Genomic DNA, 56,169 nt, shown 5'->3' on the forward strand with positions numbered 1-56,169 from the left:
GGCCGGGAAGCTTCCGCCTACTCTGCGCCACTGAGACGCCTGCGCGAGCAGGTTGATCTCCCGCGCGACACCGGCCATCCAGATCGCAAGGCTAACCCCGCCCGTCATGGTCGTCGCCAGCCGCAGTTCTTGCGTTCGCTCCGTCACCGGTGACGGGCCGCCCAAGGCCATCGCGCCCCCTCGATGTTACGAGGTCCACTAGCCGCGACATTGGCCTGACCGCCGCGACCTAGCAACGAGTCTGCTTCCCGTACACGGCCCACATTGGCCCGTGTGCTCATGATCGCCTCGAATCCGATCCCGGTCAACGGTTAAAACTGTCAGCTCCCGGTGGAGTAGACCGGTCATCGTGCGACACGCCCCGCACGACCACCACCCAGCTCGTGTCCGATCGCTTCGCCACCTACCACCCCGGGCGCCGGCACATCGGCTTCGGCCGGTTGACCCCCGTCGAATTCGAAGTAATCATGACCAAACCGGCTCACCCGGCCGGGAAACCGAAACTGTCACCCGATCGTGCGGCAGACCGGTCGACCAAACAGGGTCGCGCCCAGTGTTGTGCAGGCGTTGTTGAAGACGTGTTGTTGGGTGGAAGGGGTTTTGTGTCGTGTCTTTTGTGTCTGTCGTTCCCGATGAGTTGCTGATGGCCGCCGGTGAATTGGCGGGTATAGGTTCAGCCGTTAGCGCAGCCAACGCGGCTGCAGCCGCAGCCACCACTGCGATAGCTCCCGCCGCGGCCGATGAGGTATCGGCGGCGATGGCAGAGGTGTTGAATGCTCACGCTGAGGGTTATCAGGAGCTCAGTGCCCAAGCGGCCGCTGTTCATCAGCGGTTCGTGTCCAACCTGCACACCAATGCGCGGGGCTTTCAGGCGGCCGAGGCGCAAAACGCGTTGCAACAAGTGCTAAACGACTCGCTCAATACGGTCAATGCGCCGTTCCTCGCGCTGTTCGGTCGTCCGCTGATCGGCAACGGCGCTAACGCGCCTGCCGGTAGCGGGGCCAACGGTGGGGCCGGCGGCATCCTGTTCGGCAACGGGGGGGCCGGTGGGTCCGGGGCAGCGGGAGTCAACGGTGGCGTCGGCGGGGCCGCTGGCCTGTTCGGCACCGGAGGCGCCGGCGGGGCCGGCGGCCTCGGCGCTAACGGGGGAGCCGGCGGTACCGGCGGCCTACTTTTCGGAGACGGCGGCAAGGGCGGGGCCGGCGGGGCTGCTGGACTGTTGGGCACTGGCGGTGTCGGCGGCGCCGGCGGGGGCGCTAGCTGGCTATTCGGGGCCGGTGGCTTCGGTGGGGCTGGTGGGCCTGGCATAGCCGGCGGGGATGGCGGGGACGGCGGCCGCAGCGGGCTCTTCGGCTTCGCCGGTTCCGGTGGCGCTGGCGGTGCCGGCGGTGTGGGTGGCAGCGGCGGCGTGGGCGGCACCGGGGGTGTGGGCGGCGCCGCCGGTCTGTTCAACAACGGCGGTACTGGGGGTGCTGGCGGTTCGGGGTTCGCCGACGCTGCCGGCGGTGATGGTGGAACCGGAGGCTTGGGCGGGCCCGTCGGGGCCGGCGGCTTGGGCGGGGCCGGGGGTGCCGGCGGGTTGGGTGCAGACGGCGGGGCCGGCGGGGCCGGCGGAGCGGGCGGCGGCAGCGCGGGTGGGGCTGGCGGGGCCGGCGGGGCCGGCGGGTTGGGCTTCAATGGCGGGGCTGGGGGTGCCGGGGGCGCTGGTGGGGCCGGCGGGGCCGGCGGTGTGGGCGGCGGGGGCGGCAACGGTGGGGCTGGCGGGGCTGGTGGCGCGGCCGTGGACGGCGGCACCGGTGGGAGTGGCGGCACCGGCGGGACCGGCGGCACAGGCGGGATCCTCTCCGGCGACGCCGGCAATGGCGGCTCTGGCGGTGCCGGCGGCGACGGTGCCGGCAACGGAGGTGCAGGCGGGGACGGCGGGAACGGTGGGGCCGGCAAGGTGTTCGGGGCCGGCGGGGCCGGCGGCGCCGGCGGGAACGGTGGGTCGGGCCTCAATGGCGGGGATGCCGGGGGTGGTGGCGATGGCGGGGCTGGCGGGGCTGGCGGTTTGGCCGGCGGCGGCGGGGCTGGCGGCGACGGCGGGATCAGCGTTGGCTCCGGATCAGTCGGCGGGGCCGGCGGCAATGGCGGCACCGGCGGCGCGGTCGCAGGCTCGGGCGGTCCTGGCGGTAACGGCGGTGCCGGCGGGACCGCCAGCGGGGCTGGCGGTAACGGCGGCAATGCCGCGCTCATCGGAGATGGCGGCAGTGGCGGTACCGGCGGCACTGGCTTCGATGTCAATCCCGCCGGTAACGGCGGTAGCGGCGGAAGCGGTGGACTGTTGTTCGGTAACGGCGGTAGCGGCGGGGACGGCGGCAGCGCCACGCTGGTCGGCGATGGCGGTGATGGCGGCGACGGCGGCAGCGCCAGGTTGGTCGGGAACGGCGGGAACGGCGGTAACGGCGGGATTGGCGTAGTGGTGGGATCTGGTGGCACCGGCGGCGCTGGCGGGCGTGTGCTTGGTGTGAATGGGTCGAACGGATCGCCGTAACCCACTGAAGCCTATTTTGGTGGCGAGCGCCGCAACCCAGGTTCACGTAGCGGTTGCACTATGGACTATTCCGCGCGCCGGAGCCAGAATTGAAAAGGCTGGAAGCGCACCGAGAGGATTCCCTAGATGAATAGGGAAAACGGCTCACAAATTATCGGTCCCGACAAATTCGCAGGGACATCGTACCCGGCAATTCAATCGCGGTTTTTAACCAATGTCGACTGAACGGTGCATAACTGATGGGGTTCAAGATGGGATCAAGCGGCCCCGAGGTTGGCCGCTGGCAAGAGTTCATGCGTCGCAAGTTCGCCTCGTATTCCGAAGAGTTGCCCGTTGATGAGCACTATGGCTACTTTGACGGCGTTGTTGTCAACGAGGCCAAGCGTCGGCTCGGGTTGCCGCAAGACGGTGTGGCCGATGACGATTTCCTGATCCGGATCGGGTTCAGTGCCGGCCAGGCGCGGCCCCTGTCGACGACGTGGGTCTACAGCGCCGCTGGCACGCGGGCCCCGTGGTCGATCGGGCCGCCGTTCGAGATCGGCGAGCACGCGAAACGTCGTGGGCTGAGACATCAACCGGTTGACTATCCAGCCGGCGGCTTCTTCGGTCCACCCGACCCGACAATGTCCTTCAACGAGTCCATCAAAGTTCTGCGTAACGAGTGGGCACGGCTGCTAAGGCTCAACACCGCCGGAGACATCGTCACGATCTCCTACTCACAGGGCGCCGACGGGATGCAGCGTGCCACCGCGGAATTGTTCGGTGACGGCGGCGAGTTCGCGTCCCAGCGGCATCGATTGCGGCGCGCCATTATGGTGGGCAACCCCACTCGCCCGTCGGGTCCAACCAAGATCGGCAACGACCCGCGTGGTGCGGGCATCGCGCGCTGGCATCCACCAGACTGGCTGCAGGCCATCACTTTCGACATTGTGACGCACTATGACATGTACGCGTGTGCCGAGGACACAACCCTGGTGCCGCTGTTCTATCCCTGGTTCACCCGAGCCGAGACCGAGTTGTCGTTCGTGGCCTATTCAGCCCAGGTAATCGTGCCGACCGTCGCGAGCTTCTACAACATCTTCATCCCCCCGATACTTGGGGGGCTATTCGGTCCCTTGGGTGTTCAGGCCCTAGCTTTGGTAACCCGCATCCCGGTCGACACGCTCAACGAGCTATTCAAAGGGATATCAGGTGAAGACCCGGACCCAGAGCTGGTGGAGGCGTTGTCCGCGAAGGGGTTGCTCAGCGACATCCCGGGCTTGATCAAGAGTCTGGTGGCGTTGGGTGGGATTCGAACCCACAACGAGTACCACTTGCCCCGGCCCGAGTTCGGCAATCGCACCGGCATTGACGTGGGTATCGGGCTGATCGACGAGATCCTTTAGCCAATGCGACCGGTAGAAGGGGCTCGCCTACCTGATCATGATTCCGGATACCTGAGGAGTTGTCATGACGAACAGATTCTGGCCCGTGGCGCGGGGCCACCGGATCACCTCGCCGTTCGGACCCCGGTGGGGCACTCATCATGCTGGCGTCGACTTCGGCTGGGACGGCGGCTCGGCCAATCGGCCCGTCTACGCGTGCGCGGGCGGACGGGTGACTCGCTCCGGGGCGGCCGCCGGCTACGGGGGTCCCGATCCCGCGGGATGGCTAGTCATCGACCACCCGACCGAGGACGGCGGCGGCACCACCGAATACGGCCACATTGTGGGCGAGGTTGTCGACGGCACGCGAGTGGAAGCAGGGCAGCGCATCGGTCACATCAATCCCGACCAAGCCAGCAACGGTGGCGTGGCACCCCATCTGCACCTGTCCGTCATGCCTCTTGGCTACGACCCGAGCCGGAAGATCGACCCGATGCCCTGGCTGAAGGACGCCGCCTATCCTGGTGAACACGTGTCGCCGGAACGGCCCAGCGAGGCGACGACCGACGATCTGGTCGGCAAGGAAATGGTCGACTATTCCGCCGGGATTCCCGGTGCGCGGGCGATCAAGGACGCCGGGTTCGTCGGGGCGGTTCGCTATGTCTCGGAACGGCGCGCCAACTGGATGCAGGGCAAGCCGCTGACCCGCGCCGAAGCCGATGACTTCAAACACCATGGCCTACAACTTGTTTCCAACTACCAGTTCGCCAAGGGCGGCTTCGCCACCTCCGACTACAACCGGGGCTTCCCGGGCGGCGCTCAGGACGCACGCAAGGCCCAGGACATCCACGAGGCTGCCGGTGGACATCCCCGGGGCGTCATCTACGTGTCCATCGACGCGGCACCCAGCCAGGCAGAGTGGGATGGCAAGGTCAGGCCGTATCTTGAGGCGTGGCAGGAGTTTCTGGGCAACGAGCGGCTGGGCGTCTACTGCAACCCATGGGTGATCGACAGGTGTCTGGAAGCCGGAATCGGCACTTTCTTCTGGGAACACGGGTGGGGCGGAGACATCGACGCTGCAGCGCACCCCGCTGCACACATCAAGCAGTTCGAGATCGATCGGCGCAGGGTCAACGGAATCGGCGTGGACCGCAACCGCATCCTGAAGCCGTTGTTCGGTCAGTGGGGCACTGAGGGCGAAGCAGTACCCGTGACACCGCGCGAACAACCGGAACAGGCAGTGCCACAGCTGAAACCACTCACCAAGGTGTGGCGCGGCGATCCGGTCTGGCTCCCGAAGGTGATGCGGCTATGGGGGCTCGCCCTCACCGACGTGGGAAACCCGATGAACTGCGGGCACGGTGATTTCCGTGAGGTGCGGGGAGTCATCGGCCACCACACCGCCGGGGGAACCACAAACGACTGGAAGGTGGTCAAGAACGGCCGTGCCGGCTTGGCGGGGCCGCTAGCGCAACTGGTGCTGGAGAAAGACGGCACGTTCAAGTTCATCGCCGTCGGTATTTGCAACCACGCCGGGCCCGGGCGCGGCTCGGCGTGGGCGCCCAAGTTCACCACCGATGCCAACTGGTACACGATCGGCATCGAAGCGGTAAGTCGTGGGATCCCGCCGTGGGATTGGACACCCGAACAGCTGCGCAGTTACAAGATCTGCACGGCCGCCATCCTGTGGTATCTCGGCAAGGATTCATCATGGTTCTGCGGTCACCGGGAATACAACCTGGTCCACGGCAAGATTGATCCGGCAGGCATCGACCTCGACCAGTTCCGTCGAGAAGTACAGGAATTGATCGATCGCGGTCCCGATGTGTACCGCAACGCTGGTCCGCAGCCTGGCGTGAAGACCCGTATCGAGCAGGTGCGCGATACCAACGACTGGTTGGGCCACACGACGATCGTCGAGCGCGAACGGCCCAGCCCGGACGGAGTGGGACGATACGCGCACTATGAGCACGGCTCCATCTACTTCCATCCCGAAATCGGCACCTTTGCCGTCCCGAAGCCAGGCATCTACGATTTCTGGGCGTCGGTCGGCTGGGAGACATCGTTTCTGGGCTATCCCACCGACGACGCGGTGCAGGTTGATCAGGGGACGTGGCAGAACTTCCAGCACGGCACCATCTACCATCGAACCGGCGACGACCACGCCTGGCCAGTGCACGGCGGCATCGCCGAAACCTGGCGGAGCGCCGGTGGGGTAACGGGAAAGTTCGGCTGGCCGCAATCCCGCGAAATCGAACACTGTTCGGACACGGTATACCAAGAGTTCGAAAACGGGCGGATCTACTGGCGTTTCACCGGCGGTCCCGTAGCCGTGCCCGACGTCGCTGGTGGAGTACCTCCCACCGAGGCGCCGCCGGTGGTCGGCGAACCGGAGACCGACGCGCGCGACCAGGTGGGCGATACGGTTCACGGCGCCGAGGACGTCAGCCCAGTCACGAGGCCAGCAGCAAACGCGACGTGGGATGGAATCTGGCGCGTTGGCGTCGAGCCGCTATCCGGTGATCAAGTCCGATTGATCCAGCGACGCGCTCTGCGCGCCTTCGGCAGTTACTCGCGGCCTCTGGGCGTTCAAATAAACGGGGTCTACGACGGACCGACCGGAAAGTTCGTGAAGGAATTTCAATCACGGAAGAACAGCACCGGATTCCAGCCACGACTGCCGGCGAACCCCAACGCGCAGCCGGGCGATTGCGACTACGAGACGAAGAAAGCGCTGGGCGTTCTGTAGGCAACGACGCCCACCTCCGGCGTCCCGACCGTCCCGACTTGGGTCGGCTACGCGATCCCCGGCACGTGACTATTGACCCTGGGTCGGTGGCACCACGATGATGGTCGCCCCGGGGATCGCGGCCAACGTCGCCGCCAGGTTGGCCACCACCCCCGGCGGCAATCCGGGCGGCAGGCCGGGAATCGCAGCGTCGGCAGCCGCGGCGGGAATCGCGGGTGTGTTGGCCGCGGGCTTCGCGGCGGCCGCGCCGGCGCCGCCGCCCGCGGCCGAAGCGGCTGCCGGGGGCGTTGGCGAGGAGGGGGCACCACCCCTGGCCGCAAGACCCGCCAGACCGGTCGCGGCCATACCTGCGCCCATGATGCCCATGTAGCTGCCGTCGGAATCGCTGGCCACGAACATCGGCGTCGAGCTGGGAAACATCGCCGCGACCTGGCGCACGGCCGGGGGAAGTGCCCAGCTCTGCGGCACCGACAGGCCGCCGACGGTGGCAGCACGGCCGCCGCTCGCAGTGACCGCAGCGCTAAGTCCTGGCTTCGACGCGATCTCGGGCGCAGCCACACCCGGCTGTGCGTCCTTCGCCAATTCACGATCGGCGAGTTGTCGTTGGATTGATTCATCGATTTCGTCGTCGCGAACGTCCTCGGCGAACTGTGCCAATGATGTCGCGAGGCTGGCACCGGCAACGAGCAATCCGGTGGCTACCAGAATGTCGAGATCTTGGAGGGGGTTTGGTAGGGCGTCAAAGGGCGGGGGGAGGAACGATTGAAGGGTGGGCAGGACGTCCGTTCCGATTGCCGCAGCGGGTGCGGCCGCAGCTAGCTCCGTCGCGGCCGTGTCACTCAACAGTTCGGCAACCCCATGGGTGGTCGGCGGTGGCGTGGTGAACGGTGCCAACTCCGATGCGGCCGCCGAGGTACCGGCATAGCCCTCCATCGCGACAATGTCCTGTGCCCACATCTCGCCGTAATCCGCTTCGCTGGCCGCGATCGCTGGAGTGTTCTGGCCGAACACATTGGATCGGACCAGCGACACCGTGATGCTGCGGTTGGCCGCGATCACCGCCGGGGGCACCGTCATCGCATACGCCGATTCATATGCGCTGGCCGCCGCGACCGCTTGCGCGGCAGCCTGCTCGGCCTGCGCGGCGGTGCCCCTCATCCAGGCCACGTAGGGTGCCGCCGCGGCCGCCATCGACAGCGCCGACGCGCCTCGCCACCCATCACCGGTGAGCCCAGAAATTACCGAGGTGTAGGAATCAGCTGTCGCGTTCAGTTCGCCAGCCAGCCGCTCCCAGGCCGCGGCTGCGCGCATGAGCGGAGCGGAGCCGGGACCCGAGTAGATTCTGGCCGAATTGATCTCTGGCGGGAGGGCGCCGAAGTCCATGCCTAGGCACCTCCCCGGGGGGCGGTGGCCGCGGACCGGGCGCCAACCACCTGGTACGTCGCGACGCAACTGGCGACCGGCGCAGCTGCCACCGCAGACACCGGACGTGCGGCGCGGAGCGCCCCACGTTGTGTCGTCACGAAAGACATGGACTTCTCCTTGACGAGACGGTCCGGTCGGCGAATGGCGTTCTATGGGGTCTTGAATACGGTGTCGGTGTCCCGATCAAGACCTATACCCGATCATCGGCTACGGGCTGTTCGGGTCATGACATATCACTCACTTGCCCCCACCTCCTGTGACCAAGATATACAGGGCACTATCAGCAGAGTTACACAAAAATTAAAAAAATGAGCGACGAAGCGCCTTTCTCTCATAGTGGCCTTCCCGAGAGGCCTCGAAACGATCGTCTCGGTCGCGTCCGCCTTGCGCACGGCCGCTACCTACGCTCTTATCCTTGAGCGGCATGCACGATCGTGTCCCGCTGTTCGACGACTACCGAGCGAGAGGGTGAGCTGGTGACCGAAGGCTTGACCGAAGGACAGCGCGAGCCCACCGGCAGGCATGGGCGCCCGCAGGCCGCGGCGGATGCCGAGACGACGTCTCTTTTTGTGCCGCCGGCGGTGCAGCCACGTCACGAGCCTGCCGATTCCGACCGCGACGACCGATCTGCCGCCCGCCCGCGCGTCCTGCTGTTGGGTTCTGATGAGCGCGGCCGGGAGCTGGTGATCGCGTTACAGCGGCTCGGTGCTGAGGTGATCGCTATCGACGACTACCCGGAAGCGCCGGCGCACCGGGTCGCCGATCAGTCGTTGGTGGTCAAGATGACCGACGCTGACGAACTCGCGGTGGTGGTCGAGCGGCTGCACCCGGATTATCTGACCACGCTCACCGATGCGGTCGCGGTAGATATTCTCGATGCTCTCGAAACCCGGGAAAGTGGGCCGCCCGAAAATGGGTTTCCCCAGCTGGTGCCCGGCGCCCGCAGCATCCGGTTGACGGCCGACCGGGAAGGACTTCGCCGGCTGGCCGCCGACGAGCTCGGCCTGCCGACCGCGCCGTTCTGGTTCGTTGGTTCGCTGGGCGAACTCGAGGCGGTGGCCGCCCACGCCGGGTTTCCGCTGCTGGTGAAGCCGGTGGCCGGAGCCGTAGGCAGGGGACGGTCGGTGGTCACCGGACCCGACGAGGTCGCGCCCGCCTGGCAGCGCGCGGTAGGGCAAGAGACAGCGCCCGAGTCCGGGCCAGCCAGTGGTCGGGTGTGGGCGGAGACACCGGTCGACATCGAGTATCTGGTCACCATGATTGTGGTGTCCAGCGATGGCGCCGAGGGTCCCGAGATCAGGTTCTGCGGGCCCATCGGTCACCGCGGCGCCGAGGACGGTGAGCGGGAATCCTGGCAACCCCACCAGATGAGTGCGGCGGCGCTGGACGCGGCCAAGTCGATCGCTGCCCGCATCGTCAAGGCGCTCGGCGGGCGGGGGGTATTCGGGGTCGAGCTGATGGTCAACGGCGATGAGGTCTATTTCGCGGATGTCGCTGCGTTCCCAGGAGAGAGTGCCTGGGTTACCGTGCGCAGCCAGCGGCTTTCTGCGTTCGAGTTGCAGGCCCGGGTGATTCTGGGTCTGGCGGTGGACACCATGTTGATCTCGCCGGCCGCCGCGCGGGTGCTGAGCTCGGCCGGGAAGGCCCCAAGTGCCGAGGCGCTGATCGATGCGCTGCGCGTGCCCGAAAGTGACGTCCGAATCTTCCAGGCCGCCGGGCGTTGGAATCGTGGCGGCGCGCTGCCCGCACATGGCGTGGCGCTGGCCACCGCACCCGATTTGGCGGCTGCAACCGACCGCGCCCGCGAAATCGCGAGCACGCTGAATATGCGAGACTCACGCGGGTGAAATACGCAGGCGATATCACACCACAGCAGGCCTGGCAGATGCTCAGTGATAACCCGCACGCGGTACTGGTAGACGTGCGAACCGATGCGGAGTGGTGCTTCGTCGGTGTGCCCGACCTGTCGGGACTGGGCCGACAGGTGGTCTACATCGAGTGGAACCGGTCCGACGGTGCTCCCAACACGAACTTCGTGGCCGAACTGACGGACCGGATTGCGCCGGTTGCCGCCGACCAGGCCGAACGGCCGGTGGTGTTCATCTGTCGCTCCGGGCAACGTTCCATCGGTGCCGCCGAGGTCGCAACGGAAGCGGGAATTGGTCCGGCCTACAACGTGCTGGATGGCTTCGAAGGACATCTCGATGCTCAGGGCCACCGCGGCGCGACCGGTTGGCGGGCGGTTGGACTTCCCTGGAAGCAGGGATGACACCGATGGGGCAGCGAGGGGCCGCGGCCATGCGCCGCACGGCTGGCACCCGAGACCGGTTGCGCGGGGCGTGGCGCGCGTGACCGACGACCGATCGGTCCGTAACCCGAAGCCGCTGCCGGATGGCGTCAGCCCGGCCACCATCGGCGTTCGCGGCGGTATGTTGCGGTCGGGATTCGACGAGACGGCCGAGGCGATGTACTTGACGTCCGGGTATGTCTACGGGTCGGCCGCGACTGCCGAGGAGTCGTTCGCCGGTGATCTGGATCGCTTTGTGTACTCCCGGTACGGCAACCCGACGGTGGCCATGTTCGAGGAACGGCTGCGATTGATGGAGGGAGCCCCGGCGGCGTTCGCGACGGCCAGCGGCATGGCCGCGGTGTTCACCTCGTTGGGTGCGCTGCTGGCGGCCGGTGACCGGTTGGTCGCAGCGCGCAGCCTGTTCGGGTCATGTTTCGTGGTGTGCAGCGAGATCTTGCCCCGATGGGGTGTCCAGACCGTCTTCGTCGACGGCGATGACCTGGCGCAATGGGAGCAGGCACTGTCGGTGCCCACGCAGGCGGTGTTCTTCGAGACGCCGTCGAATCCCATGCAGTCGCTGGTGGATATAGCTGCGGTGACCGAGCTGGCGCACGCGGCGGGCGCAAAGGTTGTGCTGGACAACGTATTTGCGACCCCGCTGCTGCAGCAAGGCTTTCCGCTTGGGGTCGACGTGGTGGTGTATTCGGGCACCAAGCACATCGACGGTCAGGGCCGAGTGCTCGGCGGCGCCATCCTGGGAGACGCGGAGTACATCGACGGTCCGGTGCAGAAGCTGATGCGCCACACCGGCCCGGCCATGAGTGCCTTCAACGCCTGGGTGCTGTTGAAGGGCCTCGAAACGCTGGCGATACGCGTCAACCAGAGCAATTCCGCGGCGCAGCGCATTGCGGAATTCCTCGAGGAACATCCAGCGGTCAGCTGGGTTCGCTATCCGTATCTGGTGTCACACCCGCAGCACGACCTGGCCAAGCGTCAGATGTCAGGTGGCGGAACCGTGGTCACTTTCGCGCTCGATGCCCCGGAGAACACCGCCAAGCAACGCGCCTTCGCCGTGCTGGACAAACTGCGGCTGATCGATATCTCCAACAACCTGGGCGATGCCAAATCCCTCATCACCCATCCGGCGACCACGACGCACCGAGCGATGGGTCCAGAGGGGCGCGCCGCGATCGGTCTCGGCGACAGCGTGGTCCGCATCTCCGTCGGACTGGAAGGCACCGACGACCTGATTGCCGATATCGACCAGGCTCTCAGTTAGTGCGTCAGCGGCTATTCGACCCGCTGTTTCTCCCGGGCAGCGGCCTGGGCCTCGTCTGCCTTCGACGCCTCCTGCTCGGCGTGTTCGGCCGCCGTGAAGGCGTCCTCGGTTTGTGATTTGAGCCAATTCATCGCCAGTCTGGCGTAGATCATCTGGCTGGTGATGGTCATCTGACTGCGACCGCGACCGATGAAGGTGACCGCCCAGTGAAGCACCGTGGTGAACTGGTTCTTGAAGCCGACCAGGTAGAGCACATGCAGCACTAGCCAGGCCAACCAGGCTAGGAAGCCGCCGAACTCCAGCTTTCCGATCCGGGCCACGGCGGTGAACCGGGACACAGTCGCCATGCTGCCCTTGTCCTTGTAGCTGAACGGTGCGCGATTGGCCGGGTCGTCGCGGCCCTTGAGCGACTGTTTGATCACCTTGGTGGCGTAGGACGCGCCCTGGATCGCGCCTTGTGCCTGCCCTGGCACGCCGGGTACGGACATCAGGTCTCCGATGACGAAGACGTTCGGGTGGCCCGCGACGGTGAGGTCGGGCTGCACGATCACCCGGCCGGCGCGGTCGATTTCGGTGCCGTCGGACTGTTCAGCAAGCATCTTGCCGAGGGGACTGGCTTGGACGCCGGCCGCCCACATCTTGCATGAGGATTCGATGCGGCGTTCGACGCCGTCTTTGTCCTTGACGGTGATGCCGTTGTAGTCGACGGCGGTCACCATGGCGTTGAGCTGAACTTCGACCCCCATCTTCTCCAGCCGGCGTTGCGCCTTCAGGCCCAGCTTCTCGCCCATTGGCGGCAGCACCGCGGGCGCGGCATCGAGCAGGATCACCCGGCACTCGCTGGGCTTGATGGTGGTAAATGCCCCAGCCAGGGTGCGTGCGGCGAGTTCGGCGATCTCCCCGGCCAGCTCTACGCCCGTCGGGCCGGCACCGACGACGACGAAGGTCAGGCGGCGTTCGTGTTCGTCGTGGTCGGTGGTGACTTCGGCTGCCTCGAACGCGCCCAGAATCCGGCCGCGCAATTCTAGGGCGTCGTCGATGGTTTTCATTCCGGGTGCAAAAGTGGCGAAATGGTCGTTGCCGAAGTAGGACTGCTGTGCCCCGGCGGCGACGATGAGGCTGTCGTATGGCGTGACCGTATGCATGTCCATCAGCCTCGACGTCACCGTCTTCGCAGTGAGATCGATGGCGCTGACCTCGCCCAGCAACACCCGGACGTTCTTCTGTCTTTTCAGGATCAGCCGGGTGGTGGGCGCTATCTCGCCTTCCGACAAGATTCCAGTGGCCACTTGATAGAGCAACGGCTGGAATAGGTGGGTCGTCGTCTTCGAAATGAGGGTCACGTCGACATCGGCCCGCTTGAGCGCCTTGGCCGCATTCAGACCACCGAATCCGCTTCCAATGATGACGACGCGATGGCGGCTGGCGAGAGCCGAGGGATTGCTGGATGGGCTGGTCATGCTCCTCCTTCAGTCGCAACAGTCTGTGCGGCGCATCTACACCGTACGACTCGACCGACGAGAACGGAGCGCGAGTCTTGGGCTAGCCGTCCCGCAGTGCTGGCGCGTACGCGCGGCGAGCCAGGTTTACAGCATACGGGTATGGGGTATAACGTGAGGAAGTGATGTCCGGCATGTCGGCGCTGTCGCGGCGCGGGTGTGCGGAGCGGTGCAGATCGCCCCGGCCTCGATCGATGGTTGCCGCTGCGCTTGCTATCTGGCTCCTGGTGGGAGTCGCTGGCGGGCACTGCGGCATCTCGCGGGCGCAATCTCTCGAGGCCAATCCTCAGCAGCTGTCGACGGCGTCGGGCTTGAGACTGGCCACCATCGTCGGGCATGTGCATGTCGCCGACGGCTCCACATCGCAGTGCTCGGCCAAAGTTGCGATTGCCGTGTTGCCACGCTCGACCGGGCCACTGCTTGCACTTGGCATGGCGGCGATAGTCGTCGCCACCGTCTTGTCCGCGCACCGAGCCGTGCCGGACGGGCGCAGTCCGCCTTCCGGGCCGGTTCCTGTCATTGCCGGTCGGACTCTCTTGACCCGGTACTGCCTGGCTCGTCGCTGATCTTCGATCAGTAGCCGCGACGCGTTTGCGGCTCCCCGCCAGAGAGACGAGCGAACGTTTCTCGCCTATGGGCGGCATTGATTCTCGCCTAACCCGTCGGCATCAACGCCCGCACGGCGCGAGATAGACACCAAACCCCGACGTCGGGTCGCCAGGCCGCGACCGTCCGTTCGATGTCGGTGGACGCGAAATCAGTTGGAGGTATAGGAAAATGGATTTCGGAGCGCGACCCCCAGAGGTCAACTCCGCCGAGATGTACGCGGGTCCCGGCTCTGGCTCGATGTTGATCGCCGCCGCGGCCTGGGAGGTAACGGCCGAAGAGCTGTATTCCGCGGCCAGTGCCAGTCACGCGATCATCTCCACGCTGACCGATCACGCCTGGCTGAGCCAGGCCGCGGTGGCGATGGCGGCCGCGAGCGCGCCCTACGTGGCGTGGATTGGCGCCACAGCGGTACGCGCGGAGCTGACGGCCTCGCAAATGAGAGCAGCCGCTGGCGCGTATGACACGGCCTTCGCGGCCACGGTGCCGCCGCCGGTGGTTGCGGCCAACCGTACGTGGTTGATGTTTCTCACCGCGACCAACGTCTTGGGCGTGAATGCCGCCGCGATCGCAGCCGCGGAGGCCCACTACCTGGAAATGTGGGCTCAGGATGCCGCGGCCATGTACGGGTACGCCGCCGCATCAGCGACGGCGTCGACCTTGACATCGTTCACTGGGCCCGACCAGGTGGTCGATGTGACCGGTGTGGCCGAGCAGTCCGTCGCCGTCGCCCAGGCTGGCGCCGTGTCGGGGGCTACGCGGGCCTCCGCGACGCTGCCTGATGTCGCGTCGGCAGTGCCGCAGGCGTTGCAACAACTCGCCCAACCGCTGCAGCTCGGGACCTCGTCGATCGCGTCGTCCGGGACCAACGGCTGGAGTCTGCAGGATGCCCTGGAACAGCTGACGATGGTGGCGGCGCCGACCAGCTCGGGTGCGTCGACGATGAGTTCATCGATGTCGGCGATGTCATCGATGAGTTCGGTGGTCAAGACCCTTGGCGCGTCCGGCGCCATCGCCGCGCCCCTCGAGGGGGACGCTGCCACGGCGTTGGGCTCAGCCCTGAGCGGCGAACTGGCCCGGGTGGGTGGCTGGTCGGCGGAGCAATTGCCGGGATTGAGCGCACCCGAATCGGCGGTGTCGGCTGAGGTGGGCAAGGCCGTCTCCCTCGGTCCGCTATCTGTGCCGCAGAGTTGGGCTTCGGCCGCTGGGGCGTCTGGGCCCCTCGTCGGGCAGGTGTCGAGTGCGGGCATCGGTGCCGGTTCCCCGGGCGAGATAGGCGGGCCGGGAAACATGTTCGGCGGTCTGCCCTTTGCCGGAATGGCCCCCCGCGGCGAAGGCGGCTTGAGCGTGGCCACGATGCGGCCCGGCGGGGTACGTCACGCCGTGATGCCGCGCCCCGAGTTCGTCGGATAGGCCGCCCGGTCGTTGCGGGCGGCCGCACCACAAACATCTGGGGCGAGTGGGTGTTCGCAGTTTTCTCGCACCCTCGGCATCGGGCGGTGGCGAATGGCCATGTCGCTGCACGCTGTCCAGTAGGGTGCTTCCATGGCTGGTTCCTACCGCAGGCTGTCGCCGGAGGACCGTCGGGCCGAGTTGCTCGAGTTGGGCTCCGAAGTGTTCGGTGCCCGCCCTTATGACGAGGTGCGCCTCGACGAAATCGCCCAGCAGGCGGGCATATCGCGAGCCCTGATGTATCACTACTTTCGCGACAAGAGGGAGTTTTTCGCGGCGGTGGTGTTCGCCGAAGGCCAGCGGATGTACGACCGGGTCAGCGCCATGGGCGAGGACGTTCGCAGTTTCACTGACGACGGGGGTCAGTCGCTGTTTGACTGGGTACGGGACGGGGTGTTGGTCTACCTGCGCCACGACGAGACGCACCCCTACAGCACGCGGACGATCTACCTCGAGATGGGTCGTGGGGAATCGTTCTTGAGGGCCATCGAGGACATCGACTATCACCGGGTGGTGGACCTGATCATGACCGTTCTCGATCGGGCAATGGGGGCGGCCTTCGACACTCAGGTGCGGGGAGCGGTCCAGGCGACGGTGTTCAGTTGGGTGGGATTCGCAGGCGAGTTCTGCAGCCAGCGGGTCGTCGATCCCTCGCTCGACGCTGACCAGCTGGCCGGCACGTGCGCGCATATGCTGCTCGATGCGCTGGGTCGGTTGCCTGGCTTTCCAGCCGACCTGATCACCGCAGATGCGCGGCGTTCCGCATCGGGCGCTTGATCCGGACCGCGCGATGACGCGCGATGACACGCGATGACAATAGACGTCTGATCAGCTTGGCTGCTGCGGAACTCGTAGTGTTCATGCGACAGCAACTGCTATACGTCAGCGTCGCGCGATAAAAGACTTATACAGCAGCGCATCTCGGCAAGAGACGGTTATGCGAGCGGTTCTAACGTGGCCAGGAACGTGCTGTGGTCCGGTAGTTGGCATTGGGCACGCTGCAGAAGTCCGAGGCGGTCCCGGCCAGCAAGACGAAGTAGCTTTCCTCGCCCCGGCGCGTAAATGGCGGATAGGTCCAGCCGTTGTTACACATCGAATTCGGTCCGCCCGCAGTCGCTCTGCGCCAACCGGACTTGGCGCATGCGGTGAGGGCATCGACGTCGTCGACCGTGCTCTTGGCGATGACCAGCATCGCGCCGCCCCATTGCCCGTCCGTCCGCCGGTAGGCGCGCGCTCCGAATCCAGCACCATCCTGTTGGCATCCGAGCGCCCGCTCCAGCAGGCGGAAGACGGAGGCGATGTCGCGGTCGGCGACATCAGCTGCCGCCGCGATGAACTGGGCAGCATCCGAGCCGTCGACTTCTTGCACATCGGGATCGTCGAAGCTGACCAGCTGCTCCGAGATCCGTTGCCCTACTGCGCCGTTACTGCCGCCAATGATCGGCCCGGCGTCGGTAGGTGTCATCGGGGGCAGGGTGTCGGTGGGGTCGGCATGTGCCGTCTGCGTCCCAATCAACGCACCTAGGGACATGCCCCACGCGGTGATGATGGCAACGATCCGACGTTTGATAATCGCCACTGGCTATCTCCTGGGCTTTATCGGTGGGGCGTCGTTCGGAGCTATTTCGGCGCCGATCTTGCGAAACAGTATGTCAGCCTGATTGCGGTAGTCGCCCTCGTCGTCGAATGCCTCAGGCGCGTAGGTGACTGCAACAGCGATCGCAACCTTTTGTGACGGCAGATAGGCCGCTACTGCTCCGTAGCCGGCGAACTGGGGATTCTGCAGAAGCCAGTCACCGGATATGACGATTCCGAGACCGTAGGTGTAGCCCTCGTCTTGTTCGAAGCAGGTAGGGCAGCCCGGTTGCTTATGCGTCTTACCGCGCAGATCGGTCGAAACCATCTTCTTGTAGGAGTCTGCCGAGAGCAGCTTGCCGGAACCGATGCCAACTGCGGTGGCCTCCAGGTCATAGATGTTGGTCGTCTGAATTGCGCCACGAGTGATAGTCCAGGACGGATTCCAATACGTCGATTCTTCGTAGAACGGAATCTGATCGGGGATCTTCAGCGCTCCCCGGCGTTCGGAGCTGAAAGCGTGGAGGACGGGCTGGGGGATGGCGGGAGTGTCGGAGTTGGTGGTGGCCGTCAAGCCAAGCGGACCGAGGACCTTGTTCTGCATCAGTGTCGGCATGTCTTGACCCGTCGCCTTCTCCAGAGCCAGCCCTAGCAAGACGTAGTCAGTGTGCGCGTAGTTCCAGTTCGTCCCGGGGTCGTAAAGCAGCGGGCGTGAGGAGATCTGATCAAGCAATTCCTGAGTTGTCCATTGCCGAAAAGGATCGGCGTAGAGCGCATCGTTGAACTCCTCGTTGCCGAGCACGTAGTCGGGGTAGCCCGACGTCATCTGAGCTAGTTGTCCCAGCGTCACGCGGTCGGCGTGTGGAAACTCGGGCAACCACGTGGACAACGTGTCATCAAGGCTCACCTTCTTCTCGTCGACCAGCTTGAGCAATAAGGTCGAGACGTACGAGATCGCCACGGCGCCATTGCGAAAGCGCATTTCGGGGGTGGCCGGCACCCCGGTCATCGAATCACCAACAGCCTGAGTAACGATCGCCTCGCCGGCTACGCTGACCCGGACGATCGCGGCCCGCAGATGAGCCTGCGCCATGAAGTCCCGCACGACCCGCATGACCGCTTCGGCTTGGGTGCCCGCGCCACGAGGCGACGCCTCGGACAGCTCGCTGCTCGGCGATCCGCAGCCGGACACCATCCCCAAGGCGAAAAGCACACACGCGACGTTTCGCAAGATCGGCATGCTCAAGTTTTGCAGCTTGGGGTCAGCGGAATGCGGATAGGCCAGTGAATGCTTGGCCCAAGACCAGTTGATGCATCTCTGGTGTGCCCTCGTAGGTCAGCACTGATTCCAAGTTGACCATGTGCCGGATGACCGGATACTCCAGCGATATCCCGTTGCCGCCCAGTATTGTTCGAGCGGTCCGACAGATCTCGATTGCCTCACGCGTGTTGTTGAGTTTGCCGAAGCTGACCTGTTCCGGGCGCAGTCCGCTGCGGTCCTTCAACCGGCCGAGCTGTAGCGACAGCAACAGGCCCTTGTGCAGTTCGACCGCCATGTCAACGAGCTTTGCCTGCGTCAACTGAAATCCCGCGATCGGACGACCGAACTGAGTGCGTTGTGTGGCGTAGTCGAGCGCGCACTGCCACGCGGACCGGGCGGCTCCCATCGCACCCCAGACGATTCCGTAGCGTGCCTCCGACAGGCAAGACAGTGGCCCCTTGACGCCGGTCGCGCCGGCCAGTAGAGCGTCGGCGGGCAACCGCACGCCATCGAGGACCAACTCACTGGTGATCGAAGCCCGCAGCGACAGCTTGTGGTGGATGGTGTTGGCACTGAAGCCCGGGGTGTCGGTGGGGACGATGAATCCGCGGATCCCGTCGTCGGTGGCGGCCCATACGATCGCGACGTCGGCGACCGAGCCGTTGGTGATCCACATCTTGCGGCCGTCGACGATCCAATCCGCACCATCGCGGCGTGCCCGGGTCTTCATCGCGGCCGGATCGGACCCGACGTCGGGCTCGGTCAGCCCGAAGCAACCGACCAACTCACCGCTCGCCATGCCCGGAAGCCACCGGCGCTTCTGATCCTCGGAGCCATGGGCCCAGATCGCGAACATCGCCAACGAGCCCTGCACCGACACCAGCGAACGGATTCCGGAGTCAGCGGCTTCGAGCTCTAGGCAGGCCAGGCCGTAGTGGACCGCGGACGCGCCGCCGCATCCGTAGCCCCGCAAATGCATTCCAAGCAGACCGAGTTCGCCGAATTGTTTCGCTAGCTCGCGGGCAACCGGCAGGTCGCCGTTCTCGAACCAGTCGGCCACGTGCGGGGTAACGTGCTCGGCGCAGAACCGCCTGACGGTGTCGCGGACCGCGATCTCGTCGCTGGACAGTGCCGCGTCAAGCCCAAGCGGATCAGATGGGTCGAAGGCGGGAATGGTGTCAGTGCTCATGCCTCAATCCTGCCCGTGCCCGGTACTCTCGCGGGATGCAACCGTGGCGCGCGCTGAACTGGCTGGTCTGGCTGGCTGTCGACGTTGTCGCCGTGCTCATTTTTTGTGCTCTTGGGCGTCGCAGCCATGCCGAAGGGGTCACGATTGCTGGCGTCGCGACCACGGCGTGGCCGTTTCTCACTGGGGCCATCGTCGGATGGTTGGTGTCGCGCGGTTGGCGGCGACCCACGGCGGTGGCCCCCACCGGCGTGGTTGTTTGGCTATCGACGGTGACGATCGGCATGGTGCTGCGCAAGGTCAGTTCGGCCGGGGTGGCGGCGAGCTTCGTTGTCGTTGCTGCCTCGGTCACCGCGGTGCTGCTGCTAGGTTGGCGAGCGGCTCTTGGGCTGATGTTGCGCCGTTCGCGCGGCTAGCGAGCCATCAGCATCATCGTGGTACTGCACCAGGGCTGGTGGCTTATGTCGCTGCGCCCGCTAATTTCAGGGCCGCGTCCGTGGCCTCGCGGATCGGGCCACGCCACAAGTCGCCGTGGCCGGGTGCCAGGATCTCAGCGTCGACCTGCGCAAGCGCGTCCAGGCTGCGGATCGCGTCCTGCTGGCTATGGCTGAATACCGCCGGAAGCAGCTGGGGCCCGCTGCGACGGAGCAGCGGATGGCCGGTAACCAGAGCGTCACCACTGGCCAGCACGCCGTCGACAAGATACGAGCAATGTCCAGTGGTGTGGCCCGGGGTGAAAACCGCTGTTGGCTGGCCTGGCAGTGCAACGGCAACGTCGTCGGTCAGCGGCTGGGTGGTCGGGATGCCGTCGCGGATCAGGCCGCCGCTGCGAAGAACATGAAGACCCCATACCGCCCAGCGTGGCCGCCAGATGCGCAGCGCGACATCCACAACCGATGCCTGCTCCAGGTACTCCCGCTTGGCGTGCCGTACCTCCTCTGCGTGGCAGTAGACCGCTGTTCCGTGCTGGCTGGCGAACCAGATCGCCGAGCCCAAGTGGTCGATGTGTGCGTGCGTGAGCAGGATGGCGCGCACATCGCGGGGTTCGTAGCCCAGCTCGCGTAGCGAGGACAGCACCTGTTCGCGGTCGCCGGGGTAGCCGGCGTCGATCAGGATGACGCCCGTGTCGTCGGTGACGAGCAACCAATTAACCGCGTGGCCATGGGCAAGGTGCACGCTGTCAGTGACCTGTACAAGTTCGGTGGGCACCTTCGACTGGTGGGCCATGACGGCGAGTCTAGGAGTGATCGCAAGCGCGGCGGAGCCGGGCGTGGCGGGTCGCGACTGGTGGGAGGGCAGTGATCGCAAGCGCGGCGGAGCCGGGCGTGGCGGGTCGCGACTGGTGGGAGGGCAGTGATCGCAAGCGCGGCGGAGCCGGGCGTGGCGGGTCGCGACTGGTGGGAGGGCAGCGATCGCAAGCGCGGCGGAGCCGGGCGTGGCGGGTCGCGACTGGTGGGAGGGCAGTGATCGCAAGCGCGGCGGAGCCGGGCGCGGCGGGTCGCGACCGCAAGATAGGAGTAGAAAGAACTCGTGGCTGAACTGAAACTCGGATACAAGGCGTCCGCCGAACAATTCGCACCGCGCGAGCTCGTCGAGCTAGCTGTGGCCGCCGAAGCGCACGGGATGGACAGCGCGACCGTTAGCGATCATTTCCAGCCGTGGCGCCACCAGGGTGGGCACGCGCCGTTCTCGCTGTCGTGGATGACCGCCGTCGGCGAACGCACCAACCGTCTGCAGCTGGGGACCTCGGTGCTCACTCCCACCTTCCGGTACAACCCCGCCGTCATTGCACAGGCGTTCGCCACCATGGGTTGCCTATACCCGAACCGAGTCTTCCTCGGAGTGGGCACCGGTGAGGCGCTGAACGAGATCGCCACGGGGTATCAGGGCGTGTGGCCGGAGTTCAAGGAGCGGTTTGCTCGGCTGCGAGAATCGGTGCGGTTGATGCGCGAACTGTGGCGCGGCGGCCGCGTGGACTTCGACGGGGAGTACTACCGGCTCAAAGGCGCCTCGATCTATGACGTGCCTGAAGGGGGAGTTCCGATCTACATCGCCGCCGGCGGCCCGGTGGTGGCCAAGTATGCCGGCCGTGCGGGCGACGGATTCATCTGTACGTCGGGCAAAGGCGAGGAGTTGTACACCGAGAAGCTCATGCCAGCGGTCCGAGCCGGTGCAGACGCTGCCGGTCGCAACCTGGACGGCATCGACAGGATGATCGAGATCAAGATCTCCTACGACCCCGACCCGGAGCTGGCGCTGTCCAACACCCGATTCTGGGCGCCGCTATCGCTGACCGCTGAGCAGAAACACAGCATCGACGACCCGATCGAGATGGAGAAGGCCGCCGATGCGCTGCCGATCGAGCAGATCGCCAAGCGCTGGATCGTGGCATCGGACCCCGATGAAGCCGTCGCAATGGTCGGCCAGTACGTCACGTGGGGTCTCAACCACCTGGTATTTCACGCGCCCGGGCACGACCAGCGTCGATTCCTGGAGCTCTTCGAGAAAGACCTTGCCCCTAGGCTGCGCCGACTTGGCTGAAATGCAGGCTGCGCCCCACGCTGGTGCGGCCGCCTCTGCGATCTACATTGCCGCACCCGAACCCGAGACCGGCAAGTCGACGATCGCACTCGGGATTCTGCACCGGCTGATCGCTACGGTCGCCAGAGTCGGCGTGTTTCGGCCCATCACCCGGCTTGGCGAAGACCGTGATTACATCCTGGACCTGCTGCTAGAGCGCAGCACCGCGGGCCTGCCCTACGAACGCTGCGTGGGCGTGACCTACCAGCAGCTTCATGCCGCCCGAGACGCTGCGATCGCCGACATCGTCGACGCGTATCACGCAATGGCCGATGAGTGTGACGCCGTGCTGGTCGTCGGCAGCGACTACACCGACGTCACCACTCCCACCGAGCTCTCGGTCAACGCCCTGATCGCGGCGAACCTCGGCGCACCGGTCTTGCTGACGGTGCGCGGTAGTGGCCGCACCCCCGATGAGGTCGTCAGTGCTGCCGAGGTCAGTTTGGCTGAGCTGGACGCCCAGCGTGCGCACACGGCCGCGGTAGTGGCCAACCGCTGCGATCCCGCCGAGCTGGATGCTGTCGCGGACGCACTCCGTGCATTGGCGCCGCGCAGCTATGTGTTGCCCGAGGAACCGCTGTTGGCCGCGCCGACTGTCGCCGAGCTCCGACAAGCGTTGGGAGGGACGGTAATCAGCGGCGATGCGGCCATGCAGGAACGCGAGGTGATGGGCATTCTGGCCGCCGGCATGACTGCCGGACACGTGCTGGAGCGGCTGCGCGACGGCATGGCCGTGATTACCCCGGGGGATCGCTCGGACGTCGTGCTCGCGGTCGCTAGCGCCCATGCGGCCGAAGGATTCCCGTCGTTATCGTCCATCGTTCTCAACGGCGGGTTTGAGCTGCATCCGTCGATCGCGGCTCTGGTCTCCGGCCTACGGCTGCGGTTGCCGATCATCGCCACGGAACTGGATACCTACGAGACGGCAAGCGCTGCGGCCGCAGCACGCGGCAGGGTTACGGCGGCGTCACAGCGCAAGATCGACACCGCCCTGGACCTGATGGATCGCCACGTCGATATCGCCGACCTGCTGGCACAGCTGACAATCTCGATCCCAACCACCACCACACCGCAGATGTTCACCTACCGGGTGCAGCAGCAAGCTCGTTCGGATCGCAAGCACATCGTGCTGCCGGAAGGCGGCGACGACAGAATCCTCAAGTCCGCCGGCCGCCTCCTTCAGCGAGGGATCGCCGACTTGACCATTCTCGGTAACGAAGCGCAAATCCGCCTGCGTGCAGCAGAGCTCGGCGTCAACCTTCGCGGCGCCACGGTGATCGATCAGCAAACTAGCGAACTGCGCGACGAATTCGCCCACCAGTATGCGCAATTGCGTAAGTCAAAGGGAATCACCGTGGAGCAGGCCCGCGAAACCATGGGCGATGTTTCGTATTTCGGGACGATGATGGTGTACACGGGCATGGTCGACGGTATGGTGTCGGGCGCTGCCCACACCACAGCGCACACTGTCCGGCCAGCCTTGGAAATCATCAAGACGGTTCCCGACGTCTCCACGGTTTCGAGCGTTTTCCTCATGTGTTTGCCCGACCGGGTGCTGGTCTATGGTGACTGTGCGATCATCCCCAATCCCACGCCGGTACAGCTCGCGGACATCGCGGTGTGTTCGGCACACACCGCTGCACAGTTCGGAATTGAGCCGCGAGTGGCCATGCTGTCTTACTCCACCGGCGACTCCGGTACCGGGGCTGATGTCGAAAAGGTGAAAGCGGCGACGCGTTTGATTCGTGAGCGAGATCCGCAGCTGCCCGTTGAAGGCCCCATTCAATACGACGCCGCGGTAGACCCGTCGGTCGCGGCTACCAAGATGCAGGACTCGCCGGTGGCCGGTCGTGCCACTGTGCTGATCTTTCCGGACCTCAACACCGGCAACAACACGTACAAGGCGGTTCAGCGCACCGCCGGGGCGATCGCGATCGGCCCTGTGCTGCAAGGTCTTCGGAAGCCAGTCAACGACTTGTCCCGAGGGGCTTTGGTCGACGACATCGTTAACACCGTGGTAATAACGGCGATTCAGGCTCAGGATGTCCATGTCAACCGCTAGCTCCAATGATGTGGTGCTGGTGATTAATTCCGGCTCTTCGTCGCTCAAGTTCGCTCTAGTCGAACCTGACTCAGGCGTGTTGCGGTCAGCGGGCAGCATTGAACAAATCGGAGAAGCATCGTCATCGGTCGCCAGCCATGACGCGGCACTGCATCGCGCGTTCGACGAGTTGGCAGAAAACGGTTTTGATCTGCGGGCGTGTGGTCTGGCGGCGGTTGGACATCGAATGGTACACGGCGGCAAGAAGTTCTATCAGCCGACACTCATCGACGATGGGGTGGTTGACGAGCTCAAGAAATTGTCCCCGCTGGCCCCGCTGCACAACCCGCCTGCGGTACTGGGAATCGCGGTGGCGCGAGAATTGCTGCCGGATGTGCCGCATGTTGCGGTGTTTGACACTGCCTTTTTTCACGACCTGCCCGCGGCAGCCGCGACCTACGCCATTGACCGGGAGCTGGCCGATGCGTGGCAGATCCGCCGATACGGATTTCACGGCACATCGCATCACTACGTCAGCGGACAGGCAGCGGTATTCCTGAACGAACCGTTGGCTCGCCTGAATCAGATTGTGCTGCACCTCGGTAACGGTGCCTCTGCATCGGCGATTTCCGGCGGCCGACCGGTCGAGACGTCGATGGGCCTGACGCCATTGGAAGGCTTGGTGATGGGCACTCGCAGCGGCGACGTCGACCCCGGCGTCATCAGCTATCTATGGCGCAACGCCAACATGGGCGTGGACCAGATCGAGTCGATGCTCAACCACCAGGCCGGCGTGCTGGGCTTGGCCGGCGAGCGCGATTTCCGGCGGCTTCGCCAGATGATCGAATCCGGGGATTCAGCAGCACAATTGGCGTACCACGTATTCATCCACCGGCTGCGCAAGTACATCGGCGCCTACCTGGCAGTACTGGGCCACACCGACGTCGTGAGCTTCACCGCGGGGATCGGCGAACATGATGCGACGGTGCGCCGGGACGCCTTGGCGGGGATGACCGAGCTTGGCATTGAGCTAGATGAGCACCGCAATCTCCACCCGGCGGGCGGCGCGCGACGGATCTCCGCCGATGACTCCCCGATTACCGTCCTGGTGGTCCCGACCAACGAGGAGCTGGCCATCGCTCGGGACTGTGTGCGCCTGCTCTAACAACCCCTGTGGATAGAGCGAGACGCCCTCCGCTGTGGTCGTGCGATTCTTTGTGAGATGCGGGATTTGGGGGAACCGTTTGTCGGCAGCGAGGCATTGGCTTGTCAGGTGTTGAGTCGGCACCAGTTGCGGACGCGCTACCGTGCGGTGTTTCCGAACGTCTACTTATCGAACGACATCCAGCCCTCTTTGGACCGGCGCATCGCTGCGGCCTGGCTTTGGGCCAGTGGGCGGGGCACTATCGCTGGGGCAGCGGCCGCGGCCTTGCACGGGGCGAAATGGATTCCCGACAATGTCCCGGTGGAGCTGGTGCATGCCAACACCCGCCCGCCGCGCGGCGTACTGACGCGGCGCTACCAGTTGATCGACTGCGAAACGCAAAGCATCGATGGCCGTGCAGTCACTACGCCAGAACGCACTGCCTTCGATATTGGCCGCCGCGGGGCGATCCGTTCCGCGGTTGTCCGGCTCGATGCGCTCGTACGCGCAACAGATTTGAAGGTCCACGATGTTTTGCGGGTCGCACAGTGCCATCCTGGTGCACCTGGATTGCGACGGCTGGAAACAGCGCTGGACCTGGTCGACGCTGGTGCGCAGTCACCCAGGGAGAGCTACCTGCGGCTACTCCTCATTGATGCCGGATTCCCCCGACCGCAGACCCAGATACCGGTACCCGGCGCGGACGGGATTCCGGTCGCCTACCTCGATCTGGGTTGGGAGCAGGACATGGTCGCCGTTGAGTATGACGGCGACCAACATCGGGCGGACCGGAAGCAATATGTCAAAGACATTCGCCGCCTAGAAATGCTAGAGCGTATGGGCTGGGTCATCGTTCGCGTTGTCGCCGAGGACCGCCCCGCCGACATTGTGCGCCGCGTCAGGCAGGCATTCGATGCCGGGGGTTGAGTGTGTGTTGGTGGCTTCGATCGTGCGCTGAGGGTGGAATCTGGGCAACATTTCCGCCCTGGACGCACACCCGAATCCTTGAGCGCACGCTCGTCCAGCGCAGGCGATGACTCAACCTAGAAGGTGCTGGTGGGCCGCACCTTGTTCGCCATGTCTACCAGTGTGTAGCGATGCCGCTGGGTGGGCGCTACCCGGGCTAGGCTGCGCAGCGACGCCTCGACGCCGAGCCGCAGCCCGTGTTTGGTGAACGGAAAACCGAGGATGTGGTTGGTGCTGGCCTCATTATCGTGCAGCCAGTCCATGGCTCCGCCGAGCACCAAGGCCCGGATCTGCAGCACGCGGGGTTCGGTAGGCGGGAGCGCCTCAACTCGACGGGCGGCGTCGCGGATCTGGTCTTCGGTGACTTCGCTCGTTGACCGGCCGGACAGCAGAGTTACCGCGCTGGTTAGCCGGGCGGTAGTGAAGTGCCGGGAGGTGGCCGGTACCTCATCGAGGGTGCGCACCGCACCGGTCCGGTCACCTTCTGCCGACTGGGATCTGGCTAATCCGAATCCGGCGGATACCACGCCGTTGTCGGTGCCCCACACCGCTTGGTAGAACTTGTGCTCGTCGGCATCGCCATCCAATTCGGCAGTGGCACCCAGCGCTAGCTTCGGCGCGAGCTCGCCGGGAAAGGTGTCCAGCACCTCGGTGAAGTGCTTGATGGCCGAGTCGTAGTCCCCAGTGAGCAGCTCCGCGACGGCCCGGTACCAGATCAGTCGCCATCGCCAGCCCACGCGCTCGGCCAGGTAGTCGAGCTTGCGGGTTGCCTTGGATACGTCGCCCAGGTCCAGGAGAGCCCGCACCTCCATCAGCGGCAGCTCGATCGACTCGGACAGGTCGATGCCTTCCCCGTCCAGTGCCCCGTGGCGAGCGGCGCGGAGCGAATCCAGTGTCTGCACCGGCTCGGAAAGCACCGTCGCTTGCAGCACCGGAGCTGCGACGTCGGCGGGATCGACCAGCGGAACCGGCAGCGCGGTGACGATCTCCTTGGCGGTCAACTTCTCCGAGTGCACCTGGCCGTCCAGATACACGTCGGTATGTGCGACCAGCAGATTTACCCCGAACGTGGAGCGGGTACGGCTGAACATCGACGAGAGTCCGGGCCGCGGCACCCCCGTGTCCCGCGCGACCACCTCCCGCAACACGCCCATCAGCTGCCCGGACATCTCCTCGGCGCTGACGAATCGCCGCCGCGGGTCAGGGTCGATGGCACGGCGCAATAACCGGGCGAAAGAGTCGTACTTGGCCAATACTGGGTCGTCTTCGGGCAGCCCGTCCGCGTAGCGGCCGTCGCGGGTGCGCAGGTTCAGTGTGAGCGCCGCAAGGGTGCGACCCACGGTGTAGATGTCGGTGGCGACGGTCGGGCCGGTCCGCACGATCTCTGGTGCCTGAAATCCGGGCGTGCCGTAGAGGTAGCCGAACGAGTTGATGCGCGACACTGCGCCGAGGTCGATGAGCTTGAGCTGTTCCTCGGTGAGCATGATGTTCTCCGGCTTGAGGTCGTTGTAGACCAAGCCGACGGAATGCAGGTATGTCAGCGCGGGCAGGATTTCGAGAAGGTAGGCAATAGCCTCGGCGACTGGCAGCTTCTCGCCTGGGTCTTGCTTGAGCGATTGCCCGCCAATGTATTCCATGACGATGTACCCGACCGGATCGCCGTGTCTGTCGGTGTGCTCGACAAAGTTGAAGATCTGCACGATCGATGGGTGCACGACCTCGGCAAGGAATTGTCGTTCGGCCATCGCGATCGCTTGTGCTTCAGCGTCACCGGAGTGCACCAAGCCTTTGAGCACGACTGGGCGATCGTTGACGTTGTGGTCGAGGGCAACATAGATCCAGCCCAGACCTCCGTGCGCGATGCAGCCTTTGACTTCGTACTGGCCCGCGATGGTGTCACCGGGATTGAGCTGCGGCAGGAACGTGTACGGGCTACCGCAGTAGGGGCACCAGCCCTCGGACGCGCCAGCACCCTCCGGTCCGGACCGGCCGACCGGCCGTCCGCAGTTCCAACAGAACCGCTTGGATTCCGGCACCACTGGGTCGGTCATCAGGGCTTCGAGCGGGTCGATATCGGGCACCCGCGGAATCTCCACCAGGCCGCCCCCGAGCTGTCTGGCGGGTGGGAGCACCCGGGTCGTCAGCCGGTCTTGCGGTTCGGTGTCGGCGCTGGCGACAGTCAGATGGGGGGTGTCATCGTCATCGTCATCATCGAAACTGGGGCGAAAGAGTGCCTGGGTCCCCACTGGCCGTGCGGCGGCCGTGGCGGTCAACACGTCTGCGGGCTGGGTGCCGGGCCCCCCGTCTTCCGGGTCCTCCCAGTCCTCCGGGTTTTCGGGCTCCCGGTCCAAGGCTGAAAGTTCTTCCTCAGGAGGCTTTTTCAGCTCTTTCTTGGTGCCCTTCGTCATCAGTCCACGTACCTCGGCGCTGGTGGGGCCGGTGCTGGGCCGAGGGCAGTTAGCCACTTGCGATACAAGGTGTTCCAGGTGCCGTCGGTACGGATACGTTCGAGTGTGCCATTGACGAACCGCACCAGCCCGGTGTTTTCCAGGTTGATCCCGATGCCGTAGGGCTGGTTGGCCATGTGCGGCCCGACGATATGCAGGTAGGGGTCTTCTTCGACTAGTCCAGCCAGGATCGTGTCGTCGGTGCTGATTGCGTCAATCTCGCGCTGTTGCAGTGCTACCAGGCAGTCGGCCCACGTCACCACCGACACGATCACCGGCGGTGGCGCGATCTCTCGGATCCGACGCAGCGAGGTCGTGCCTCGGGCCACACAGACCCGTTTGCCCGACAGATCGGCCGCGTTGGTGATCGACGAGTCGCGGGGGGTGAGGATGCGTTGGTTGGCGTCGAGGTACACGGTGGAGAAGTTCACCAGCTTGCGTCGCTCGCACGTGATCGTCATCGTCTTGGCGACGATATCGACCTGCGACTTCTGCAGTGCGGTAACTCGCTCGGCGGCGGACAGTATCCGGTACTCGACGTGTGATGGGTTGCCGAAGATGTCGCGTGCCACCTCACCGGCAATGTCGACATCGAAGCCCGTGATCTTTCCGGAGATTGGGTCGCGGAAACTGAACAGGTTGCTGCCGATGTCGAGCCCCACGATGAGCCTGCCGCGGGCGCGGATATTGGCCACCGCGGCGTCGGCCTCGGCCCTGGTGGGGAATGGGCGCAGGCTGGCGGTGGGGTCACAGTCCTGTTTCGCACTGTCCGGCGGTAGCGGGGGCTGCGGCGGCATGACCTCCATGCCGACCGGAGTGGGAAGTGGCAGCGTCGGAGTGGCTTTCGATTTCAGCGGCTCGGAGTGGCCGCACCCCGCCAGCACCACTGCCGCGGTCAGCACCGCGAGAGGAGTCGCTGCCCGCCGGCCCCGGCGCAGGCATGTCATCACCGATACTCTTTCAGCCGGGGCCACAGGCCTAGGGCGACCGCGATGGCGGCGCTCATGCTCAGCACAACGCCACCCACCTGCGCACCGGCCAATCCTCGGTGCGCGTTGTGAACGTCGGTCCGCAGTTGTGTACGGCTTTGCTCCATGGCTTTGGTCAGCGCGTCGTCGAGCGTGTCGAACGCCGGGGTGGAGTCGTCTTCCCCCTGACCTAGTGCAACCTGCGTTGCGGCGCGATAATTTCCGACCGACATATAGGAGTCGATTCGGTCGTTCGCCTGCTGCCAGCGCACCAAGAGCTGGTCGGCGCCTTGCAGGTCGAGCTTGTCTACGGCGTCCTGGCGGGCCATGTAGTCGTCGAGCTGCTGGTGCATGGAGTCGATGCGCTGCACAAAGGACTGCTTGCGGACCTCTTCATCGCCGCGCCGGATCAACCCGAGCGTCTCGTCGGCTCGCGCCTGCTGGGCGGTGATCGCCAGGTTGGTGATGGTCTTGAGTGACTCGGCCGCGGTGTCTTTCGCGCTGCGGCTGGCAGTGGTGGAGATTGTTAGCGCAGTTCCGACCCATACCACCATGACGAGGATACCGAGCGCGCCGACCACCAGACCGGGGTTGATCCGTCGCCTGGTGTGCCGGGCCAGCCAGCGATGCGAGAACGCGCCGAAGACCACCGTCGTGGCGACGACCAGTATTACCGGGGCTGGAAAGTGGGTTGATGCAGTGGTTTCGGTGTCGACGCGCGTTGACGTCGCCTCGTACAGCTGTTGCGCGTCGGGCAGGATCTTCGACTGCATCAATCCCGATGCCTCTGACAGATATGACGACCCGACCGGGTTGCCGGCCCGGTTGTTGGTGCGCGCGATCTCCACCAAGCCGGTGTAGACCGCCAGTTGCGCGTTGATCCGGCCCAGCAATTGAACCAGCGAATCGTCGGTCAGCCCGGCTGAGGCGCGGGTAACCGCTACCGAAGCGTCGGTGATGGCTTGCTCGTAGCGTTGCCGGACGGCGTGCGGTTCGGTTTGGGCGATAAACGCGGTGGCGGCTGCGGCGTCGGCGACCGACAGCGTGGTGTAGAGCCTCCCAGCCGCGAATGACAACGGCTCGGTGTGGTCCAACACAATAGTCAGGACGTGTTGCCGGTGTTCGATGGTCGTGGACGTGGCGAACGCACTCGCGACGCCGAGGGCTGCCAGGACGATACCGATGGTCAGAATGCGTCCAGGTGACGTCGAGACGAACCACCAGCGCGGATGTGCCGGTTCGGCGGGTGACTGCGCACCCATCGGCTCGGTCGACGGGTGCGCCAGCTCAACGGTCACGTGTCTCGGACCTCATCTCTCGGCCAACCCAACAAAGTTCTATAAGCGAATTCTAAGAGAAGCTGTTCCCCCGTGGGGGGAGGTGTACCCAATTGCCCGCTGCCTCGATGCCCGCCTCCCTCCTGGACGCGCGGGAGTGCCTCCATCAGGGTGCCTGCATATCCTGAACGCGTGCACGGCGACGGCGACGGGTGGGTGGTATCTGACCGCGGCGTTCCCTACTGGGGCCGGTACGGCGCGGCCGGTCTGTTGCTTCGGGCACCGCGGCCCGACGGAACCCCCGCGGTACTGCTGCAGCATCGTGCGCCGTGGAGCCATCAGGGGGGTACCTGGGGCTTGCCAGGGGGTGCTCGAGACAGTCACGAGACTCCGGAGCAAACAGCGGTACGGGAGGCTGGCGAGGAGGCCGGCTTAGTTGCCGAGCGGGTCGCAGTGCGGGCGACCGTGGTCACGGCGGAGGTCACCGGGGCCAGCGGTACGGGCTGGACCTACACCACAGTCGTCGCCGATGCCGGCGAGTTGTTGGACACGGTGCCCAACCGCGAAAGTACCGAGCTGCGCTGGATCGGCGAGGACGAGGTGGCCGACCTGCCATTGCATCCCGGATTCGCGGCCAGCTGGCAACGGCTACGAACCGCTCCGGCAACGTTGCCGCTGGGCCGCGGCGATGCCCGGCGCCAGCGTCTGCCGCGGACCATGGAGATCGAGTCCGGGGTATTCGTCTGGTGCACGCCGGGCGAGGCGGATCGAGCGCCGTCGCAGCTGAGTCCCCGGATCAGCCTGCTGCTGCAAGCGCTGAGCTGAGCTCCGCGGCCGCGGCCCGTGGATCCTCGGCCGCGGTGATCGCTCTCACAACCACGATCCGACGGGCGCCGGCGGCCAGCGCGTCGGGCAACCGGCGGGCATCGATGCCGCCAATCGCGAACCACGGTTTGTCGCCGCCGAGGTCGGCCGCCGTCCGGACCAGCTGCAGGCCCGGGGCAGCACGGCCTGGCTTGGTGGGCGTGGGCCAACAGGGTCCGACGCAGAAATAGTCGCAGTCCGCGGCCCCGAACCCAGCCCCGGCCGCCGCTACCTGGCTGGGGTTGTGGGTGGACTGACCGATGAGCGTGTCGGGTCCGGCGATGTCGCGCGCCACCTGCACTGGCAGGTCACCCTGACCCAGGTGCAACACGTCGGCGCGCGCTGCGCGAGCGATATCAGCGCGGTCGTTGACCGCGAACAAGGCGCCGTGCCGGCGCGCCGCGTCAGCGAGGATTTCGCACGCGGCCAGCTCCGCGCGTGCCTCGAGGGGGCCGAACCGCTGCTCACCGGCTGAACCTTTGTCGCGCAGCTGGATGATGTCCACGCCTCCAGAGAGTGCGGCGTCGGCGAATTGGGCCAAGTCGCCACGCTCGCGACGAGCATCGGTACACAGATACAGCTTCGCGGCCGCCAGGCGGGCCACCGGTAGTGTCGCAGCGTGGTGCACACCGCGACGCTAGCGGCTAGCGTGGAGAATCATCACGGGAGTCCCGGGAGCGGGGCTGAGAGTGGGCTGTACCAGTTGCACGCCAGTTTGCAGCAAGGGTGCTACTGGACCTGCCCTGACCGTCACACCTGATCCGGATCATGCCGGCGAAGGGAGCAGAGGATGCCGTCGACCGTGTCCGGCCCACCACTGGGGTCGCTGGCTGTCATCGGCGGCGGTGTCATCGGACTGTCGGTGGCGCGCCGGGCGGCGCGCGCCGGATGGTCGGTGCTGGTGCATCGCAGCGGCGAGAGTGGCGCGTCCTGGGTTGCTGGCGGCATGCTTGCCCCGCACAGCGAAGGCTGGCCCGGCGAGGAAAGGTTGCTGCAGCTGGGTCTGGAATCCTTGCGGTTGTGGCGGCAGGGCGACTTTCTGGACGGGTTGCCGCCACAGGTGGTCACTGCGCGCGAGTCACTGGTCGTGGCGGTCGACCAGGCGGACGTCGCTGACCTGCGGACGGTCGCGGACTGGTTGTCTGCACAGGGTCATCCGGTGATCTGGGAGTCCGCTGCCCGTGACATCGAACCCTTGCTGGCGCGGGGTATCCGGCATGGCTTCCGGGCACCCACCGAGCTGGCGGTAGACAACCGTGCCGTGCTGGACGCGCTGTTCCGGGACTGCGAGCGCCTCGGAGTCCGGTGGGCTGAACCCGTGAATACTCTGTCGGATGCCCAGGGGGACATGGTGGTGATCGCCAATGGCGTTGATGCTCCGGCGTTGTGGCCTGGCCTGCCCGTGCGCCCCGTCAAGGGTGAGGTGTTGCGCCTGCGTTGGCGGAAGGGATGTATGCCGTTGCAGCAGAGGGTAATTCGTGCTCGAGTTCACGGACGTCAAGTGTACCTGGTGCCACGTGCGGACGGGGTGGTCGTGGGCGCGACGCAGTATGAGCACGGTCGCGACGTCGCGCCGTCCGTGTCTGGCGTGCGCGACCTTCTCGATGACGCGTGCACGGTGCTGCCGGCCCTGGGCGAGTATGAGCTTGCCGAGTGCGGGGCCGGGTTGCGTCCGATGACTCCCGACAACCTGCCTCTCGTGCAACGACTGGATGCGCGGACCCTCGTCGCTGCCGGGCACGGTCGATCCGGCTTCCTGTTGGCTCCGTGGACCGCCGAACAGATTGTGTCCGAACTTGTTCCGGTCGGCGTGCGCGCATGATCGTCGTCGTCAACGAGCAAGAGGTAGAGGTCGACGAGCAGACGACCGTGTCGGCGTTGCTGCAGGCCATGGGCTTTCCGGACCGAGGTATCGCCGTGGCATTGGACTGGGCGTTGCTGCCCCGATCCCGCTGGGCGAGAAGGCTTTCGGAAGGCGACCGACTCGAGGTGGTGACGGCGGTGCAGGGTGGGTAGCGCTGAATTGCCCGGCGCGCTCCGGCGCGAAGAGGCAAAACTCACGATCGGCGATCGCAGCTTCGCCTCGCGGCTCATCATGGGAACCGGAGGAGCGAGCAACTTGGCGGTTCTGGAAGAGGCGTTAGTTGCTTCCGGCACCGAGCTGACCACTGTCGCGATGCGCCGGGTGGACGCCGAGGGAGGAACGGGGCTTCTCGACTTGCTCAACCGGCTGGCGATCACACCGCTGCCCAACACGGCAGGCTGCCGCAGCGCTGCGGAAGCCGTATTGACTGCGCAGCTGGCCCGTGAGGCGCTCAATACCAACTGGGTCAAGCTAGAGGTGATCGCCGACGAACGCACGCTACTGCCGGATGCTGTCGAATTAGTTGGGGCAGCAGAACAATTGGTGGACGACGCCTTCGTGGTGCTGCCGTACACCAACGACGATCCGGCACTGGCTCGCCGATTGGAGGACACGGGTTGTGCGGCGGTGATGCCGCTGGGCTCGCCGATCGGCACCGGCCTTGGCATCACCAACCCACACAACATCGAGATGATCGTCTCGCAGGCTAACGTTCCCGTGGTGCTCGACGCCGGCATCGGGACGGCGAGCGATGCCGCGCTGGCGATGGAATTGGGTTGCGACGCGGTGTTGTTGGCTACCGCGGTGACGCGGGCCGCGGATCCGCCGGCGATGGCTTCCGCGATGGCTGCCGCCGTCACTGCCGGCTATCTGGCGCGTCGGGCCGGGCGGATCCCAAAACGCTTCTGGGCGCATGCATCCAGCCCGAAGCGTGAAACGGCCGAGCGATCGACGACGTGACTTGAACCAACGGCGCCGGAGGAATGTGGATGCCGCGGCAAACTTGCCCGTTGTGATGCTGTGGCTTCGCCGCTCGGGTAGGGTAGGCACCGTTTTCACGCCAGCTAACTTCTCTTGACTGGAGAATCCATGACCCAACCACCACCACCCGGCTACCCGCCGCAGCAGCCCGCCGGGCAAGCACCGGACAACTACTTGGTGTGGTCGATCCTGGCGACGTTGTTCTGTTGTCTTCCGCTCGGGATTGTTGCGATCGTTAAGTCCAGCCAGGTCAACGGGTTGTGGGCGCAGGGCCGATACGCTGACGCACAGGCTACCGCTGAAAGTGCGAAGAGAATGGTGATGCTGTCGGCCGTCATCGGTGTCGTCGTCTTCGTTATCTACGGCATCATGATGGCACTGGGCGCGGTGAACGTCGGGGACACGAGTGCTGCGATGACGTCGGCGCTGATCTAAGTCCGGGGTGTTGTCGTGGTTACCCATCAAGGTGCGGTGCGGCTGAGTCTGGGAGCGCCGCTGGCGGTGGCCGCGGCCACGACCCTGGTATGCGCTGCCATCTGGGTGGGGGACCCGACGACTCCGAACGGTCCGCTGCCGGTGTGCCCGACCAAGGCTCTGCTGGGAATCGATTGCCCGGGGTGCGGAAGCCTCCGCATGCTCTACAGCCTGATGCACGGCGATCTGCTGGCGGCCGCGAGGTTCAACGCTCTCGGCCTGGCGGCGGTAGGGCTGTTGGTCTGGGCGTACCTGGCCTGGACGTACGGTCGCGTGGTGGGTCGACGAGTCCGGGGTTGGCAGCATCATCGTTGGGCGGCGTTCGCGACGTTGTCGCTGGTCATGATCTGGTTTGTCGTGCGCAACATCCCCTTTGCGCCCTTTAGCGCGTTGTTCGTCTGAAGTTTGGTCTAGCTTCGGGACGGGTGGTCAATCGATGCGACGCAGGTGCCGAGGTCTAATCTGGGCGCGATGGTGAACAAATCAAGGGCGCAGCTGGCGGCGCTGATGGTGGTTGTGATCGTTGCTGTCGTGAGCATGGGTTGCGGCCGCTCGTCGAACCAATCGCAATCCGACGTCAGTAATCCCGCTGCGGCCGAATTTGCCACCACCTTGCGGGACCGGGTGACCACCGACGCGATGATGAGGCACCTGTCGAAGCTGCAGGACATTGCCAACGCCAACAACGGCACCCGGGCGGTAGGCACACCTGGCTATGAGGCCAGCGTCGACTATGTGGTCAACACGTTGCGCGACAGCGGTTTTGACGTGGAAACGCCAGAATTCTCGGCTCGGGTGTTCAAATCGGAGAAGGGGTCGGTCGCTATCGGCGACCGGACCGAAGAGGCCCACGCGCTCGAATACAGTCTCGGTACACCCCCCGACGGGGTGACGGGGCCGTTGGTAGCTGCCCCCACGGATGACAGTCCTGGCTGTACGGTCTCCGACTACGACGGGCTGACCGTGCAAGGTGCGGTAGTGCTGGTGGATCGCGGCAGCTGCCCGTTCGCTCAAAAGGAAGATGTCGCGGTGCAGCGTGGTGCCGTGGCACTGATCATCGTTGACAACGTTGACGAAAAGTACATGGGCGGAACTCTCGGGGTGGACACTGAAGTCAAGATCCCCGTGGTGAGTGTCACCAAATCGGTGGGATTGCAGCTGCGGGGGCTGAGCGGACCGGCAACGGTCAAGCTCGACGCTAGTACGCAGAGTTTCACGGCTCGCAACATCATCGCGCAGACGAAGACGGGGTCTTCCAGCGACGTGGTGATGGCAGGTGCGCACCTCGACAGCGTGCCGGCCGGGCCCGGCATTAACGACAATGGCTCGGGGGTGGCAGCGGTTCTCGAAACCGCGGTCCAGCTGGGGAACTCACCGGACGTGCGCAACGCGGTGCGATTCGGCTTCTGGGGCGCAGAAGAACTGGGGCTGATCGGGTCTCGAAACTATGTCGAGTCGCTGGATGTCGACGCGCTGCGCGACATCGCCCTATATCTGAACTTCGACATGCTGGCGTCGCCAAACCCGGGTTACTTCGTCTACGACGGTGACCAATCACTGCCGCTGGACGTCCGAGGGCGGCCGGTGGTGCCTGAAGGATCGGCGGGAATCGAGCGCACGTTCGTGGCGTATTTGAAGTTGGCGGGCGAGACTGCTGAAGACACCTCATTCGACGGGCGCTCCGACTACGACGGATTCACACTGGCGGGTATCCCGTCGGGCGGGTTGTTCGCGGGCGCCGAGGCCAAAAAGTCCGCCGAGCAAGCTGAGCTATGGGGCGGGACCGCCGACGAGCCATTCGATCCCAACTACCACAAAGAGACCGACACCCTAGAACATATCGACCGCAAGGCCCTGGGCATTCAGGGTGGGGGCGTCGCCTACGTGGTGGGTTTGTACGCGCAGGACGTGACCGGCCGAAACGGTGTTCCGGTGATCGAGGACCGTATCCGCCACGAGCTCGTCAAGCCATAGTGGGGTCGGCTCGGCACTCGATCCTAACTGGTCTGAAAGTGGGTGACACGATCGAGACGAGCTGGGAAGCGTTGTCGGTGACGGGTTCTGGGCACGCTTACGTGGGGGTCAGCTGTGCGGATCCGGTGCGGGGTGTCATCGGGGTGCTGGCGTACGACCCGAGGTTGGGTCGTGGCTCTGTTTCGGCAATGGCGGGTAATCATGCGATCTAAGATTGGGATTCCTTATGGTGCAGCCGGTCGGGACGGGGTTGGGCGAATGTATGACCGCGGGCGTAATCGACGTCAACTGCCCTGCGGTGACTTGAACAGGCTGGTCGCCGTGCTGCGGGCGTCAACCGCCTGCCTCGCCGCGATGTTGATGGTGGTCGGTTGCACGACCATCGTCGACGGACGGGCCTTGTCTATTCTCAACGACCCTTTCCGAGTGGGGGGCCTGCCAGCGACCGACGGTCCGAGTGGCCCTCGCCCGAACGCGCCAAGTCCGAAGGGCACAGTGCTCAACACCAACAACGGCGAGATCGACGAGTTGTCGTTGTTGTCGATCAACGATATTCAGGAGTACTGGAAAACCGCGTACAGCGAACCGCTGCAGGGCGCCTTCAGGCCGGTCACCAAACTGGTGTCCTACGACTCCGAGGATGTTGACAGCCCCATCGTCTGCCATATCGATACCTACGAGCTCGTGAACGCGTTTTTTACGTCGCGCTGCAACATGATCGCCTGGGATCGCGGCGTATTCATGCCGGTCGCGAGAAAGTATTTCGGTGATATGTCGGTCAATGGCGTCTTGGCGCACGAGTTCGGCCATGCGCTGCAGATCATGGCGAAACTGGTTACCCGAGACGACCCCACCATCGTCCGCGAGCAGCAAGCGGATTGCTTCGCGGGCGTCTATCTGTGGTGGGTGGCGGAGGGCAAGTCGCCGCGCTTCACGCTGAGCACCGCAGACGGGCTTGACCACGTTCTGGGCGGGATCATCACGACCCGCGATCCGGTGATGGACGCCGACACCGAAACCGAGGACGAGCATGGTTCGGCCTTGGATCGGGTCAGCGCATTTCAGATGGGCTTCCTTAGCGGCACCACGGCATGTGCTGCGATCGACGAGGCCGAGATTGACCAGCGCCGTGGTGATCTGCCGACAGCCTTGCGGGTCGACACCACCGGGTACCCGGAGACCGGCGAGGTCCCGATCGACAGGGACACGTTGTCGACGCTCATGGAGTTGATGGGAAGTATCTTCGCGCCCAACAGGCCGCCCACACTGTCCTACCGGCAATCCGATTGCCCCAACGCGAAGGCCAGCCCCCCGGCGTCCTACTGTCCGGCCACCAACACCATCGTGGTCGACCTGCCAGCCCTGGCAAAGATGGGTAGAGTCGCCGGCCCAGGGCAATACCGCCTGCCTCAAGGCGACGACACCGCCCTGTCGATCGTGATGTCGCGATACACGCTGGCAGTGCAAAATGAGCGCGGATTGGCGATGCAGAGCCCGTGGACGGCACTGCGGACGGCATGTCTGACCGGGGTCGCACACCGCGAGATGGCCGAGCCAATCGACCTGCCTTCCGGTCAGGAACTAGTGCTGACCGCAGGTGACCTGGACGAAGCCGTTTCCGGACTGCTCACCAACCGCATGGTCGCCAGCGACGCTGACGGGATCAGCGTCCCCGCCGGCTTCACTCGGATAGCCGCGTTCCGCGCCGGCGTGGGTGGCGACATGGCGGCGTGCTACTCACGCTATCCGGGATAGCGCCGGGGCCGTGACCAGCGGCAGCGCTGGTTCTCCGAATGCCGCGGCCGCCGGTAGCTCGTGTCAGACCGGCCAACTATGCTCGAACACATGTTCGATCTCGCGGACTATTGGGAGCCCTCCGTCACCGACCAATCGCAGACATTGATCGAGCGGATGCGGATGGCCGGGCGCGCCGAGGCCCAGGCCGCGGCGGCACGGTTGGATGCGATCGGGGAGTTGTTCGAGTTGCGCCGCGTTGAACGCGGCGAATGCGCGGACTGGGCGGTGGATACCTGGGCGGCCGTGGGTGGCGAAGTCGCTGCGGCGTTTGCCACCAGCCTGGCCATGGCGGGCAGCTATCTGCGGTATGCATTGGCGATGCGTCAACGACTACCCGAGGTGGCGGCGGCGTTTCGAGCCGGGACGATCGACTACCGAACGTTCCAAACCCTGGCCTATCGCACCGACTTGATCACCGACGAACAGGTTCTGACCCGCGTCGACGCCGAGCTCGCACTGCGGGTACCTCGATGGCCGTCGATGACTCGAGGAAAACTGGCCCATGCCATCGACCGGATTGTTGCCGCGGCCGATCCGGATGCGCGGCGTCGGGTGCGTGAACAGCTCCAGGATCGACACGTCACGATCTGGGAGTCCGAAGACGGGATGGCCGAGATGACCGGGCGGCTCTGTGTCATCGACGCCACGACGTTGGATGCCCGACTGCGGGCATTGGTGGCTACGGTGTGTGCTGCCGATCCACGCACCAATGATCAGCGACGCGCCGATGCCCTGGGCGCGCTCGCGGCCGGGGCACAGCGGCTCGGCTGCGGCTGCGGCACTCCCGACTGCACCGCCGCACAGAAAACGGCATCACCAGTGGTCATTCACGTGGTCGCCGAGCAAGCCACCGTCGAGGGCCGCAGCCAGACTCCTGCGGCACTGCTGGGCGCCGAGGGGCTCATCCCCGCCGACCTGGTCACCGAGCTGGCCATCGCCGCCCGAGTGCAGCCAATCGTGGCGCCCGCACACGCCGAGCCTCGCTACCGCCCCTCGGCTACGGTGGCGGCGCTGGTGCGGGCGCGGGATTTGACGTGTCGCGCTCCCGGCTGCGATCGCCCGGCCACCGACTGCGACCTCGACCATACGATCGCGTTCGCTGACGGCGGTACCACGCACCCGTCCAACCTCAAATGCCTGTGCCGCACCCATCACCTGTTGGCCACGTTTTGGGGTTGGCGAGCCCAGCAACTGCCAGACGGCACCGTGATCTGGCGGCTTGCCGACCACCAGACCTACGTGACCACTCCCGGCAGCGCGTTGTTGTTTCCCGCTCTGGCTACCCCTACCGGCGACCCGCCCGAACCAGACCCGGCCCGCGCCGACCGCCGCGGGCAACCCACCGCGAAGATGCCGCTCCGAGCGCGCACCCGTGCCCAACACCGAGCCCACTACATCGCCGCCGAACGCCACCGCAACCACCAAGCCCGACGAGCTACGCCGGCCGGCCAAGCCCGCGCCACCGATACCCGACACCGGCCACCGGATCCCGACGACCCACCGCCGTTTTAGGCGACTGGTTCCTGCTGTTGGTCGACCTGCTTGTGCTGTTGGCCCTGCTGCTGTTGCTCCTTCTGCTGTTGATCATTGTGGACCCAAGCCACCAGAAAGCCGGTGACCAGCAGCCATCCGATAGCAATCGTCGGGATCGCCCAAGCACGACGCAGCATGAGCGCTTCGTGGCAACGCTGAACGAGGTTGGCATCATCGGCTTGGGCGGCCTGGGTGAGGTTGGAGCTGACCCCGCTGCCGCAGCTGACTTTGATGCCATATACGTCATACACATTCAGGTGGACTGGAAACCACAGGGCCATGAGTCCGACGACCCCTAGGAACACACCCACGATTCCGAGGTACATCGTGCGGTGACTCACCGCTGCTCCATGCCTTGCGGTGTTGTTTTGCCGACCTCGAACACGAGGCCGCGAGATCGACGTCGTCCATCTGGTGCAGGTGCTCCACCTGGGTCATCGACCATTGTGTTCCTACTCTCAACCCCGAGCTGGCCGCGATCTGCCACATCGCGCGACTACCTGACCCCCACAGACCAGCTGTTGCCCAAGGTACACCTGTCGACGGTCACTGCGTAGGTGTGGCGTCTGATGGCTGCCGCGAACGTACGCAGGCTGGGATCACGCCGGTTGTCGGGTTGGGGCCAACGGTCTACCCCAGAATTCGCAGGGTCGCCTCGATAGCGAGGACGGCGACGTCGAGGGTTTTCGAGCGCAAGTCGTGTCGTGCGCCGGTGACCTCGACCACTTCGGTAGGTCCAGAAGTCATCGCCGCAGCTTCGCGTACCTCGGCGAGTGTGCCGAACGGATCCGACGTTCCATGGGTGAATACCGCTGGCACTGTGATGTCCGGCAGATGTTCGGTGCGGCGGCGCTCGGGCTTGCCCGGCGGGTGGACGGGATAGGAGAAGAGCGCCAGCACGTCGACGGGCGCTTGCCCGGAGGCCACCACCATGGACGTCTGACGACCACCGTAGGAATGTCCTCCGGCAATCAGTGGGCCGTCGGCAATGTCGCGGCACAACTCGATTGCTTCGACGATGCCGGCGCGGTCGGTGGACGCGGAGCCGGACGGCGGGCCTGTGGGGCGGCGCCGGCGGTAGGGCAGGTTATACCGTACCGCGAGCCAGCCACGTCGCGCCCATTCGTCGCAAACCTGTTGCAACAGTGTGGATTCACGGTTACCGCCCGCACCGTGGGTGAGGACAACGACGCCATGCGGTCGGTCTTCAGGTTCGTGCGCGATGCCTGCGATCTGCTGGAGGTTCATCCGCCGCTCTTTCCCACAGCCTCGCACTGCATCGTCGTCGGCGCGTTTCATGACAGGCGGAAGAGGGGCGAGACGGGGCCGTGGCCGCTGCCCAGCGGGTACGCGGCGCGCAGACATTCGGTGACCCAGTGCTTCCCGAACTCGACCGCCTCGGGCACGGTAAACCCATGTGCCATCGCGCATGCGGCTGCGGCTGCCAGCGTGTCACCACCGCCATGGTCGTTTCGGGTGGGCAGACGCTGCGCCTCGAATTCGTAGGAGTCCGCGCTTTCAGAAGAGCCACCATAGAGCAGGTCGCAACTGGTCGGCGACGACCGCAGGTGTCCACCCTTGACCAGCACCCACCGTGGGCCCAGCGCATGGAGCGCCTTGGCGGCCGCGCGCTGCGATGTCGAGTCGACCACCTCGATATCCACCAGCAGGCGCACCTCGTCCAGATTCGGTGTCACCAGCGTGGCCAACGGGAACAGTTGAGTTCGAAGCGAATCCAGTGCCCCGGGCGTCAACAAGGCGTCTCCATGCATGGACGTACACACCGGGTCGACGACAAGCGGGATCGTCAGGTCAAGACGGCGCCAGGTTTCGGCGAGTGTGGCGACGATGCTGGCCGATGCCAGCATCCCCGTTTTGGCGGCCTGAATGCCGATATCGGTGGCTACCGCCTCCATCTGGCCTGCTACGGCGTCCGCAGGGATCTCGCTAATGCTCTTGACTCCCAGCGTGTTCTGCACGGTGACCGCGGTAACCGCGACGCAAGCGTGCACACCGAGCAAAGCGATCGTGCGCAAATCTGCCTGGATGCCGGCGCCGCCGCCGGAGTCCGACCCGGCGATGGTCAGCACTCGCAGCGGCGTCGCCCCCGGCGGCGCCAGCGGCAGATACTTCACTGGGTGATCGGAAGGTACACCCGGTTGCCCTGCTCGGCGAACTCGCGTGACTTTTCAGCCATCCCGGACGCAAGCGCGGCTTCGATGTCCTCTTCGGTCTCGAGCCCGTGTGCGGCCGCGTAGTCACGCACATCTTGGGTGATGCGCATCGAGCAGAACTTTGGCCCGCACATCGAGCAGAAGTGCGCCGTCTTGGACGGCTCGGCCGGCAGGGTCTCGTCGTGGAATTCTCGTGCGGTGTCAGGGTCTAGCGACAGCGCGAACTGATCGTTCCAGCGGAACTCGAAACGCGCGGTCGATAGCGCGTCGTCGCGTTCCTGGGCGCGGGGGTGCCCCTTGGCGAGATCGCCGGCGTGCGCGGCGATCTTGTAGGCGATCACCCCGTCCTTGACATCCTTGCGGTCCGGCAGCCCGAGGTGCTCCTTCGGGGTGACGTAGCAGAGCATCGCGGTACCCGCCTGCGCGATGATGGCCGCGCCGATTGCGGACGTGATGTGGTCGTAGGCGGGCGCGATGTCGGTAGCCAGCGGGCCCAACGTGTAGAAGGGAGCCTCCTCGCACAGTTCCTCTTCCAGCCGCACGTTCTCGACAATCTTGTGCATCGGGATGTGCCCGGGTCCCTCGATCATGACCTGTGCACCATGGGCTTTCGCTATCTTCGTTAGCTCGCCCAGAGTGCGCAGCTCGGCGAACTGGGCGGCGTCGTTGGCGTCGGCGATCGATCCGGGCCGCAACCCGTCGCCGAGCGAGAAAGTGACGTCGTAGCGTGCGAAGATCTCGCACAGCTCCGCGAAATTCGTGTACAGGAACGACTCCCGATGATGAGCCAGGCACCAGGCGGCCATGATCGACCCGCCGCGGCTGACGATGCCGGTCACCCTCTTGGCGGTCAACGGCACATACCGCAGCAGCACTCCGGCGTGCACGGTCATGTAGTCCACGCCCTGCTCACATTGCTCGATCACCGTGTCGCGGTAGAGCTCCCAGGTGAGTTCGGTGGGGTCGCCCTTGACCTTCTCCAGCGCTTGGTAGATGGGCACGGTGCCGACCGGAACCGGCGAATTACGCAGAATCCATTCGCGGGTCTCGTGAATGTTCTTGCCGGTGGACAAATCCATGATGGTGTCGGCCCCCCAGCGGGTCGCCCACACCATCTTGTCGACCTCCTCGGCGATCGACGATGTCACGGCGGAGTTTCCGATGTTCGCGTTGACCTTGACCGCGAACGCCTTGCCGATGATCATCGGCTCCATTTCGGGGTGTTTATGGTTAGCCGGAATCACCGCGCGTCCCCTGGCGACCTCGTCGCGAACCAGCTCTGCCGGCATGCCCTCGCGGGCGGCGATAAACGCCATCTCGGCGGTGATCTCGCCGGCGCGTGCGCGTTGCAGTTGGGTGCCGCGGTCAGCGAACACGCCTGGACGAGGCGGGAGACCGGCGGTCAGGTCGATCACGGCGGTCGGATCCGTGTACGGACCCGAAGTGTCGTAGAGGTCGAAGTGGTCACCGTTGGACAGGTTCACCCGCCGGAATGGCACCCGGGCTCCGGGAACGCTGGCCAGATCGAGGTAGGCCTTGTTACTACCCGCGATGGGTCCAGTGGTCACTGATGGTTCTACGGTGATGGTCATTTCGGCATCTCCCTACGCCGGCATTACCCGGTCAGGTTCGTACGGTCGACGGCCCCAGCCGTCCTCTCAGCGCACTAGGCATGCGCTCCCGCGTGATCTGTTAGGAACTAATCGATTGCCCGCCTCCTGCTCGAACCGCTGGGCGATTCGCATCGTCGCCGGGCACCTCCACGCTAGCGCAGCAGCGCGGCGATTGGCATAAGGGCCTGGGTTTGCTCGTCTCGGCCGGCGTAGCGAGCAGCTCACCGACGTGGTTCGATGTTGCCGCGCCGGCTGGTTACGCATCTTCCATGGCTTCGCCGATTTCCTCCAGGACACGGCTGTGATGATTGGTTGCCAGCACGTGCCCAGCGGCGATGACCAGCGCCACGGGCCAGTCGATGAGTTCGAAGGCCGCCAGCGCCGCCAGGCCACCGAAATAGGCGATTTGTTCCGGCCGCGGTATGGCCACCTGCCCCACCACTGGCAGGTTCGCAACGAACGTCTCGCCTTCCCGGATCTTCGCCACGGCCTCACGCTGGGATGTCGCTCGACGCGCCTTATCTTCCGCCATCATTTGCCTTTCAGTAACTAAGGGTTTGCCGCGGAGCCGGATACCGCGGTCACCGTCTGACGTATGCCGAGGACCGACGCCCAGGCCGATCCCCTAGTTTCGTCGATTGCTGTGTTGCTAAGCGTGCCGTTGCGGGAACTGTATGCGCTGCTGTGGCGCGTCGGCGTTGTCGAGGTCCGGGGCACGGATCCGGCGCGGCGCCCCCAGGCTATGACATTGTCGTCTTCGGCGGGTCGGGGTTTGATGTGTCCCGACCCGTCAGCGCACGAGCCGGACTGGCGACGGTCGCAGCAGTCGGGGCTGTTAGGTCCTGCGCCCGGCCATCCGGTTCGAGGGGGTTGCAGCCGAGCAGCTGGCTGACCTGCGAAACGTTCGGGGCGCTGGGCCGCCATGTGTACACCCGTCATGGCAGCCCGCACCGGGCATGGACCGCTTGACGGCCGACTAGTTGGTACTGCGTAACTGAGCGGTGCCGGCGCGGCGGCCAGCCGTTTTCTTCGCTGCAGCTTTGCGTGGGGCTTTGGCCGGCTCGGCTTTCTCCGGCTCGGGCTCGGGCTCGGGCTTGGTGGGCACCGTCGTCAACTTGGCTTTCACCGGCGGTGCGGGCACCTCGGGCTTTTGGTTCATCTTGCGCAACAACAGCGCGCCACCACCAACGGCCAACAGGATGGGCCATTCGACTACGCCAACGACACCGAGCGTGCCGATGGCCAATGCAGCCGCCGGGGTCGACTTGCTGCCGGTGCTGAGCCCACGCTGAATGCCATCGGCCGCTCCTTTAACGCCGCCGACAACTCCGTTGATCGCCGCACCACCTACGGCGCCCGCGGCCGCGGTGGTCGTCGTCGCCGCGCGATTCACCGTCCGACCCACTGCTCGAACCGCCCCGCCAACGACACTCATGATGACTCCCTGGACTTGATCTCTATCGATTTGTATAACTCTGTACCGCAGATCCCACGGCGACAAGGTTGTTCTCAACGTGTTCCAAAACGAAACCCTGCCACGTTACAAACACGCAGACAACAAGTTGCCGTGAAGTGTCTTCCAGCTTACGCCGCGGGTCGACGCTCCGAACTGTTACGCAAGCCCTTCAGTCATCATGGCCATCGGACACGTCGACGAACACCGGCGCGTGATCGCTGGGCGCCTTGCCCTTGCGCTCCTCGCGGACGATCTGTGCATCGACTACCCGGTTGGCCAATGCCGGCGAGGCGAGGATGAAGTCGATGCGCATGCCTTGCTTCTTCGGAAACCGCAGCTGGGTGTAGTCCCAGTAGGTGTAAACCCCCGGCCCTGGGGCGAAAGGCCTTACCACGTCGGTAAATTGGGCGTCAAGAATGGCGTTGAAGGCCTTGCGTTCCGGCTCGGAAACATGTGTGCAGCCGGCGAAGAATTCGGTACTCCAGACGTCCTCGTCTGTGGGGGCGATATTCCAGTCGCCAGCCAGTGCGATCGGAGCTGTGGGCTCGTGCTGCAGCCAACCTGTAGCCGTATCATGCAGCGCGGCAAGCCAATCCAGCTTGTACGTGTAGTGGGGGTCCTCCAAGTTGCGGCCATTGGGCACGTACAGGCTCCACACCCGAACCCCGCCGCAAGTCGCGCCGAGGGCGCGCGCCTCCGCTCTGGCGGCGGCCGGCGGCTTGCCACTCCAGTCGGGTTGGCCCTCGAACCCATACTGCACATCGTCGAGGCCTATTCGAGACGCGATCGCGACCCCGTTCCACTGATCGAAGCCGACGTGGGCGACCTCATAACCGAGTTCAAAAAATGGCAAGCTCGGAAATTGGCTGTCCGAACACTTCGTCTCTTGGATGGCCAGCACATCGACTTCGGCCCGGACCAGCCAGTCGCGGACCCGGTCCAGGCGGGTGCGAATCGAATTGACGTTCCAGGTGGCTAGGCGCATCGTGCCGTCAGGCATGGCTAGACGGTAGCCCAGGCTCTTGGTGGGCCGGGAAGTAGCGGCAGCGGTGGTGCGTCCGGAAACCCAGAGACTCGCCGAGGGCGCGCGCAGCGGCGTCGTGCTCGCCCACCCGCATATACCCACGGCTGGCACCGTGGTCCGCGCCCCAGCGCAGGAGCGATTCGCACAGCCGGCGTTGCGCACCGGCGGTGTCGCGGTGGTCTGCCGCGGAGAATGCCGAAAGGCCTACCCATCGGGTGCCGTCCGGCGCGTCGGTCACCGCCGCGCGAGCGACGCCGCCGCCCGGGACATCCTCGTCGCGGCCGAATGCGAGCTCGCCGTCGATGACTGCGGTAAGCACGTCCACGGGTACAGGTGGTAGGTGCCGGCGCTCGCCCGCACGGTACGCGCGCAGCCACACATCATCGGGGCGGGCGGAGACGACGATGGATTGGTCGGATTCGACGGCGCCGAGGTCGCGCACCAGGATTCGTTCCGTCCATTCGCTTGCCAGGCCGGCAGGCGGCGGCAGGAGTCGTTCCGGCACGGCCAGGCGCGGCGTCAGATTCCGGTGCGTGTACCAGGAGATGATTGCGGGAATGGTGCTGATATCAGCCGAAATGTCCAGCGGGACTGCTGAATTTGCGCCCAGCGAGGCTCCGCGTCCGGCCCGCAGCAGCCAGCCGTTCTGCCAGGCTTGTTCAATACCGGGCCAGGCGGCGGCAGCGGCGCGCTCCAGTCCGCGGATCTCGGACGTGCGCACCACAACGTCGGTCAATTCCCGCAGCGCTACCGCGTCCCCGGGGGCGAACTCGACGATCGCGCCGTTCTTGGTTCGGACGCGCACGGTCGGACTGACGGCCAGTAGGTGGCCGACGGCATCGGTCAGCGGCGGCACAGATCCGGCGGGCCGGCGGTACCGCACAGTCACCCGTGTCCCTAGGGCCGGCCACATGACCATTAGTGGCCGAACGGATCGGGCCCCTCGCCCGGCAGCCACGACAGTCCGGGAACGCCCCAGCCGTGGGACTTGACGGCCCGCTTGGCGCTGCGGGCATGCCGGCCGATGAGTCGGTCCAGGTACAGGAATCCGTCCAGGTGGCCGGTCTCGTGCTGCAGCATGCGCGCGAATAGTCCGGTGCCCTCGATCGTGACCGGACCGCCGTCGGCGTCGAGTCCGGTGACCCGCGCCCATGTTGCCCGTCCGGTGGGAAATGATTCGCCGGGAACCGACAGGCAGCCTTCTTCGTCCTTGTCGGGGTCGGGCATGGTCTCGGGTATTTCGGAGGTCTCCAGGACCGGGTTGATGACCACGCCGCGGCGGCGGCCTGCGTTGCCGCGGTCGTCGGCGCAGTCGTATACGAACAGCCGTAGTCCGTAGCCGATCTGGTTCGCTGCCAATCCGACCCCGTGAGCAGCGTCCATGGTCTCGTACATCGTGGTGATCAATTCGGCCACATCGGCCGGTAAGGAGCCGTCGGCGGCGACCTCCACCGGCGTCGTTGCGGTGTGCAAGACGGGATCTCCCACGATGCGAATGGGGATGACTGCCATGGTCGGCTAGCTTAGGCCCGCCGACGATGCGGGGCGGCACGCCCCGGGGCGGGGGTGGGTCGGCGCGGACCGGCTCCGGGGTCGTGGCATCTCTCGGAGGGTCGGCGATTGGGGGATTCCAAGCAAGTCGGCCGACTCGCGGGTCTGGGTTACCGTCCGACACTTCGCGGCGTGGTTGAATATTCGCCGAACATGCCCCTTTGTAGGTCAAGTTATTCGAGCAACTTCAGAATTCGCCGGAAGGGTCCAGGGGAAGCGGATATGGACAGCGCCATGGCGCGGGCAAATCGGTCGGGGGACGACAGTGAAGTCGCCGACGGGCTGACCCGTCGCGAACACGACATCCTGGCATTCGAGCGTCAGTGGTGGAAGTTTGCCGGGGCCAAGGAAGACGCAATCAAAGAGTTGTTCTCGATGTCCGCGACGCGCTACTACCAAGTGCTCAATGCGCTGGTGGATCGTCCCGAGGCGCTGGCGGCGGACCCGATGTTGGTGAAGCGGTTGCGGCGGCTGCGTGCCAGCCGTCAGAAGGCTCGGGCTGCGCGGCGCCTGGGTTTCGAGGTGACCTGACACCAGGGTGCCTGTGCCCGTCGTTTTGCGGGTTGTGGCCCTGTCCTGGTTACAGTGGGCTCGATGAACGAGCGCGTACCCGACTCCTCGGGGCTTCCCCTGCGGGCCATGGTGATGGTGCTGTTGTTCCTCGGCGTCATTTTCCTGCTGCTCGGATGGCAGGCCCTTGGCTCGTCGGACAACCCTGAGGATGCCTCCGCACCGCTATCGGTGAACACGACCACGACCACGACCACGACTACGACCAGCCCGACAAGCGCCACGCCCGAGGCGAGCCAGGCCGAGGTGCGCGTCTACAACATTTCGGGAGTCGACGGTATCGCCGCGCGCACGGCGGACCAGCTCAAGGAGGCCGGTTTCACGGTCACCGAAATCGGAAACCTGGAGCTGCCCGACGTCGCCGGGACCACGGTCTACTACGGGGACGAGGGGGAGCGGGCCACCGCGGACGCGATCGGCGAAAACCTGGAAGCCCCGGTCGAGCAGCGTCTTCCGGAGCTCTCGGATGAGCCCCCCGGGGTCATCGTCGTCGTGACGGGTTGATGCTGCCACCGACACGCGCTGGGGGCGTGTCGGCCCGGTCGATCGGTTGTGGGTCGCCAGGTTAGGCTCTCGCTATGCCTACGCTCGCCGGTCACCGCACTGTTGCCGCCACCATGTCCGCACTGTCTGTGTCGCTGCTGGCCGCTTGCGCCGCGCTGGTGAGTGCATGCACGCCGAACCAACCACCCGCTACGACGCCCGGGACCACGCCGGCCGTGTGGACGGGGTCACCTCCGCCGGCGGAGAGCTCAGGCCAGGGCGAGGAGTCGGCCTCGGCGCAGACCATTACCACCCAACTGACGGCCCCCGACGGCACTGGGGTTGCGACGGCAACGTTCGAGTTCAGCAGCGACTATGCCACCGTCACGATCAAGACGATCGGCACCGGCCAGCTCTCGCCCGGCTTCCACGGCGTCCACATTCACGAGGTGGGCAAGTGCGAGCCGAACTCGGTCGCCCCTGCCGGTGGCGCGCCCGGCAACTTCCTGTCCGCGGGCGGCCACTTCCACCTGCCTGGGTACACGGCCACTCCGTCTAACGGTGACCTGAGTTCGCTACAGGTACGCAAAGACGGCTCGGGGATGCTCGTGACCACTACGGACGCTTTCACCATGGACGACCTGGTGACCGGCGACAAGACCGCGATCATCATTCACGCGGATGCCGACAACTTCGCCAACATCCCGCCGGAGCGCTACGCCCAGGTCACCACCGGGACACTGGGTCCCGACGCGATCACGACGGCCACCGGTGACGCGGGCAAGCGGGTGGCGTGCGGTGTCATCGGTTCCAGTTAGCTCGCCGAGCAACAGGGCTGGTGCCCGGATCGATTTCGCCGGTTCACCCCGGCCGACCGTCGGTGTGGAGTGGGAGTTCGCGCTCGTCGACGCCCAGACCCGCGACCTGAGCAACGAAGCCACCGCGGTCATCGCCGAGATCGGCGAAAACCCGCGCGTGCACAAGGAATTGCTGCGCAACACCGTCGAAGTCGTCAGCGGAATCTGTGAATGCGCGGCAGAAGCGATGCAGGACTTGCGCGAGACATTGGGTCCCGCACGGAAGATCGTTCGCGATCGGGGGATGGAGCTGTTCTGCGCGGGCACCCACCCGTTCGCCCAATGGTCATCCCAGAAGCTCACCGACGCGCCGCGCTACGCCGAGCTGATCAAGCGCACCCAGTGGTGGGGCCGGCAGATGCTGATCTGGGGCGTGCACGTCCATGTCGGAATTCGCTCGGCGCACAAAGTGATGCCGATCATGACCTCGCTGCTCAACTACTACCCGCATCTGCTGGCGCTGTCCGCCTCCTCACCGTGGTGGGGCGGCGAGGACACCGGATATGCCAGCAATCGGGCGATGATGTTTCAGCAGCTGCCTACCGCCGGATTGCCGTTCCATTTCCAGAGATGGGCGGAGTTCGAAGGATTTGTCTACGACCAGAAGAAGACCGGCATCATCGACCATATGGACGAAATCCGTTGGGACATCAGGCCGTCGCCACATCTGGGCACGCTGGAGTTACGGATCTGCGATGGCGTGCCCGACCTGCGCGAGCTCGGCGCTCTGGTTGCGTTGACGCATTGCCTGGTGGTCGACCTGGACCGCCGACTGGACGCCGGTGAGACGCTGCCGACGATGCCGCCCTGGCATGTCCAGGAGAACAAGTGGCGCGCCGCCCGCTACGGCCTGGACGCCGTGATCATCTTGGACGCCGACAGCAACGAACGACTGGTTACCGACGATCTCAGTGATGTCCTGACCCGGCTGGAGCCGGTCGCGAAATCGCTGAACTGTTCCGACGAACTTGCCGCTGTGTTTGACATATACCGCAATGGTGCGCCATACCAGAGACAACGGCGGGTGGCTGAGGAACATGACGGTGACCTACGCGCCGTCGTTGACGCGTTGGTCGCGGAGTTGGAGATCTGATCATGGCACCCGAACCCGTTGAGTTGGCAATATTTCCGCTCGAATCGGCGCTACTGCCGCATCAAGAATTGCCGCTGCGCATCTTCGAGCCCCGCTACGCCGCCTTGGTGCGGCATTGCGTAGGGAGAGGCGAGCCCTTTGGCGTGGTTCTGATTTCCCAAGGGCGCGAGGTCGGCGGCGGTGAGTCGCGGTGTGACGTCGGGACGCTGGCCGAGATCAACGAATGCATCGACCACGGCGAGGGCCGCTACGAGCTGCACTGCCGAACAGGGGAGCGAATCCGAATCTGCGAGTGGCTGCCCGACGCCCCCTACCCCCGGGCGACGGTGCGGCCCTGGCCCGACGAGCCCGGGGAGCCGGTGACCGACGCCCAATGCCTGGATATCGAAGATCGCGTAATGGCGTTGTTCGAGCGGGTCGCTACCGCGCGCGGGGCTCAGCTGCCGGGTCGCGATGTGGTCCTCGGGCGCGCCGACCCCGCGGTTGACACGTCCGATGCCGGCCAGCGCCTGTTTGCGTTGGCGGCACGGGTCCCGATCGGACCAGCCGACCGCTACTCGGTTCTGGCGGCACCGTCAGCTGCCGAGCGGCTGCTAGCGCTGCGCGAGGCCCTCGACTCGGTCACGGCGATTGTGGAGTTCGAGCTGTCGGGCAACTAGGAGCGGCTACGTCGAGGGCCGTCGAGCAGAAATGACACCCGCCGCGCCCAGAGCCGCGTAGGGCCCGGTGATCGCGATCAGGCGCAGCAGGGTGCGGACCCTGGGATCGCCGCGCTGCAGGCGGTTCAGCTCTATCGCGGCGTTGACGTTGTCCAGAGTGTCGACCATCAGTCCGATCCGTTGCCAACGCCTCCGGTTGGGCTCGTCGCTGGATAGGTACCCCACTCCCAGCGCGATCGCGCGACCCCCAAAGATGCGGATGAGGTAGCGCAGTTCGGTCGACAGCATCTGGTCGGGCACAGCGTTCATCCGAGTCTGCGACTGCGGTGCGACATATGCGGCCGCGCCCAACAGGACTCGGCCGATCGCGGCCGCGACAAACGCGCGCTGCAGAAGCTTCGGCTGGTGTGGACGGCTTCGCCCAGTAGCATCTTCGATCCTCATCGCACCAGTCTCTGGCGTCGACATAAGCATGTCGATTACCTCGGAGGTAGTGGTAAGGACTCCGACGCGGCGCTACATTCCGATCATGTCCGCGGGAAACGCTGTGCGGGAGTGGCGCACTCGTCGGCGCATAAGCCAAATGGACCTGGCGCACCAAGTCGGTGTGTCGCCGCGGCACATCAGCTTCGTGGAGACTGGCCGGGCGAATGCAAGCCGGAACCTGCTACTCGGAATCGGCGAGTCGCTTGACCTTCCGCTGGGCGCACGCAACCAATTGCTGCTCGCCGGCGGCTACGCGCCCGCCTTTACTGAGCACACCCTGGATGCTGAGCGGATGCGGCCGGTCAAGGCGGCCGTCGACGCCGTACTCTGCGGGCACGCGCCGTATCCGGCTCTCGTCACCGACGCATGCTGGAATCTGGTTGCCGCCAACGTGGGCTGTGTCGTGTTGGTCGAGGGCGTCGATCCGGAGCTGGTGTCTGGGTCGATCAACGTGATGAGGTTGTGCTTGCACCCAAGGGGATTGGCCCCACGGCTGCTCAACTATGCGGAGGTGCGCGGGGCGATACTGCGCCGTATCCGTCGCCAGGCGGACGTCACGGCTGCCCCCGATATCTGTCAACTCTACGAGGAAGTGTCGGGCTTTCCAGCACCCGTGGCTGAGCTGAGCGAGGCGGAATCCCAGCTGTACGTACCGTTTCGACTGGCCGGCCTCGACGGGGTCGAACTGCGATTCGTCAACACGATTGCGACGTTCGGCGGCCCGCTCGACGTCGGCGTGGAGAGCCTGGCCATGGAGTCATTCTTTCCTGCGGACACCGCCACGGCTGATCACCTGCACCGCCTGGACAGCGGTCGGCGGCTGCGTGCCGTCGCCGACGACTATCCGCAACTGCTCGACTTCATCAGCGGCCAGTAGACAATCGCCGGACCTGCGGGGTGTGCGCCTCGGTCGGCTTACGGCACGCCGTTGATTCCGTCTTCGCCGATAAGGAGCCCGCCGGCACCGCCGGTGCCGCCGTCGCCTGGGGTTACACCAATGCCGCCGTTGCCGCCATTGCCGCCATTGCCCACCAACGGCCCGGCGCTGCCGCCGGCGCCGCCGGCCCCGCCGCCACCAATAACGTCGGCGCCCTCCCCGCCGGCGCCGCCGGCCCCGCCGCTGCCCGCGAGCTGCCCGCCGCTGCCGCCGGCCCCACCGTTGCCGCCGGTACTGAGAAGAAAGGCGCTGCCGCCGGCGCCGCCGGCCCCGCCGCGGCCGAGCAGCCCGGCGTTGCCGCCAGCGCCGCCGGCCCCGCCAGCGTTGGCGCTCTGCCCGCCGAACCCGCCGGCCCCGGCGTCGGAGAACAGCAGTCCGGCATTGCCGCCGCCGCCACCGGCACCCCCGATGCCATTACCGCTGCTGACCCCGCCGTCGCCGCCGACCCCGCCGGCACCGAACAGGAACCCGGCGCTGCCGCCAGCACCACCGTCCCCGCCATCGAGAGTGGCGCCGAATCCACCGGCCCCGCCGGCACCTCCGGGACCGCCGAGAGTCCCAGCGCTGCCGCCGGATCCGCCGGCACCCCCGGCGTGGCCCAATCCACCGAGCCCGCCGAGCCCGCCGCCAGCGCCGACCAGACCGCCAAGGAGCCCACCAGCCCCGCCGGTCCCGCCCGCGCCACCGGTGGCGTTGGCACTAACGAAGCTGGTTCCGCCCGCGCCGCCAGTCCCGCCGGCGCTCCACAGACCGCCGGCGCCGCCGGTGCCGCCGGCCCCGCCGCTGGCGGCAGTCGCGACCCCGCCGGTCCCGCCGGCACCGCCGTCGCCCAACAGCCACCCGCCGGTGCCGCCGGCCCCACCGACACCGCCGACGCCACCTGCCGCGCGCGCGCCGGTTCCCCCGGTCCCGCCGGTGCCGAACAGGCCGGCGGCCCCACCGGACCCGCCGGGCATGCTGGTGCTCACTGGGCCCGACCCGCCGGCCCCGCCGTCGCCGAGCAGCCACCCCCCGTGCCCGCCGTCGGCCCCGCTGCCCGCGGCGCCGGGGGTGCCGTTGGCGATCAGCGGGCGCCCGGTCAGCGCCTGGGTGGGCGCATTGATTGCTTGGATCACGTCTTGTTGCAGGGTGTGCAGCGGTGAGGTGCTGGCCGGGGCATTGAATCCGTCCAGACCCAGCAACAGCCCGCTGATCCCGCCGACACCGTTGCCGCCCGGGGTCGCGGCGGTGCCGCCGACGCCGCCGTTGCCGCCGTTGCCGATCAGCACAGCGTTGCCGCCGGTCCCGCCGGCCCCGCCGGCACCACCGACTGTTGTGCCCTCACCGCCGGCGCCGCCGGCACCGCCGTTACCGATCAGCAAGCCGGCCCTGCCACCGACCCCGCCGGCTCCACCGTTGCCAGCTAAGACGTCTCCGCCACCGGTCCCGCCAGTTCCGCCGGTTCCGCCGTTGCCCACCAGTCCGGCGTTACCGCCGGCCCCGCCGGTCCCGCCGTCGGTGAAGCCGAATCCGCCGGTCCCGCCTGCACCTGCGCCCCCGAATAGCAACCCGGCGTCGCCGCCGGCGCCACCCGCCCCGCCGACGCCGCCACTAGCGGTGCCGCCCGCACCGCCGGCCCCGCCGCTGCCGACTAGCAGCCCGGCGTTGCCGCCGGTCCCGCCCGTCCCACCGTCGCCAGTATCGGTGAACCCGCCGGCTCCGCCGGCCCCGCCGCCGCCGAAGAGTAGCCCGGCGTCACCCCCGGCCCCACCGGCCCCCCCGCCGGCGGTGCCGGCTCCGCCGGTGCCTCCATGACCGCCCGCGGCGCCGATCAATCCGGCCAGTAGCCCGCCGGCTCCGCCCGCCCCACCGGCCCCGCCGACCCCGGCTACACCGAGGGTGCCGGCACCCCCGGCCCCACCGAGCCCGCCGGCCCCGAATAGTCCGCCGGCCCCGCCGACACCGCCGACCCCGCCGGTGCCGACTTGCGAGGCCCCACCCGCCCCGCCGGTCCCGCCGGTGCCCAGCAGCCATCCGCCGCTCCCGCCGGCCCCTCCTGCTCCGCCGGTACCCAGCACCGCGATCCCGCCGGCCCCGCCCGCGCCGCCGGTGCCGATGAGCCCGGCGGCCCCACCGGCACCGCCGGGCATTCCCGCCGCACCGGATCCGCCGGCGCCACCGTCGCCGAGCAACCACCCACCTGGGGCGCCGTTAGCTCCCGTGCCGGGCGCCCCGGGCGCGCCATTGCCGATCAACGGGCGCCCGGTCAGCGTCTGCACGGGCGCATTGAGGGTGTTGAGCACCGCTTGCAGCGGCGCGGCATTGGCGGCCTCGGCGCTGGCGTAGGCGCCCGCTCCAGCGGTCAACGCCCGCACAAACTGGTCCTGAAAGGCCGCCGCCTGGGCGCTGAGTGCCTGATAGGCCTGGCCGTGGGCGGAAAACACCGCGGCGATCGCCGCCGACACCTCGTCTTCGGCCGCGGCCACGATCCCGGTCGTCTGGGCCGCCGCGGCCGCATTGGCCGCGTTCAGTGTCGAGCCCATGCCCGCCAAATCGGTTGCTGCCAAACCCAATACTTGGGGGATCGCGACCACGAACGACATGACCCACCTCCTCGGCCCGCGCACAACCCGGTCAGTATCGCCTCACCTACGGTCGGCAAACCCAACGTATCTCGTTTCAGGGCACCGTGAGTCGGAAGTGTCGAATCGAAAGAAACCCGGATCCGGTGAGGTGAACCCACGGAAATCAGGTAAGCGGTTGGCGCACAACGGGAAATCCCCCGCCCGCAAGTGTCAGCCAGTGTTAGAGGCTCACCGGTACTGGCTACCGGCACCGCCCTGTTCGGTCGAGGTGTCGAGCTCGAGCTCGTCGATCGACAACGAGTCCCGCAGGTCCTGCTCGCGGTAAGCCAACCGCGCGACGCGGTGCGCCACCACCGGGGCGGTGATCACCGTGAATACCCCGGAAAGGATGAGCATCCCGACGTCGTGGTCGCCGCGTAACCGGATGGCGGCACCGGCCAGGACCAACAGCAAACCGAGTACCTGCGGCTTGGTTGCGGCGTGCATTCTCGACAGGGTGTCGGGAAACCGGACGACACCAAGGGCCGCGGTGAGAGCCAGCACACAGCCAGCGAGGACCAGCACGCCGGCGAT

Annotated in this window: 55 protein-coding genes, 1 pseudogene and 1 riboswitch (2 of these 57 cut by a window edge); of the genes and pseudogenes, 31 read left to right on the forward strand and 25 right to left on the reverse strand. The window is 66.0% G+C overall.

The genetic code is table 11. From position 1 onward, the window contains the following. On the reverse strand, positions 1-171 hold the beginning of the coding sequence (locus F6B93_RS02690) for a patatin-like protein (RefSeq protein WP_211697613.1). 2,970 nt of this gene lie to the left of the window's left edge; 171 of the gene's 3,141 nt are visible here — the first part of the coding sequence; it begins with the start codon at positions 169-171; its stop codon lies beyond the left edge, outside the window. A 436-nt stretch (positions 172-607) separates the two neighbouring features. Here F6B93_RS02690 and F6B93_RS02695 point away from each other — a divergent pair, with 436 nt between their 5' ends. The 3 genes from F6B93_RS02695 (at position 608) to F6B93_RS02705 (ending at position 6,646) form a co-directional block, all read left to right on the forward strand. Continuing rightward, positions 608-2,533 (forward strand): PE family protein, encoded by a 1,926-nt coding sequence (locus F6B93_RS02695; RefSeq protein ID WP_211697614.1) that lies wholly within the window; start codon positions 608-610, stop codon positions 2,531-2,533. A gap of 239 nt (positions 2,534-2,772) precedes the next feature. Further along, a complete protein-coding gene (locus F6B93_RS02700; protein ID WP_211697615.1) occupies positions 2,773-3,918 on the forward strand; it encodes an alpha/beta hydrolase family protein in 1,146 nt (381 codons plus the stop codon). A gap of 64 nt (positions 3,919-3,982) precedes the next feature. Continuing rightward, entirely contained in the window at positions 3,983-6,646 is a 2,664-nt protein-coding gene (locus F6B93_RS02705) for a glycoside hydrolase domain-containing protein (protein ID WP_211697616.1), read from the forward strand. A gap of 69 nt (positions 6,647-6,715) precedes the next feature. Here the strand turns inward: F6B93_RS02705 and F6B93_RS02710 are convergent, their stop codons facing one another. Together F6B93_RS02710 and F6B93_RS02715 are read right to left on the reverse strand one after the other, a co-directional pair. Next, a complete protein-coding gene (locus F6B93_RS02710; RefSeq protein ID WP_211697617.1) occupies positions 6,716-8,029 on the reverse strand; it encodes a PPE family protein in 1,314 nt (437 codons plus the stop codon). Positions 8,030-8,031: 2 nt separating this feature from the next. Next, complete coding sequence (locus F6B93_RS02715) at positions 8,032-8,178, reverse strand: hypothetical protein (protein WP_211697618.1); 147 nt, start codon at positions 8,176-8,178, stop codon at positions 8,032-8,034. A gap of 369 nt (positions 8,179-8,547) precedes the next feature. Here F6B93_RS02715 and purT point away from each other — a divergent pair, with 369 nt between their 5' ends. The 3 genes from purT (at position 8,548) to F6B93_RS02730 (ending at position 11,640) form a co-directional block, all read left to right on the forward strand. Beyond that, positions 8,548-9,918 (forward strand): formate-dependent phosphoribosylglycinamide formyltransferase, encoded by a 1,371-nt coding sequence (gene purT / locus F6B93_RS02720; RefSeq protein ID WP_211697619.1) that lies wholly within the window; start codon positions 8,548-8,550, stop codon positions 9,916-9,918. Next, positions 9,915-10,340 carry a rhodanese-like domain-containing protein gene (locus tag F6B93_RS02725; RefSeq protein ID WP_211697620.1) on the forward strand — a complete coding sequence of 142 codons (426 nt, stop codon included), beginning with the start codon at positions 9,915-9,917 and terminating at the stop codon, positions 10,338-10,340. The genes purT and F6B93_RS02725 overlap by 4 nt, the downstream gene beginning before the upstream one ends. 79 nt (positions 10,341-10,419) lie before the next feature. Continuing rightward, positions 10,420-11,640 carry an O-succinylhomoserine sulfhydrylase gene (locus tag F6B93_RS02730; RefSeq protein WP_211697621.1) on the forward strand — a complete coding sequence of 407 codons (1,221 nt, stop codon included), beginning with the start codon at positions 10,420-10,422 and terminating at the stop codon, positions 11,638-11,640. 11 nt (positions 11,641-11,651) lie between these two features. On the opposite strand, the gene F6B93_RS02735 is transcribed toward F6B93_RS02730, so the two are convergent. Next, on the reverse strand, positions 11,652-13,100 hold the full coding sequence (locus F6B93_RS02735; RefSeq protein ID WP_211697622.1) for an NAD(P)/FAD-dependent oxidoreductase: 1,449 nt from the start codon (positions 13,098-13,100) through the stop codon (positions 11,652-11,654). Between the two features lie 233 nt (positions 13,101-13,333). Between F6B93_RS02735 and lpqS the strand changes: the two genes are divergently transcribed. The 3 genes from lpqS (at position 13,334) to F6B93_RS02750 (ending at position 15,974) form a co-directional block, all read left to right on the forward strand. Further along, positions 13,334-13,705 (forward strand): putative copper homeostasis (lipo)protein LpqS, encoded by a 372-nt coding sequence (gene lpqS / locus F6B93_RS02740; RefSeq protein ID WP_211697623.1) that lies wholly within the window; start codon positions 13,334-13,336, stop codon positions 13,703-13,705. A gap of 211 nt (positions 13,706-13,916) precedes the next feature. Next, positions 13,917-15,158, forward strand: coding sequence for a PPE family protein (locus F6B93_RS02745; protein ID WP_211697624.1), 1,242 nt, complete (start codon positions 13,917-13,919; stop codon positions 15,156-15,158). Positions 15,159-15,290: 132 nt separating this feature from the next. Next, positions 15,291-15,974 carry a TetR/AcrR family transcriptional regulator gene (locus F6B93_RS02750; RefSeq protein ID WP_211697625.1) on the forward strand — a complete coding sequence of 228 codons (684 nt, stop codon included), beginning with the start codon at positions 15,291-15,293 and terminating at the stop codon, positions 15,972-15,974. A gap of 172 nt (positions 15,975-16,146) precedes the next feature. Here the strand turns inward: F6B93_RS02750 and F6B93_RS02755 are convergent, their stop codons facing one another. Genes F6B93_RS02755 through F6B93_RS02765 form a run of 3 tightly spaced genes read right to left on the reverse strand, consistent with a single transcriptional unit; the run spans position 16,147 to position 19,222 of the window. Then, positions 16,147-16,776 (reverse strand): hypothetical protein, encoded by a 630-nt coding sequence (locus F6B93_RS02755; protein ID WP_425518489.1) that lies wholly within the window; start codon positions 16,774-16,776, stop codon positions 16,147-16,149. Positions 16,777-16,779: 3 nt separating this feature from the next. Next, the gene (locus F6B93_RS02760; RefSeq protein ID WP_211697626.1) at positions 16,780-18,012 is read right to left on the reverse strand and encodes a serine hydrolase domain-containing protein; all 1,233 of its coding nucleotides are present in this window, start codon (positions 18,010-18,012) and stop codon (positions 16,780-16,782) included. 22 nt (positions 18,013-18,034) lie between these two features. Continuing rightward, entirely contained in the window at positions 18,035-19,222 is a 1,188-nt protein-coding gene (locus F6B93_RS02765; protein WP_211697627.1) for an acyl-CoA dehydrogenase family protein, read from the reverse strand. A gap of 35 nt (positions 19,223-19,257) precedes the next feature. Between F6B93_RS02765 and F6B93_RS02770 the strand changes: the two genes are divergently transcribed. Continuing rightward, positions 19,258-19,635 carry a DUF3054 domain-containing protein gene (locus tag F6B93_RS02770; protein ID WP_211697628.1) on the forward strand — a complete coding sequence of 126 codons (378 nt, stop codon included), beginning with the start codon at positions 19,258-19,260 and terminating at the stop codon, positions 19,633-19,635. A 43-nt stretch (positions 19,636-19,678) separates the two neighbouring features. Here F6B93_RS02770 and F6B93_RS02775 read toward each other — a convergent pair whose 3' ends face one another. Then, a complete protein-coding gene (locus F6B93_RS02775; RefSeq protein ID WP_211697629.1) occupies positions 19,679-20,446 on the reverse strand; it encodes an MBL fold metallo-hydrolase in 768 nt (255 codons plus the stop codon). A gap of 303 nt (positions 20,447-20,749) precedes the next feature. On the opposite strand from F6B93_RS02775, the gene fgd reads away from it, so the two are divergent. The 4 genes from fgd to F6B93_RS02795 are packed head-to-tail and all read left to right on the forward strand — an operon-like array spanning position 20,750 to position 25,911. Beyond that, on the forward strand, positions 20,750-21,760 hold the full coding sequence (gene fgd / locus F6B93_RS02780) for a glucose-6-phosphate dehydrogenase (coenzyme-F420) (RefSeq protein WP_211697630.1): 1,011 nt from the start codon (positions 20,750-20,752) through the stop codon (positions 21,758-21,760). 1 nt (position 21,761) lies between these two features. Further along, positions 21,762-23,861 carry a phosphate acetyltransferase gene (gene pta, locus F6B93_RS02785; protein WP_211699236.1) on the forward strand — a complete coding sequence of 700 codons (2,100 nt, stop codon included), beginning with the start codon at positions 21,762-21,764 and terminating at the stop codon, positions 23,859-23,861. Then, entirely contained in the window at positions 23,848-25,005 is a 1,158-nt protein-coding gene (locus tag F6B93_RS02790) for an acetate kinase (RefSeq protein WP_211697631.1), read from the forward strand. The genes pta and F6B93_RS02790 overlap by 14 nt, the downstream gene beginning before the upstream one ends. 57 nt (positions 25,006-25,062) lie before the next feature. After that, entirely contained in the window at positions 25,063-25,911 is an 849-nt protein-coding gene (locus F6B93_RS02795) for a hypothetical protein (protein ID WP_211697632.1), read from the forward strand. A gap of 116 nt (positions 25,912-26,027) precedes the next feature. Here the strand turns inward: F6B93_RS02795 and F6B93_RS02800 are convergent, their stop codons facing one another. Genes F6B93_RS02800 through glnX form a run of 3 tightly spaced genes read right to left on the reverse strand, consistent with a single transcriptional unit; the run spans position 26,028 to position 30,663 of the window. Next, the gene (locus F6B93_RS02800; protein ID WP_211697633.1) at positions 26,028-28,358 is read right to left on the reverse strand and encodes a serine/threonine-protein kinase PknG; all 2,331 of its coding nucleotides are present in this window, start codon (positions 28,356-28,358) and stop codon (positions 26,028-26,030) included. Next, positions 28,358-29,344 (reverse strand): glutamate ABC transporter substrate-binding protein, encoded by a 987-nt coding sequence (locus F6B93_RS02805; RefSeq protein WP_211699237.1) that lies wholly within the window; start codon positions 29,342-29,344, stop codon positions 28,358-28,360. The genes F6B93_RS02800 and F6B93_RS02805 overlap by 1 nt, the downstream gene beginning before the upstream one ends. After that, positions 29,344-30,663: a protein kinase G-activating protein GlnX gene (glnX, locus tag F6B93_RS02810; RefSeq protein ID WP_211697634.1), complete on the reverse strand. Its 1,320-nt coding sequence runs from the start codon at positions 30,661-30,663 to the stop codon at positions 29,344-29,346. Before glnX ends, F6B93_RS02805 begins: the two co-directional genes overlap by 1 nt. Before the next feature lie 171 nt (positions 30,664-30,834). Between glnX and F6B93_RS02815 the strand changes: the two genes are divergently transcribed. Beyond that, positions 30,835-31,467 carry an NUDIX hydrolase gene (locus F6B93_RS02815; RefSeq protein WP_211697635.1) on the forward strand — a complete coding sequence of 211 codons (633 nt, stop codon included), beginning with the start codon at positions 30,835-30,837 and terminating at the stop codon, positions 31,465-31,467. Here F6B93_RS02815 and thiE read toward each other — a convergent pair. Continuing rightward, complete coding sequence (thiE, locus tag F6B93_RS02820) at positions 31,439-32,110, reverse strand: thiamine phosphate synthase (protein WP_425518523.1); 672 nt, start codon at positions 32,108-32,110, stop codon at positions 31,439-31,441. The genes F6B93_RS02815 and thiE overlap by 29 nt on opposite strands. A 186-nt stretch (positions 32,111-32,296) precedes the next feature. Between thiE and thiO the strand changes: the two genes are divergently transcribed. The 9 genes from thiO to F6B93_RS02865 all read left to right on the forward strand — a co-directional run bounded on the left by thiO (position 32,297) and on the right by F6B93_RS02865 (position 40,108). Then, positions 32,297-33,328, forward strand: a complete 1,032-nt coding sequence (gene thiO / locus F6B93_RS02825) for a glycine oxidase ThiO (RefSeq protein ID WP_211697637.1) — start codon at positions 32,297-32,299, stop codon at positions 33,326-33,328. Further along, positions 33,325-33,522: a sulfur carrier protein ThiS gene (gene thiS / locus F6B93_RS02830; RefSeq protein ID WP_211697638.1), complete on the forward strand. Its 198-nt coding sequence runs from the start codon at positions 33,325-33,327 to the stop codon at positions 33,520-33,522. The genes thiO and thiS overlap by 4 nt, the downstream gene beginning before the upstream one ends. 7 nt (positions 33,523-33,529) lie before the next feature. Continuing rightward, on the forward strand, positions 33,530-34,330 hold the full coding sequence (thiG, locus tag F6B93_RS02835; protein WP_281426151.1) for a thiazole synthase: 801 nt from the start codon (positions 33,530-33,532) through the stop codon (positions 34,328-34,330). Between the two features lie 129 nt (positions 34,331-34,459). After that, positions 34,460-34,786: a CD225/dispanin family protein gene (locus F6B93_RS02840; protein ID WP_211697639.1), complete on the forward strand. Its 327-nt coding sequence runs from the start codon at positions 34,460-34,462 to the stop codon at positions 34,784-34,786. A gap of 15 nt (positions 34,787-34,801) precedes the next feature. Then, positions 34,802-35,227, forward strand: a complete 426-nt coding sequence (locus F6B93_RS02845; protein ID WP_211697640.1) for a DUF2752 domain-containing protein — start codon at positions 34,802-34,804, stop codon at positions 35,225-35,227. A 69-nt stretch (positions 35,228-35,296) separates the two neighbouring features. Further along, positions 35,297-36,799, forward strand: coding sequence for a M28 family metallopeptidase (locus F6B93_RS02850; protein WP_211697641.1), 1,503 nt, complete (start codon positions 35,297-35,299; stop codon positions 36,797-36,799). 38 nt (positions 36,800-36,837) lie between these two features. Next, complete coding sequence (locus tag F6B93_RS02855; protein ID WP_211697642.1) at positions 36,838-37,011, forward strand: hypothetical protein; 174 nt, start codon at positions 36,838-36,840, stop codon at positions 37,009-37,011. Between the two features lie 46 nt (positions 37,012-37,057). After that, on the forward strand, positions 37,058-38,554 hold the full coding sequence (locus F6B93_RS02860) for a neutral zinc metallopeptidase (RefSeq protein ID WP_211699239.1): 1,497 nt from the start codon (positions 37,058-37,060) through the stop codon (positions 38,552-38,554). 90 nt (positions 38,555-38,644) lie between these two features. Further along, on the forward strand, positions 38,645-40,108 hold the full coding sequence (locus F6B93_RS02865) for an HNH endonuclease signature motif containing protein (RefSeq protein WP_246540977.1): 1,464 nt from the start codon (positions 38,645-38,647) through the stop codon (positions 40,106-40,108). Here F6B93_RS02865 and F6B93_RS02870 read toward each other — a convergent pair. The 5 genes from F6B93_RS02870 to F6B93_RS02890 all read right to left on the reverse strand — a co-directional run bounded on the left by F6B93_RS02870 (position 40,105) and on the right by F6B93_RS02890 (position 44,448). Beyond that, complete coding sequence (locus F6B93_RS02870; protein WP_246540978.1) at positions 40,105-40,410, reverse strand: hypothetical protein; 306 nt, start codon at positions 40,408-40,410, stop codon at positions 40,105-40,107. The two genes, F6B93_RS02865 and F6B93_RS02870, sit on opposite strands and share 4 nt — an antisense overlap. 349 nt (positions 40,411-40,759) lie before the next feature. Next, positions 40,760-41,377: an alpha/beta hydrolase family protein gene (locus tag F6B93_RS02875; protein ID WP_211697645.1), complete on the reverse strand. Its 618-nt coding sequence runs from the start codon at positions 41,375-41,377 to the stop codon at positions 40,760-40,762. Positions 41,378-41,424: 47 nt separating this feature from the next. Next, a complete protein-coding gene (gene thiD, locus F6B93_RS02880) occupies positions 41,425-42,264 on the reverse strand; it encodes a bifunctional hydroxymethylpyrimidine kinase/phosphomethylpyrimidine kinase (RefSeq protein ID WP_211697646.1) in 840 nt (279 codons plus the stop codon). Next, entirely contained in the window at positions 42,261-43,895 is a 1,635-nt protein-coding gene (thiC, locus tag F6B93_RS02885) for a phosphomethylpyrimidine synthase ThiC (RefSeq protein WP_211697647.1), read from the reverse strand. Before thiC ends, thiD begins: the two co-directional genes overlap by 4 nt. Continuing rightward, positions 43,888-43,997: riboswitch (TPP riboswitch) on the reverse strand. (Overlaps the previous gene by 8 nt.) 175 nt (positions 43,998-44,172) lie before the next feature. Next, positions 44,173-44,448 carry a hypothetical protein gene (locus F6B93_RS02890; protein WP_211697648.1) on the reverse strand — a complete coding sequence of 92 codons (276 nt, stop codon included), beginning with the start codon at positions 44,446-44,448 and terminating at the stop codon, positions 44,173-44,175. Between the two features lie 63 nt (positions 44,449-44,511). Between F6B93_RS02890 and F6B93_RS22655 the strand changes: the two genes are divergently transcribed. Further along, entirely contained in the window at positions 44,512-44,808 is a 297-nt protein-coding gene (locus F6B93_RS22655) for an Rv1535 domain-containing protein (protein WP_246540979.1), read from the forward strand. 84 nt (positions 44,809-44,892) lie between these two features. Here F6B93_RS22655 and F6B93_RS02895 read toward each other — a convergent pair whose 3' ends face one another. The 4 genes from F6B93_RS02895 to F6B93_RS02910 form a co-directional block, all read right to left on the reverse strand. Next, positions 44,893-45,351 (reverse strand): hypothetical protein, encoded by a 459-nt coding sequence (locus F6B93_RS02895; protein ID WP_211697649.1) that lies wholly within the window; start codon positions 45,349-45,351, stop codon positions 44,893-44,895. A gap of 190 nt (positions 45,352-45,541) precedes the next feature. Beyond that, positions 45,542-46,357 (reverse strand): exodeoxyribonuclease III, encoded by an 816-nt coding sequence (locus F6B93_RS02900; RefSeq protein ID WP_211699240.1) that lies wholly within the window; start codon positions 46,355-46,357, stop codon positions 45,542-45,544. A gap of 7 nt (positions 46,358-46,364) precedes the next feature. Continuing rightward, the gene (locus F6B93_RS02905; protein WP_211697650.1) at positions 46,365-47,315 is read right to left on the reverse strand and encodes an N-acetylglutamate synthase, CG3035 family; all 951 of its coding nucleotides are present in this window, start codon (positions 47,313-47,315) and stop codon (positions 46,365-46,367) included. After that, positions 47,315-47,908, reverse strand: coding sequence for a peptide deformylase (locus tag F6B93_RS02910; RefSeq protein ID WP_211697651.1), 594 nt, complete (start codon positions 47,906-47,908; stop codon positions 47,315-47,317). The genes F6B93_RS02905 and F6B93_RS02910 overlap by 1 nt, the downstream gene beginning before the upstream one ends. A gap of 261 nt (positions 47,909-48,169) precedes the next feature. Between F6B93_RS02910 and napA the strand changes: the two genes are divergently transcribed. The 5 genes from napA (at position 48,170) to F6B93_RS02935 (ending at position 51,609) form a co-directional block, all read left to right on the forward strand. Continuing rightward, positions 48,170-48,478, forward strand: coding sequence for a nucleoid-associated protein NapA (gene napA / locus F6B93_RS02915; protein ID WP_211697652.1), 309 nt, complete (start codon positions 48,170-48,172; stop codon positions 48,476-48,478). 63 nt (positions 48,479-48,541) lie between these two features. Then, on the forward strand, positions 48,542-49,021 hold the full coding sequence (locus F6B93_RS02920; protein ID WP_211697653.1) for a LytR C-terminal domain-containing protein: 480 nt from the start codon (positions 48,542-48,544) through the stop codon (positions 49,019-49,021). A 74-nt stretch (positions 49,022-49,095) separates the two neighbouring features. Then, entirely contained in the window at positions 49,096-49,818 is a 723-nt protein-coding gene (gene sodC, locus F6B93_RS02925) for a superoxide dismutase[Cu-Zn] (RefSeq protein WP_211697654.1), read from the forward strand. Next, positions 49,799-50,950 carry a glutamate--cysteine ligase gene (locus F6B93_RS02930; protein ID WP_211697655.1) on the forward strand — a complete coding sequence of 384 codons (1,152 nt, stop codon included), beginning with the start codon at positions 49,799-49,801 and terminating at the stop codon, positions 50,948-50,950. Before sodC ends, F6B93_RS02930 begins: the two co-directional genes overlap by 20 nt. 2 nt (positions 50,951-50,952) lie before the next feature. Continuing rightward, entirely contained in the window at positions 50,953-51,609 is a 657-nt protein-coding gene (locus F6B93_RS02935) for an LON peptidase substrate-binding domain-containing protein (RefSeq protein WP_211697656.1), read from the forward strand. A 6-nt stretch (positions 51,610-51,615) separates the two neighbouring features. Here F6B93_RS02935 and F6B93_RS02940 read toward each other — a convergent pair whose 3' ends face one another. Further along, positions 51,616-52,053: a hypothetical protein gene (locus F6B93_RS02940; protein ID WP_211697657.1), complete on the reverse strand. Its 438-nt coding sequence runs from the start codon at positions 52,051-52,053 to the stop codon at positions 51,616-51,618. An 85-nt stretch (positions 52,054-52,138) separates the two neighbouring features. Between F6B93_RS02940 and F6B93_RS02945 the strand changes: the two genes are divergently transcribed. After that, positions 52,139-52,972, forward strand: coding sequence for a helix-turn-helix transcriptional regulator (locus F6B93_RS02945; RefSeq protein WP_211697658.1), 834 nt, complete (start codon positions 52,139-52,141; stop codon positions 52,970-52,972). 38 nt (positions 52,973-53,010) lie between these two features. On the opposite strand, the gene F6B93_RS23545 is transcribed toward F6B93_RS02945, so the two are convergent. From F6B93_RS23545 to mnhG, 3 genes and pseudogenes are all read right to left on the reverse strand, one after another. Next, positions 53,011-55,386 (reverse strand): PGRS repeat-containing protein, encoded by a 2,376-nt coding sequence (locus tag F6B93_RS23545; protein WP_343232733.1) that lies wholly within the window; start codon positions 55,384-55,386, stop codon positions 53,011-53,013. Continuing rightward, a pseudogene (locus F6B93_RS22665) lies at positions 55,378-55,614 on the reverse strand (PE family protein); the annotation flags it as partial. The gene F6B93_RS23545 and the pseudogene F6B93_RS22665, both read right to left, overlap by 9 nt. Before the next feature lie 210 nt (positions 55,615-55,824). Continuing rightward, positions 55,825-56,169, reverse strand: the 3' portion of a protein-coding gene (gene mnhG, locus F6B93_RS02955; RefSeq protein WP_211697660.1) for a monovalent cation/H(+) antiporter subunit G. 18 nt of this gene lie beyond the right edge of the window; only the last 345 of its 363 coding nucleotides appear in the window; its start codon lies off the right edge, out of view — the gene reads right to left on this strand; the stop codon is at positions 55,825-55,827.

Origin of the sequence: Mycobacterium spongiae (assembly GCF_018278905.1) — a bacterium.
Lineage (GTDB): Bacteria > Actinomycetota > Actinomycetes > Mycobacteriales > Mycobacteriaceae > Mycobacterium > Mycobacterium spongiae.

Coding starts and splice junctions, on each gene's coding strand:
- thiC (WP_211697647.1), bottom strand. CDS start 43,895: ATGACCATCACCGTAGAACCATCAGTGACCACTGGACCCATCGCGGGT.
- F6B93_RS22655 (WP_246540979.1), top strand. CDS start 44,512: ATGCCGAGGACCGACGCCCAGGCCGATCCCCTAGTTTCGTCGATTGCT.
- F6B93_RS02750 (WP_211697625.1), top strand. CDS start 15,291: ATGGCTGGTTCCTACCGCAGGCTGTCGCCGGAGGACCGTCGGGCCGAG.
- F6B93_RS02895 (WP_211697649.1), bottom strand. CDS start 45,351: ATGAGTGTCGTTGGCGGGGCGGTTCGAGCAGTGGGTCGGACGGTGAAT.
- F6B93_RS02900 (WP_211699240.1), bottom strand. CDS start 46,357: ATGCGCCTAGCCACCTGGAACGTCAATTCGATTCGCACCCGCCTGGAC.
- F6B93_RS02935 (WP_211697656.1), top strand. CDS start 50,953: ATGGCACCCGAACCCGTTGAGTTGGCAATATTTCCGCTCGAATCGGCG.
- F6B93_RS02875 (WP_211697645.1), bottom strand. CDS start 41,377: ATGAACCTCCAGCAGATCGCAGGCATCGCGCACGAACCTGAAGACCGA.
- F6B93_RS02945 (WP_211697658.1), top strand. CDS start 52,139: ATGTCCGCGGGAAACGCTGTGCGGGAGTGGCGCACTCGTCGGCGCATA.
- F6B93_RS02745 (WP_211697624.1), top strand. CDS start 13,917: ATGGATTTCGGAGCGCGACCCCCAGAGGTCAACTCCGCCGAGATGTAC.
- F6B93_RS02790 (WP_211697631.1), top strand. CDS start 23,848: ATGTCAACCGCTAGCTCCAATGATGTGGTGCTGGTGATTAATTCCGGC.
- F6B93_RS02735 (WP_211697622.1), bottom strand. CDS start 13,100: ATGACCAGCCCATCCAGCAATCCCTCGGCTCTCGCCAGCCGCCATCGC.
- F6B93_RS02715 (WP_211697618.1), bottom strand. CDS start 8,178: ATGTCTTTCGTGACGACACAACGTGGGGCGCTCCGCGCCGCACGTCCG.
- F6B93_RS02770 (WP_211697628.1), top strand. CDS start 19,258: ATGCAACCGTGGCGCGCGCTGAACTGGCTGGTCTGGCTGGCTGTCGAC.
- F6B93_RS02795 (WP_211697632.1), top strand. CDS start 25,063: ATGCGGGATTTGGGGGAACCGTTTGTCGGCAGCGAGGCATTGGCTTGT.
- F6B93_RS02805 (WP_211699237.1), bottom strand. CDS start 29,344: ATGACATGCCTGCGCCGGGGCCGGCGGGCAGCGACTCCTCTCGCGGTG.
- F6B93_RS02710 (WP_211697617.1), bottom strand. CDS start 8,029: ATGGACTTCGGCGCCCTCCCGCCAGAGATCAATTCGGCCAGAATCTAC.
- lpqS (WP_211697623.1), top strand. CDS start 13,334: ATGGTTGCCGCTGCGCTTGCTATCTGGCTCCTGGTGGGAGTCGCTGGC.
- sodC (WP_211697654.1), top strand. CDS start 49,096: ATGCCTACGCTCGCCGGTCACCGCACTGTTGCCGCCACCATGTCCGCA.
- F6B93_RS02920 (WP_211697653.1), top strand. CDS start 48,542: ATGAACGAGCGCGTACCCGACTCCTCGGGGCTTCCCCTGCGGGCCATG.
- F6B93_RS02800 (WP_211697633.1), bottom strand. CDS start 28,358: ATGACGAAGGGCACCAAGAAAGAGCTGAAAAAGCCTCCTGAGGAAGAA.
- F6B93_RS02840 (WP_211697639.1), top strand. CDS start 34,460: ATGACCCAACCACCACCACCCGGCTACCCGCCGCAGCAGCCCGCCGGG.
- F6B93_RS02760 (WP_211697626.1), bottom strand. CDS start 18,012: ATGCCGATCTTGCGAAACGTCGCGTGTGTGCTTTTCGCCTTGGGGATG.
- napA (WP_211697652.1), top strand. CDS start 48,170: ATGGACAGCGCCATGGCGCGGGCAAATCGGTCGGGGGACGACAGTGAA.
- F6B93_RS02910 (WP_211697651.1), bottom strand. CDS start 47,908: ATGGCAGTCATCCCCATTCGCATCGTGGGAGATCCCGTCTTGCACACC.
- thiO (WP_211697637.1), top strand. CDS start 32,297: ATGCCGTCGACCGTGTCCGGCCCACCACTGGGGTCGCTGGCTGTCATC.
- F6B93_RS02865 (WP_246540977.1), top strand. CDS start 38,645: ATGTTCGATCTCGCGGACTATTGGGAGCCCTCCGTCACCGACCAATCG.
- F6B93_RS02700 (WP_211697615.1), top strand. CDS start 2,773: ATGGGGTTCAAGATGGGATCAAGCGGCCCCGAGGTTGGCCGCTGGCAA.
- F6B93_RS02860 (WP_211699239.1), top strand. CDS start 37,058: ATGTATGACCGCGGGCGTAATCGACGTCAACTGCCCTGCGGTGACTTG.
- F6B93_RS02940 (WP_211697657.1), bottom strand. CDS start 52,053: ATGAGGATCGAAGATGCTACTGGGCGAAGCCGTCCACACCAGCCGAAG.
- F6B93_RS02905 (WP_211697650.1), bottom strand. CDS start 47,315: ATGGTCATGTGGCCGGCCCTAGGGACACGGGTGACTGTGCGGTACCGC.
- thiS (WP_211697638.1), top strand. CDS start 33,325: ATGATCGTCGTCGTCAACGAGCAAGAGGTAGAGGTCGACGAGCAGACG.
- F6B93_RS02775 (WP_211697629.1), bottom strand. CDS start 20,446: ATGGCCCACCAGTCGAAGGTGCCCACCGAACTTGTACAGGTCACTGAC.
- F6B93_RS02850 (WP_211697641.1), top strand. CDS start 35,297: ATGGTGAACAAATCAAGGGCGCAGCTGGCGGCGCTGATGGTGGTTGTG.
- F6B93_RS02890 (WP_211697648.1), bottom strand. CDS start 44,448: ATGGCGGAAGATAAGGCGCGTCGAGCGACATCCCAGCGTGAGGCCGTG.
- F6B93_RS02870 (WP_246540978.1), bottom strand. CDS start 40,410: ATGGCCCTGTGGTTTCCAGTCCACCTGAATGTGTATGACGTATATGGC.
- F6B93_RS02765 (WP_211697627.1), bottom strand. CDS start 19,222: ATGAGCACTGACACCATTCCCGCCTTCGACCCATCTGATCCGCTTGGG.
- pta (WP_211699236.1), top strand. CDS start 21,762: ATGCAGGCTGCGCCCCACGCTGGTGCGGCCGCCTCTGCGATCTACATT.
- F6B93_RS02705 (WP_211697616.1), top strand. CDS start 3,983: ATGACGAACAGATTCTGGCCCGTGGCGCGGGGCCACCGGATCACCTCG.